We start from the raw sequence: 57671 nt of genomic DNA, 5'->3' as shown, positions 1-57671 counted from the left end.
TTTAGGTGATGAAGTCAATGATCACACAGCGAGTGTGGTTGTGGCTCAGCTTCTATTCTTAGAAGCTGATGATCCTGATAAAGACATTCATCTTTACATCAACAGTCCGGGTGGATCGATTACTGCCGGTATGGCAATCTACGATACCATGCAATATATTAAACCAGATGTATCAACAATTTGTGTTGGTATGGCAGCTAGTATGGGAGCCTTCCTTTTAACTGCAGGTGCTAAAGGTAAGCGTTACTGTTTACCTAACTCAGAGGTGATGATTCATCAACCTTTAGGTGGCACAAGGGGTCAAGCAACAGATATTATGATTCATGCTGAAAGAATTGTTCAGATGAAAGAAAAGTTAAATCGTATAATGGCAGAAAGATCAGGTCAAGAATATGAGAAGGTTTGTCAAGATACGGAAAGAGATAATTTCCTTAGTGCTGAAGAAGCCAAAGAATATGGCTTAATCGATAAGGTGATTACTTCAAGATAAGAGGTGACAATATGTCAAAATATGAAGATAAGAAGCACTTGAGATGCTCGTTTTGTGGTAAGTCTCAAGATCAGGTAAAAAGATTGATCGCTGGTCCAAATGTTTACATTTGTGATGAGTGTATCGAACTTTGCCAGGAAATCATCTCAGAAGAAGTCGAGGAAATGTATGATTTCGATATAGATAACCTACCTAAGCCGGCTGAGATCAACACAACACTTAATGATTATGTTATTGGTCAAGACCGTGCTAAGAAAGCCTTATCTGTAGCGGTTTACAATCATTACAAGAGAATCAATCATAAGATGGATGATGACATTGAACTTCAAAAGTCTAATATTTTATTAATGGGACCAACTGGTTCTGGTAAAACACTTCTAGCACAAACACTTGCTAAGATCTTAAATGTACCATTTGCTATTGCAGATGCTACCTCTTTAACTGAAGCAGGTTATGTTGGTGAAGATGTTGAAAATATTCTTTTGAAGCTTATTCAAGCAGCAGATTATGATGTAGAAGCCGCTCAACGTGGTATTATCTATATTGATGAGATTGATAAGATTACTAGAAAATCAGAAAATCCTTCTATCACACGTGATGTAAGTGGTGAAGGTGTGCAACAGGCGCTTCTTAAGATGATTGAGGGCACTGTAGCAAATGTTCCACCTCAAGGTGGCAGGAAACATCCACATCAAGAATTTATCCAATTGGATACAACCAACATTCTATTTATCTGTGGTGGTGCGTTTGATGGTATTGGAAAAATCATTGAAAAGCGTACTGGTCAGAAAGCTCTAGGTTTTGGTGCTGAAATTAGAAGTAAAAAAGACTTTGAAATTGGTGCATTACTTGAAAAGCTTGAGACACAGGATTTACTGAAGTTTGGTTTGATTCCTGAGTTTGTGGGTCGTTTACCAGTTGTGGTCTCACTTCATGAGTTGACAGAAGAAGTTCTTGTTAGAATTTTAAGTGAGCCTAAAAATGCTTTAGCAAAACAATACCATAAATTATTTGAATTAGATGGAGTTGAGTTAGAGTTTAATGAAGATGCTTTAGCAGCTATTGCCAAACTGGCTATCGAAAGAAAAACTGGTGCGCGTGGTTTAAGAAGTATCATTGAAAAAGTCATGATGGATATCATGTACGATATCCCTTCAAGAAGTGATGTTAAAAAATGTGTAATAACAAAAGAAACGATTGAAAACAATCAGCAACCAACACTTCTATTAGATAACAACAATGAAAATGCATCTTAATTAGAAACGAGTCTTCGGACTCGTTTTTAAGCAAGTAATGAGGAGACAGTTATGGAAAATAATTTAAGAGAAATAGCAGTTATTCCCCTACGTGGATTAACCATCTTTCCATACATGGTAATTCATTTTGATGTTGGTAGAGAAAAATCAATCAAGGCTTTAGAAGAAGCAATGATCCAAAATCAGAAGATTTTCTTAACAACACAAAAGAGTATAGAAACAGATGATCCAACTATTGATGAAATTCATGAAATTGGTACCCTATGTAAGGTTAAGCAAATGCTTAAACTGCCTGGTGATACCATCCGTGTATTGGTAGAGGGAATTTCAAGAGCAAAGATTAAAGACGTCCTTCAAGAAGAACCTTATTTAAAGGTTATGATTGAAGAGTACCCAGATACAGACTTTGAAATTGATAAGGAATGTGAAGCCTTAAAACGTTCAGTTTTACAAACATTTGAGCAGTATGTGGACTTAAATCCAAAGATTACACCAGATGTTTTATTAACAGTAAGAGCCATTGACAATTGTGGTCGTTTGGCGGATGTTATAGCGTCTAATATTTCATTGAAGATGGACCAAAAGCAGGTCCTAATTGAAGCGATTACACCAAAGCTTCGTTTAGAAGTTTTGTATCAATATATCTTAACAGAAATTGATATCATTCAAGTAGAGAAAAAGATCAATGATAAGGTAAAAAGCCAGATCAACAAGATGCAAAAAGAGTACTACTTGAAAGAACAGATCAAGGCCATCCGTGAGGAACTTGGAGAAGATTATTCAAAAGATGAGGAAGTCGAAGAGTTAAAGGCCAAGATCAAAAAACTGAAGGCACCTAAATCAGTAAAAGAGAAGTTAGAAGCTGAAGTGAAAAGACTTCAACTTATGGCACCTAACTCTGCTGAGTCCAATGTCATCAGAACATATGTGAATAACATACTTGATTTACCATGGGGTAAGATGACAAAAGATTCTTTAGATTTATCTAAGTCTAGAAAGATCTTAGATGAAGATCACTATGGTTTAAAAGAGGTAAAAGAAAGAGTACTAGAATATCTTGCAGTGAAGCAATTGACCAAGTCTATGAAGGGACCAATCATTTGTTTAGTAGGCCCTCCAGGGGTTGGTAAGACATCTATTGCTAAGTCTATTGCCAGATCACTTAACCGTAAGTTTATCAGAATGTCATTAGGTGGTGTTCGAGATGAAGCTGAAATTCGTGGTCATAGAAGAACTTACATCGGTGCTATTCCTGGTCGTATTATGAATGCCATCAAGGAAGCGGGTTATAAGAATCCAGTTTTACTATTTGATGAGATTGATAAACTTTCTTCTGACTTTAGGGGTGACCCAGCGTCAGCCTTATTAGAGGTTCTAGATCCAGAACAAAACAAGGAGTTTACAGACCACTACTTAGAAGTTGCTTTTGACTTATCAAAGGTTATGTTTGTAACGACTGCCAACAGCTTATCAACCATTCCAAGACCACTTTTAGACCGTATGGAAGTCATCCAGGTATCGGGTTATACAGAGCGTGAAAAGCTTGAAATTGCCAAGAGATACCTTGTGTCTAAGCAAAGAGATGTTCACGGTTTAGTAGATGAGCAGTTTGATCTACACGATGATGCTATAAGAAAGATCATCACCAACTACACAAGAGAGTCTGGTGTAAGAGAGCTTGAGAGAAAAATTGCCAAGCTGATGAGAAAACTTGCTGTTGAAATCGTTGAAAACAAAACAGAATTTATCGATGTTGTGCCTGAGGAAGTCAAAACTTTCTTAGATGAACCGATTTATCAATACGACGAAATCGAAGACAAGAGTCAAGTGGGCGTGGTTATGGGTCTTGCTTGGACGGCTGTAGGTGGTACAACTTTAAACATTGAAGTGGCTAAGCTTAGCGGTAAAGGCAAACTTGTTTTAACAGGCCAACTTGGTGATGTTATGAAAGAATCTGCTAGAGCAGGTATGTCATACATCCGATCGATTTCAAACAAGTACAATTTAGAATCAGATTTCCATGAAAAAATGGACATTCATATTCATATACCAGAAGGGGCAACACCTAAAGATGGTCCTTCTGCAGGTATTACCATGGCAACAGCAGTCTTATCTGCAATTACAGATATTCCTGTAAGAAATGATGTTGCTATGACTGGTGAAATCACCTTACGTGGTAGAGTTTTACCAATTGGTGGTTTAAAGGAAAAGACATTAGCTGCTGAAAGAGCAGGTATCAAGAAAGTTCTGTTCCCACATGAGAACATCAAGGACTTAAAGGATATCCCTGAATCAGTAAGAGAAAATGTAGAAATGGTTCCAGTTAAAACAATGGATGAAGTTTTAGAACATGCTTTAGTAAAAGAGGCTTAAAATGAAGATTAAAAAGAGTCAATTTGTAACCAGTGCGGTTAAGAGAGAACAATATCCTGAAAGTGACCTACCTGAAATTGCAGTAGTAGGTAGATCAAACGTGGGTAAATCTTCACTGATTAACATGCTTCTTAACAGAAAGAACCTTGCAAGAACGTCTTCAACACCGGGTAAAACTCAGTTGATCAACTTCTTTGACATAGATGGTAAGTTTACACTTGTTGACTTACCAGGCTATGGTTATGCAAGGGTTTCAAAAGAGCAGAAAAAAACTTGGGGTACAATAATTGAGACCTATCTAAAAACAAGAAAGAACCTATTAGAAGTGATCCTTCTAGTAGACTTACGTCATAAGCCGACGGCAGAGGACGTTGAAATGTACAAGTGGATCAAGACTTATGGTTTCAACGGTATTGTAGTTGGTACAAAATATGATAAAATCAAGAAGAGCCAACTTCAGAAGCATGTGAAAATCATCAGAGATACTTTGGAGATGGAGGAACATGCAGTGCTGGCTATGACGTCTACAATGGACCGTTATGGTAAGTATGAAGTATGGGATATATTTAATGAGTTATTTGAAGTGAATGGCTATGATGTTCACTTTGAAAGACAACAGTCTTAAGGAGGCAAAATGAATCCAATAGTTACAGTTACAATGAATACAGGTAAGGTGTTTAAAGCAGAGTTATATCCTGAAATCGCACCAAATACAGTAAATAACTTTATTTCATTAATCAAAAAAGGCTTTTATGATGGCTTAGTTTTCCACAGAGTTATCAGAGGCTTTATGATTCAAGGTGGTTGCCCAGAAGGTTCTGGTATGGGTGGTCCTGGCTATGGTATTAAGGGTGAGTTCTCAATGAACGGCTTTGACAACCAATTAAAGCACACTGCTGGTGTTTTATCAATGGCTAGATCTCAAATGCCTAACTCAGCTGGTTCTCAATTCTTTGTTATGCACAAAGATTCACCTCATTTAGATGGCTCATACGCTGCTTTCGGTAAAGTAATCGAAGGTATGGACGTTGTAAATGAGATTGCAGAAACTCAAACTGCTGCTATGGACAGACCAGTTGTTGAGCAAAAAATTGAATCAGTTACAGTGGACACAGGTGATACTGAGTACCCTGAACCAGAAACAAGATAATCAAGCGCAGGCCTAGCCTGCGCTTTTTTTTTAACATAAAGTGACTTGAAGGATACTATTTTATGGTTGATAATGAATACAATAATAGTATACTTAGGAGGTTTTTATGAATAAAGTGAAATGGTCTACATTTCTTAAAGATGTTTTTATATGTTCTTTAGGTGCCTATGGTGGACCGTCTGCTCATTATGGTGTTTATACAGACCAGCTTGTCATAAAAAAGGCATATCTTTCAGAAGAAGAACTGGTTGAGTTAATAGCCCTGTGTTCGATTTTACCAGGACCAACATCAACTCAGACCATTGTATCTGTAGGTTACAAGATGGGTGGTCCTGTACTGGCCTTTTTAACCATGTTGGTATGGGCTTTGCCGGTACTGAGCATGATGACGATTTTATCTTTTCTATATACCATACTCGCTTCTTATAATATTTCAGATGACAGTCTTAGGTTTATAGGACCTATGGCAGTGGGGTTTATCGTTGTAGCAGCCTACAGGATTGGTAAGAAAGTACTAACCAACAAGATGACTGTCATTTTGATGGTCTTAAGTGGGGGCATCACCTATTTTATCAGGGCACCGTGGATCTTTCCTTTGGTCTTGATTATAGGGGGGCTAGTCAGTATAGTGGTCTCTAAGGAAGACAACTTGTGGCAGCGGGTCAAACTGAATCCGCCATGGATATACTTAATTGTCTTTACCGTGTTTGCCCTATCGGCGGTATTACTCAAGTTGACTTTAAATAATCACCTGGTTAACTTGTTTGAAAGTTTTTACAGGTATGGCTACTTGGTCTTTGGTGGCGGTCAGGTTGTGATACCTGTTATGCATGCAGAATTGGTCGAAATCAATGAATTTATGACCAATCAAGAGTTCCTGACTGGATATGGCCTTGTACAGGGACTACCTGGTCCTATGTTCTCATTTTCTGCCTATGCGGGAGGTATGGCCTCTAGAGGTCTTTCAAGTCTGTATCAGGTGGCTGGTGCCGTTTTAAGTGGGATAGGTATTTTTCTTCCTGGACTGCTTCTTATCTATTTTGTTTATCCAGTCTGGGAAAACTTAAAGAAAATAAAAGGTGTGAAAATATCTCTTATGGGCATCAATGCTGTAGCGGGTGGTTTAATTTCAGTATCAGCTATTATCATGATGCAAAAATCTGGTTTTACGCCAGAAAACATGATGGTGACCCTTGTAACAGTTATCCTACTCTTATCGAAAAAAATACCATCACCTTTAATTGTTCTAGTCAGCATTGGCTTAGGTGTAATTTTGTAAAAAAAAAGCAACAGTTCATTTTGAACTGTCGTTATTTTAATTACTTAGTGTTAGAACCAAATACGTTGATCATCTTGTGAGCAACAACTCTCTTGATCTCATCTCTAGCAGGACCTAAGTATTTTCTTGGGTCGAAGTTTGCAGGATTGTCATTGAAAGCTTTTCTAACTTGACCAGTGAATGCGATTCTTAAGTCAGTATCAACGTTGATCTTACAAACACCTAATCTGTTAGCTTCTCTTAACATCTCATCTGGAACACCGCAAGCGCCTTTTAATTCGCCACCGTTGTCGTTACATAATTGTACAGCTTCAGGATAAACAGAAGAAGCACCATGTAATACTAATGGGAAGTTAGGAAGTAATTCCATGATTTCTTTTAAGATACCAAACTCTAATTTTGGCTCTCCTGAGAATTTGTTAGCACCGTGGCTAGTACCGATAGCGATTGCTAATGAATCAACACCAGTTTTTTCAACGAACTCTTTAGCTTGTTGTGGATCTGTGTAAGAAGAATCTTCAGCAGATACGTTTACTTCGTCTTCAACACCAGCAAGTCTACCTAATTCAGCTTCTACAACAACACCCTTAGAGTGTGCGTACTCAACAACTTCTTTAGTAACAGCGATGTTACCTTCGAAATCGTGGTGAGAACCGTCGATCATAACTGAAGTGAAACCTAAATCTACAGCTGTCTTACAAGCTTCGAAATCTGCACCATGGTCTAAGTGTAAAGCGATATCGATAGTTGAATCTTCTACAGCAGCTTCTACTAACTTCTTTAAGTAAGTAGGTCTAGCGTACTTTAACGCTGAAGATGATACTTGAACGATAACGTTAGAACCTGTTTCTTCAGCAGCATCTACGATACCTTGAAGGATTTCCATGTTATTAATGTTGAAAGCACCGATAGCGTATCCGCCTTCATAAGCTTTTTTGAACATTTCTTTAGTCGTAACTAATGCCATAATTGACCTCCTAAATTATATTTTCTAATGCCTATTGGCATATTCACCTTATTCATACCAAAAAAAGTTTGGATTAAACGATTTTTGTGTATCATTATTTATTGTATAATAGGATAGCAAATCCTTATATATAATACCATATAAATTTTCTAAAGAGAAAAGTTTTCAGGAAAAAACATGAGGAAAACGCTTGCTATTTGCATTTTAGCCTATTAGAGCAGGAGAGTGTATGAAATTACCAGTTAAATTTATAGAGCAAATGAAAGAACAACTAAAAGATGGTTATGAAGATTTTTTAGCCACTTATGATCATAAAACCCATCGTGGGATTCGTGTAAACACCTTAAAGATATCTGTAGAGGACTTTTTAAAGATCACACCATTTGACTTAAAGGCCATACCATGGACGGATGATGGTTTTTACATTGAAGAAGAAAGACCGGCAAAACATCCCCATTATTTTGCAGGCCTCTATTATATACAAGAACCTTCTGCCATGTTGCCGGCTGTTCTTTTAGAGCCTGATGAAAATGATACAGCCCTAGACCTTTGCGCAGCCCCTGGTGGTAAGACCATGCAGATGGCTGCCATGATGAAGGATTCGGGTGTTTTGATTGCCAATGACATCAACAACCACAGACTTAAGGCTTTGATTCGTAATGCAGAACTCATGGGTCTTAGAAACCTGGTGGTTCTCAATGACAAACAAGAAAACATAAGAAGGGTCTTAAATCATAAGGTAGACAAGCTTTTAATAGATGCCCCGTGTTCTGGAGAGGGCATGTTTAAAAAACATGATGATGCCATCAGTGCTTATGAGGATTATGATGTAGAGGCATGTGTTTCTATGCAAAAGTCCATCCTAGATGATGTTTTAGAAGTCCTGAATGGCCAGGGGCAAGTGGTTTATTCAACTTGTACCTTTAATACTTACGAAAATGAAGACATGATCCGTTATGCCATGAATAAAAAATCTCTGTCTTTGGTAGACATGAAAAAAGAACATGGCTTTGAACCTGGCATTGATATGAAAGAAGTTATCAGACTCTATCCTCATTTATTAGATGGAGAAGGTCATTTTGCTGCCAAGCTGACTTATGAAGATGATTATGAAGAAATTAGATTAGATGAATCAGCTAATCAGCCGCCAGAACTGTTACAAGCTTTTATGGACGAAAACCTTACAGAGCCTTTAGAGGGCATGTTTAGAGTCGTGAAGGACAAGGTCTTTTTAATGCCTTCTAAACGACTAGACTTATCGGGTCTAAAGGTTGTCAAAAATGGTTGGTTTTTAGGTGTCTTAAAAAAGAACCGTTTTGAGCCTTCTCACGCTATGGCGCTTTCATTAAAGAAAGATCAGGTTAAAAGAACGATCAACTTCTCAGGTGATGCTATAGAAGTCATCAAGTATTTAAAATGTGAAACCATCTCCTGTGATGGTGAAAAAGGCTATAATCTAGTTTGTGTGGACGGTCATCCTATTGGCTGGGGCAAGTATGCTTCAGGTAAACTGAAAAATCTTTACCCGTCACAGTGGAGGTTATCATGAGACTGGATAAGTTTTTATCAAACATGGGTAAGGGGTCTAGAACAGATGTTAAAAAGATGATCACTAAGGGCCTTGTATCTGTCGATGGTGACATAATTAGAAAAGTCGGTTTCAATGTGGACCCGGACAAAAATGAAATTTGTGTAAATGGTGAATTGATCAGTTTCGAAAAGCATGTTTATCTGATTATGAATAAACCGAAAGATGTTATATCAGCAAGACAAGATAAAGTCCATAAGACTGTGATTGATTTGCTTAATGGGTATGGCAATCGAAAGCTCTTTCCTGTCGGAAGGCTAGATATCGATACAGAAGGCATGCTCTTGATTACAGATGATGGCCAGTGGAACCATGATTTGATGAATCCTAAAAAGCATGTTTCTAAAATCTATTATGCCCACATAGAGGGAAGGGTGGATGAAGAGGATGTGAAAGCTTTTTCAGAAGGCCTAATTTTAAAAGATGATTCTCTTTGTAAACCGGCAGATTTAAAGATACTGTCATCTGGTGAAATCTCAAAGATAGAGTTGACCATATCTGAAGGCAAGTACCATCAAGTCAAGCGTATGTTTGCCTCGAGAGGTAAAAGAGTCCTTTATCTAAAACGGATTCAAATTGGTGGTTTAAGATTAGATGATAGCCTTGAACTAGGAGAATTTAGAGACTTAACAAGTGAAGAAATGAAAAAAATAAAACTTGAAGCTTAGCTTCAAGTTTCTTATTTGTATGAAAACTGGTTTTCATAAGTAACGAAAGGCTTGATGCCTTGAGTTCTTATTGTCCTGCAAGTGCTTTAATAATCTCTTCTACTGTCATGCCTGTATTGAGTTTAAAGGTGCCGGCTCTAAGTTTGTTGCCTAGGTTTAAATCATCTAGTGTTTGTATAAATACATCGACATCATCAATGAGTCCTGCCGATTCTAAGTTAGTTGCAATTTTAAATCCTGGAGAACCTGGAGCAATTTCAAATTCAACTTCCTTGATTTCAACAACAACTGGTGTTTCTTCCACAGGATCAGTTACTGTTTCTTCTGGGAGCGTTTCTTCTTCGACTGGTGTTACTTCAGGTGTTGTTACTACTTCACCATCTAAATCATCCAGTGATGGTTGAGTTGCATCTGTCATATCTACAGCTGTATCACGACCTAAATTTGAAAAGAAATGTACCTGCATTGTATCTGTTAATTTAAACGATACAACAAAAAATATAATAGCAATGATCAAAAGTGAAAAAACAAAATCACTGATGTCATAGAGAAAGTCTTTTACTTTTTCCATAATGTCCTCCTAATCACCTATAAGAATAACACATCCACTTTGAAAATTCACTATTAAATACACATAGTAATATGTTTTTAACATGTTGGTTTGATGCTAAATATAACGTATAATAAGGCTATGGAGGAAAGATGAGTAGTATAGTTAGATTGACTGGTAATGACCATGAAATGGTTTCTAAATATATTTATCATAACTTTTGGGGATGTATTGAAATTGCAAAGGTTTTTGATAAAAATGGATTACGAAATGTCATATCAGATAAGAATGCGGGTACCTTTCTGGGCTTTATGAATGATGAAGGCCTTTTAGAAGGGCTCTTTGTATTTACCAATAATAAAAGATTTTTACTGCATTTTAAAAATGATGATGTTACAAAGAAGGTAGATTTACTGAAAGCAGTCAAACATTTTAAGCCGGATTTTATGTCAGGACCTAAAGGTCAAGTAGAGAAGGTTTGGCAAATGTTTGAAAGGACTGTAAAAAGGTATAAATATAGTAACAGCATGTACATGGTTTTAGACAAACATGATTTAGAAGAAACGCCTTTGGTAAGAGAGGCAAGTCTTATGGATGCTAAGAAGCAGATCAAGTTCCTTTTGGAGATTGAAAAAAGCTTTAAACGCAATCATATGACCATTAACCAAATGCAAAAAAGGATTGAAGAACGTGTCCATACAGGTGAATACCTGGTGGTTGAAGATCAAGAGCGTTTGGTCGCTCAGGGCTTTGTAGAAGACAAAATTCAAGCTTTTTCACAAATTGGCGGTATATATACTTCCAGTGATTATAGGAAAAAAGGTTATGCAAAAATGATTGTTTCTGCCTTATGTGCAGAAATTTTATCTAAGGGCAATATACCTATCTTGGCTGTAATGAGCGACAATGCTTCAGCCATAAGCGTTTATGAGTCCTTGGGCTTTGTAAGAACAATAGATTTTTCTATTATAGAAATAGAATTTTAATGGAGATTAAATGAGAGTAATAAAAGTAACAGAGAACGAAATGGATCAAAGGTTGGATAGGTTTTTAACCAAATACCTAAACAATACAACCAAGACAAATATTTTTAAGTTGATTAGAAAAAAAAGAATCAAGGTCAATGGCAAACGTGCTGAAGAAAAGTATTTTCTTAAGTTAGATGATGAGATACAAATCCATCTTCACGACAATGCCATAGAAGAACTTATGAAACCCTTGGTTCAATACTCGGCTGAGGACGTTGAACTGGATGTGGTCTATGAAGACGATGATATCTTAATTGTCAACAAGCCGGTAGGGCTTTTGACCCACCCGGATTCCAATGAGTATAAGAATACCTTGTCTTCAAAAGTTCAAGTATATTTGAAACACCTATCTACAAGAACTTTTAAACCGGCTTCTATCCAGCGTCTGGACAAAAATACTTCTGGACTTGTGATATTTGGCAAGACTTATTCTGCTTTAAAAGAATACAATGCCTTGATGAGAGATAGAAAAATCGGCAAGTTTTATATGGCGGTTGTCTCAGGAAAGCCGAAGGACCAAGGTCAAGTCAAGGGCTATCTGGTTAAAGACGAAGCAACCAACAAGGTTAAGATTTCTTCTAAGTCCAGTGATGAGAGTAAGTTTGTACACACAAAGTATAAAGTCCTTTCAAGCAATGGGACCTACAGTCTACTAGAAGTTGAGTTATTAACCGGTAGAACACATCAAATTAGAGGGTCTTTAGCCTATGCAGGCTTCCCGATTGTTGGTGATGTTAAATACGGTGGTGAAAAATTAAAGGGTCAAAATCAGTTATTACATGCTTATAAAGTGGTTATTGGTGAAAATGTCTATGAAAAGAGATCGGATGCCATTAATACTTTTGTCAAACAACACAATCTAGATTAAGGAGACCGTTTGAATACATTTAAGACGATAAGACAGTTGATTAATAGATACGATTATGGTGGTGCACTTGATCTTTTGAAGGATAGAGATCTTGAAGAAAGTGATGTGGCTACTTTGGTTAACTCATGCCGTTATGCTGTAAACTTTGACTTTAAGACAGCGCGTTATCTATTGTCCAATTTACCTGATGAAAGAAAAGCTTCTTCAGAAGTTCAGATGATCATAAAAAACTTGGATCAGCTGATTGATGGCAATCCTGATGCTATGTTTTCTGAGCTTATGGAAAACATCAAGTTTCAGATTGTTAACGAGGAGTTTATTGATTTCTTAGGCAGGGTCTATCGTTTTAAAGAAGCTGTATTAAAGTACTTGTTCGTAAAGAACCATATAAACAGGAGTCGTTTTTCTCTATTGACCAGTCATATGGAAAAAAGAGAAATCCTAAAGAAATTAAGAAAAAAATACAGGATTTACAACTCCAATCTCATGTACGGTATAACTACCTATATCCATAGGTATTTAAAGAATGATTACAAGTATACAGAAATTGAAAAAATCCTGAATTCTGACCATATGAAGGCCTTGATAGAACTTAGAAATGATTCCATTGTTGGTCATGGTTTTAAAGGGGTTTCCATTGACGACATTTACAGGTACTACGGCAATCCATACAATGTCTTGGACGATTTTGATAAATGTTTAAAGAAGCTTGACATTAAGCTTTTTAGATACAAGTACAGTGTTATTAACGAGTATATTGAAGTGATGCTAGATGAACTAGAGTAGAGAGGAGCCTATATGTATAAAGTAAAAATTGAAGACAAAATGATTGAACTAGAAGAAGCGACGTCTCTTGAAAAGTTGGCTTGTGATTATCAGACAGGTGACAAGCCTATGATTGTAGCAGCACTTGTGAATAATAAATTAAGAGAGCTCTTTTATGAAGTGGATGAAGATGCTGAAATCACATGGATTGATTTAACTCAATCAGATGGTATTAGAATGTATCAAAGAACCTTGGCTTTTGTTTTTATCAGGGCAGCCATGGAAGTATTTAGAGACATTCATGTTAATGTCAGACATTCACTTTCTAAAGGCCTGTATTGTGACTTTGATTATCATAGAGAGTTGACTGCTGAAGATATTGATAAGATCAAGACACGAATGGACGAAATCATTGAAAAGGGTGAAGTTATCCATAAGGCCAGTGTGAGTCTAGAAGAAGCCAAAACTATTTTTGAAGATCTTGAATTTAGAACAAAAGCCAATCTTCTGAAATATAGAGAATACGACTACATCAATATCTATACTTGTGGTTGGTTGAAGAACTATTTTTATGGTTATATGTTACCAAATGTGTCTTATTTAACAATATATGATATCATAAAGTATGATCAGGGTGTGATTTTAAGACATCCTATCGTATCGACCCCAATGGGCCTTCCTGAGTTTGAAGAACACAAGAAGATCGCCAAGATTTTTAAGGAATCAGAAGCCTGGGGAGATATTGTCAGTGTAGGCAATGTGTTTGAACTGAATGATGAAATTGAAAAGGGCAATTACAAGGAGCTTATGATCTTGGGTGAAGCCCTTCATGAAAAGAAGGTGGCTCAAATCGCCGATCAAATTACCAAGCTGGACAAGAAGGTTATTTTGATTGCAGGCCCGTCATCATCAGGTAAAACGACATTTGCCAATCGTCTAAGAATCCAGTTGATGGTCAACGGTTTTGATCCAATTACTCTATCAACGGATGATTATTTCGTAGACAGAGAATATACACCTCGTGATGAAAATGGTGACTTTGACTTTGAATCTATTGATGCTGTAGACGTTGATCTCTTCAACGACCACTTAGCGGCTTTAGTAGCGGGACAGCGTGTGGAACTGCCGACTTTTAACTTTGTAGAAGGTAAGAAAGAATACAATGGCAAGTATCTTCAGATTCATGAACACCAACCAATTATCATTGAAGGTATCCATGGTTTGAATGAGCGTCTGACATCTCAGATTGCCCATGAACATAAGTTTAAGATTTACATTTCTGCTCTAACCCAGTTAAACATTGATGATCATAATAGAATTCCTACGACGGATTCTAGATTAATCAGAAGAATTGTTAGAGACAGCAAGTATAGAGGACATGATGCAAAACGTACCATCCAATTGTGGGCTTCTGTAAGAAGGGGAGAAGAAAAAAATATATTCCCATTCCAGGAAGAAGCAGATGTTATGTTTAACTCAGCTCTAAGTTTTGAGCTGGCGATACTCAAGAAACATGCAGAGCCATTACTTGAAGGTATAGAGGCTGACTGTGAAGAATATAAAGAAGCAAAAAGACTTTTAAAGTTTTTAAGTTACTTCGAGTCAATAGATGATGATGACTTGGTACCAGTAACTTCAATACTGAAAGAGTTTATCGGGGGCAGTTATTTTACAGAATAGGGTAGGCTATGAGATTTATTAGGAAACTGTATGAGGAAATAGTATATTCAGAGTATGGAGAATTAGTGGTTACGACAATCGTAGTAACCACCTTATTTCTGATTGCCTATATCTTTGAAGTACCTATGTTACTACTATTAGAAAATACAGGTTTGGTCAACTTACCTTTTGTATTTGAATTTGCAACCATTATGGTCATCATACTGATTGTTTCTATTTGCAGCCGGGCTGTAAGGAAGAATTACTCCATACGTATGGTGATTTATGCATTTTTCTTTGCCATAAGTGCGGGCCTTCTATTTGTAGCATTTGCCCAGGTACATTGGTTTACAGGCCATGTCAGTTATGATAGTCTGACCATATTTTCTTCTGTGGGCAAGTTGGTCGCAGCTTTTGGATTGGTTATCGGTTCGAGTTTGCCCCTTGTCAACAAGCTTAGAAACTCCAGAAAGGGTCTTATAAAGATTGTTATACTAACCTTCTGGTTGATGTTTGCCATCATTATATTGACCATCAACAAGAGAGTGCCTTTGTATACACTGCCGCTCTTAGGTGCCAGATGGCAGATTTTATTTGAGTATTTAACTGCAGTCTTATTGATCATTACATTTGCCATTCACTTTAGAAACTACAGTCAAGAAAAGAACAAGTTTATACTTAAGTTTATGAATGGTGTGGCCATACTTATTATCGCTCAGGTAGTTAGGTTGACCTTTATCAGGTATACCTATCTTTACCACTTTATTTACAGCTTTTACATGTTTGTGGGTTACTACTACATTTATATAGCCCTCTTTGGCTATAACATTGAAAGTCCAGTAGAAGAGCTTATTAACGAAGAAAAGCAGATTAAGTTATATGCTGAGAACTTAGAGGTCATTGTTGATAGAAGAACGACTGAAATGAAAAACAACAATATGCGACTCATCCAGGAGATTGAGTATGCTAAGAGTATTCAACAGTCTCTTTTACCACCAAGAAGGCTTAACTTTAACAAGGTTGTCTTCACATCGGAGTATTATCCGTGTGAAAGACTGAGTGGTGACTTCTTTGATATCTACCGTCTAGATGATGACAACATCGGTATGTATGTACTAGACGTATCTGGCCATGGTGTTTCAGCAGCCTTGATGACCATGTTCTGTAACAACTTTATCAAGTCGTCTGAAAAGCTGATCATGAAGTACCGTGGTTTGAAACCACACCGTAATCTAAAACACTTCTATGAAGAGTTTAACAAAATGAACTTCCCAGATGAAATGTACATGGTGATGTTCTTTGCTTCATACAACATTGATACAAAGCTACTGACCTACTCATCAGGCGGCATCAACTGTTATCCGCTTCTTATGAGAAAAGATGGGACTAAGGAATACTTGGACAAGAGTCAAGGCTTTCCAATTTGTAAGATGAGTGACTTTTTTACACCGACTTATACAAGTGAAACGACTTTGCTTGAAAAGGGTGACCGTATCATATTCTATACAGATGGTCTTATAGACAATCTAAAAAATGATACCATCTCTCAGGAAACGCTTGAAGAAGTCATGTACAACTACAGGGACTTAAGTCTGAAGTCTTTAAATAATAAGATCAAGTCTTACCTGTTAACAGAAGATGGACAAAATGAAGATGACATTACATATTTTATAATGGAGATTTAGCTTTATTGTTTCACCCTGTTTAAGAAGATGAGACGATTTGTTAACAAGAATATTAAGTTTCTTATATATTACTTATGATGAAAAGACCTAAATGGGCTAGTTACTAGCTTGTAAGGTTTTTTTTATTTTATTATAACCCTTGATTTGCTTATTTAATCCTCCTATAATCAATAGGAGCATATATATTAAGTAAGGGGAAAAAAATGTTGAAGAAATCGTGGATTCTACGTGTGGTGGTCATCATGCTGTCACTATTATTAGTAGGATGCGGAAATAATAATGAAATAAAAGAAGATACAGCTGATGAGGAAAATATCGTTGAAGTTGTAAAAGAGCCTGTTGAAGTGGAAACGGTAGCTTTAGATGTAGAATCTAATCCAGCCTTAAGAAGAGGCAATGTACTGACTGTCGCCCAATCAGGCTTTGATGGTATATTCAATCCAGTGCTTTACTCAAGTGATCCAGATTCAAAAATCGTGGATTTGGTTTTTAACAGCTTAATCAAGATCAACTCCAACGGAGAGTATGTGGCAGACCTGGCTACTTGGGATGTATCTGATGACAAGCTGACTTATACTTTTTCTATTATACCTGGGATTAAGTTTCATAATGGTCAGGAACTGACTGCAGCGGATGTGGCTTTTACCTATTATGTGATAGCAGACATCGATTATGATGGCCCTAGGGGGTCTTTGGTTCAGGATATCCAAGGTGTTAAGGAATACAGAATCGGAGAAAGTGATTCTATTTCAGGTATAAAAATTGTAGATGACTATACCATCTCATTTACCATAAAGGAGCCCAATGTTAAAAAACTTGCAGACTTCTGTTATGGGATATTAAATGAAGATTATTATAGCTATCAGTCTATAGAAGGTCTGAGAAGTAAGAATGTAGCACCAGTTGGTACAGGTCCCATGAAGTTTGAACTTTATGAACTTGGTCAATATGTAGAACTGTCAACCTTTGATGATTACTTCGAAGGTAGGCCTTATATCGATGGTGTTATCTATAAAGTTATTCCAGATGACTTTGTAGCCGAAGCCATCAATGCCGGCGAAGTGGATGTGGCTAGAGCTTCTGCAAATCTTTACAATTACGATACCATGACTGAAGCGGGCATTGCTGAAGTACAAGAGTACTTGGGCAATTCTTACAGATACATTGGTTTTAACTTAAGACTGGACAAGTTTTCTGACAAGCGCGTCAGACAAGCCCTATGGTATGGCTTAAATGTAAAAGATTATGTGGATGCCCAGTGGCAAGGTTTTGCCGCACCGTGTTTAGGACCTATATCACCGGTATCTTGGGCTTATCCAGATACAGATGATTTAACGGTTTATGATTTCAATCCTTCAAAGGCAAAAGATTTATTGAAAGAGGCGGGATGGACCGATACAGATGGTGACGGCTTTCTTGATAAGGATGGTCAAAAGTTTACCATTGAGTGGACATCATATACAGAGTTTGACTGGCCGATTAACTTGATCAACTTAGCCAAAGAAAATTGGGGTGACCTTGGTATAGAGGTTACTGAAAATATGATGGATTTTCATGCAGTGACTGATACTGTTTATGTCAAACAAGATTTTGAAGTTTACAACATGTCTTGGAATCTATCATTAGATCCAGATCCAACAGATATCTTTGGCGAAGAAGCAGATGTGCCTGGTGGTTATAATGCTGTCGGTTATTACAATGCAAGAGCCAATGAGATATTCAGATTGGGTCGAGGAGAGTACGACCAAGGTGTCAGACAAGCACTTTATAATGAGTGGATGACCATAGCCAATGATGATGTACCTTATATTTTTATTTCTATAGGGACGGTTATCAATGGTGTCAACAACAGGGTACACAATCTTGAGCTGGATACTTATGAAGATGTCAGCAAGCAGATACTGGATATAGAATTAGATTATATTGATTAGAAGTTCGGGGAACCGGACTTTTTTCATGTCTGTAATAAAAGTTGTCTGAATATTTCGGTAATGAGATAGTTTGAAGACGTTAATGTCATAGTTTTCTAAACAATTATTAAATGTAAAATCAATTATTTTAATATTTGTCTGAAAATTCAGTCTTTTCAAAGCCTTGAGGGACTTTGACTGAAATTTCAAGGGTTTGCCAGTCCGTCATCATAGGCATAGAATGAAACTGTATCAAGCATAAGTTTAAAAGGGGATGATTGATTTAATTGAAAAAAAGGTTGAAACTAAATGCTGATTCCATTTTGGGGATTGTGGAGTCAGGTATGAAAAGGAGGACATTTTGAAAAAACTATTAACTATGATGTTTGTTTTAGGGCTGATCTTTTCTCTATTTGTAGCTTGTTCAAGTGACACTGCAAATGTAGAGGAAAATGAAGGTACTGAAACAGTAGAAGAAAACAACACAAGTGAAACACTTGTAGAAGAGGAAGAGGAAGAATCTAATGAGCCAGTCGTTTTAAACTGGAATCTCGGTGCAACCATAGAGACTTTGGATCCTGGTTTAAATGCAGCAACCAATGCTGGACATGTGATCAACAACTCATATGAAGGTTTGATGAGAGAAGTTGATGGTAAACCAGAATACGCTATGGCAGATAGTCATACCGTATCAGAGGATGGCTTGGTATATACCTTCCATATCAGAGAAGGTGTTAAATGGTCAGATGGTAAGCCTGTAACAGCTTATGACTTTGAATATGCTTGGAACAGAAACACAGACCCTGTTACAGCTTCAGACTATGCTTGGATTTTTGGTGAGTTCAACTACGATTCATGTAAGGCGATAGATGAGTCTACCTTTGAGGTGACACTAAAGGCGCCTGCCGACTATTTTATCGGTTTAACAGGTTTTTCAACCTTGATGCCACTGAGACAAGAAGCCGTTGAAGGCAAAGAAGACGGTGCTTGGGCAGCAGATCCAGAACTTGTTATCTGTAATGGTCCATTCATTTTAGTAGAGTATGTACCTGGTGACAGGATTGTCTTAGAGAAAAACCAAATGTACTGGCGTGCAGATGAAGTTAAGATTGATAAAATCGTTGCTAAAATGATCAATGAAGGAACTGCAGCACTTGCAGAATATGAGTCAGGTGGCTTTGATTTTAATACAACCATTCCACCAGCGGAAGTACCTCGATTATTGGTAGAAGACCCAACCTTCAGAATTGAAGCCAGACCGGGTACTTACTACTTTAATGTCAATGCCAATAAGGTAGCTGAATTACAAGATATCAGAGTAAGACAAGCCTTGTCTTTGGTTATTGACAGAATGGCTATTGTAGATATGCTCAACTCTGGTAATATTCCTGCCATTAACTTTATCCCACCTGGCATCAAGGATGCAAATGGTGAGGAGTTTACCGATAAGGCCATGGCCTATGGTGTAGACATTTATGATATGGAGGGCAATATTGCAAAAGCCAAGGAGCTTATGAAGGAAGCTGGTTATCCTAATGGAGAAGGTTTCCCAACACTTGAGTATGTAACCAACTCTACAGAAGGTCATTTACTGGTTGCTCAGCAGATGCAGGATGCATTTAAGATTCATTTAGGCATTAACATGGAAGTCTCTTCAATGGAATTTGGTGTCTTCCAGGAATTAAGAAAATCTCATGAGTTTGAATTGGCTAGAGGTGGATGGATAGGTGACTATGTAGATCCATTAACATTCATCGGTTTATATATATCAGGCAGCCCTTTAAACTCACCTGAATGGTCCAATGAATCATTTGATCAATTGATCACCGAATCGGCATATGCAAGTGGACAAGAACGTTATGACATGCTTGCTGAAGCAGAAAAGATTTTGGTTGAAGATGCATGGTTTATTCCAATCTATAATTATGTTGATCCAATACACCAACAGGATTATTTAAAGGATGTAGAAAGAACTGTTTTAGGTAAATTCTATTTCGGTAGAGCGTATCTTGATAAGTAGAAGTTAGCACCTCATTTTATGGGGTGCTTTTTCATGTAAAATACAGGAAATAGCTCATGTTTGGTCCTTTCACAGTTTGACGAAATAATGTAAAGATTATATAATATCAATTGTTAGTTGTTGCAATTAAATGAAGTCGCTTTGGGTGACTTTGATAATAATCCAAGGGGGATTAATAAATGTTTAAAAAGGTATTGCTACTAATCTTACTTGTTTCCTTAGCTTTGATTGGCTGTAGTGATTCTTCGGATTCTACTGCAAATCCTGTAAATGAAAATGAAACGAGTACAGTTGAAGATACTGGTTCTAACACAACAGAAACTGAGAATACAGTAAAAACAGATGAAGAAATTAGAAAAGAAGAACTTCAAATCATGGCAGAAGAAAACAAAGCCGTAGAAAGAGGCAATGTTTTAACCATGGCTGTTTCTAGCTTTGATGGAGAGTTTAATCCTGTATTATATGATTCGGAATATGACTCGACAGTATGTGACTTGGTTTTTAATGGCCTGATTAAGGTGAATAAGAATGCAGAGTTTGTACCGGATATTGCCACTTGGGAGGTATCTGATGATAGAAGAACATACACTTTTAAAATCACACCAGGTGTTAAGTTCCACAATGGTACAGAGTTAACGGCTAGAGATGTGGCCTTTACTTACTACACCATTGCAGATCCTTCATATGATGGTCCAAGAGGGACAGCGGTATCTGATATTGTAGGTGTTAAGGCTTATAGGGCTGGCGACACTGACAACATCAGAGGGATTAAGATTATAGATGAATACACAATTTCTTTTACAATAGAAGTGCCTAAGGTTAATAAGATCTCAGATTTTGAGTATGGTATCCTGTCAGCAGATTACTATGCCTATGAATCTATTCAAGACTTAAAAGAGTTGAACTTATCGCCTATGGGTACAGGTCCTATGAAGTTTGAGCGTTATGAACCTGGTTATTCAGTGGAATTATCAAGTTATGATGACTACTTTTTAGGTAGGGCAAAAATAGATGGGGTTGTACTGAGAGTTATCTCAGAAGCGACGGTTGCATCTGCTGTTAATGCAGGTGAAGTTGATGTGGCAAGAGTGCCTGCTAATTTAGAAAACTACGATACCATGACTGAATCAGGTATCATCAATGTACAAGAGTACTTGGGTAATTCTTATAGATACATCGGCTTTAACTTAAGACTGGATAAGTTTTCAGATAGACGTGTCAGACAAGCATTGTGGTATGGTCTGAATTTGGAGAAGTTTATTGATGCACAGTGGGAAGGTTTTGCGGCACCTTGTTTAGGTCCGATTTCTCCTGTTTCTTGGGCATATCCAGATGCGTCAGAACTCAATGATTATGCTTACAACCCAGAAAAGGCTTTATCACTTTTAAATGAAGCTGGCTGGTATGACACAGATGGAGACGGTGTCCTTGATAAAGACGGTGAAAAGTTTGTTATTCACTGGACATCTTATGACAATATCAATTGGCCGATTAACTTAATCACTGTGGCTAAGCAGCAATGGGGTGAACTGGGCATTGAAGTTGAAAGTGATTTAATGGAGTTTTCATCAGTCCTTGATTTGGTTTATGAAAAGCAAGACTTTGAAATGTTCAATATGGCCTGGGCTTTAGCCGTCGATCCTGATCCGACTCAAATCTTTGGTGAGGATGCAGATATACTTGGTGGCTACAATGCAATTGGTTTCCACCATGAAAGAGCCAATGAGATCTTTAGACTGGCCAATGAAGAATATGACCAGGCTAAAAGAGCTGCACTTTACCATGAGTGGGCAAAAATAGCCAATGAAGAAGTCCCATATATCTTTATTTCAATTGGAACAGTAATCAATGGTGTTAATCAGAGAGTTCATAATCTAGAACTGGATACCTTTGAAGATATGGCAAATCAGATATTGCAAATAGAACTGGATTACTTAAATTAATGACAAGCTCAGCATATGCTGGGCTTTTTATCTTGTAACAGGTGGTATTTTTTTCTATCTATGATAGACTTAGTTGAGGTGTTTATTTATGAAAGAAGTTAATGAATTAATTGGGTTAAACTTAAAGAAATTGCGTGAAGAAAGAGGTTACTCTATTGGTAAACTCTCAGAAATAGTACAGGTCAGTAAAAGTATGCTGTCTCAGATTGAAAAGGGTGAGACAAATCCCTCTGTAGGTACCATCTGGAAGATCGCCAATGGTTTGAGGGTTTCTTTTACATCACTATTAAATGAAGACATAGAAACCTTTAAAACCATCAAGAAAGAGGATATTCAGATCATCAGACAGGATGATGAAGGTTATGCACTTTATCCCTATTTCCCTTACAATGCTGATAAAAAATTTGAAATGTACTCTGTTGAATTGGAGTCAAGTTCTGAGCATTACTCAGAAGCCCATGTAAAAGGGGTAGAAGAATATTTTCTGGTTACAGAAGGTAAGATTAAGGTAACTATAGGAATGGAGACCATCATTCTAGAAGCTGGAGATGCGGTGAATTTTACAGCTGAAAAGGAACATCGATATGAAAATCTAGGTGATCAAATGGCCAAAGGTGTAATTCTTTTATATTATAACGAATAAATTTGTTCGATATATTGAACAAGTTACCGATTTATAGTACAATGAGTTTGTAATTTTGACTATAATAAAAATGATATAAAGTGAAAGGAGTTCTTTATGAGTAACATTCATGATTTAAAGTATTTACAAGACAATATTCAAGATCTAAAAGACCAAGGCGTTTACAGACAATTACCTGTCTTAGAAGGTGAAAATGGTGCAGAAATCATTTTAAATGGTAAGTCTGTTATCAACCTTTCGTCAAACAACTACTTAGGATTTGCTAATCATCCTAAATTAAAGGAAGCTGCTGTTAAGGCTGTTGAAAAATACGGTGTTGGTGCAGGTGCTGTTAGAACTATTGTTGGTAACATGGACATTCATGAGGAGCTTGAAGTTCTTTTAGCTGAGTTCAAGAGAGAAGAAGCTGCTATGGTATTCCAATCTGGCTTTAACTGTAATGCTGGTGTTATCCAAGCAATTACAGGTAAGGGTGACTTAATCATCTCTGATGAGTTAAACCATGCATCTATTATTGATGGTGTTAAGTTATCAAAAGCTGATAAGGCTATCTTTAAGCACAGCGACATGGCTGACTTAAGAAGAGTATTAGAAGAAAAAAGAAAAGACTACAACAATGTTTTAATCATTACAGATGGTGTATTCTCTATGGACGGTGACTTAGCTAAATTACCAGAAATCGTAGAATTAGCAGAAGAGTTTGAAGCCCTTACATACGTAGATGATGCCCATGGTTCTGGTGTATTAGGTGAGTGTGGTAGAGGTACAGTTGACCACTTCGGTTTACACGGTAGAGTTGACTTCTGTATTGGTACATTATCAAAAGGTATTGGTGTTATTGGTGGTTACTGTGCTGGTAAGCAAGTTATGAAGGAGTGGTTAAGCCATAGAGGTAGACCAATCTTATTCTCTACAGCATTACCTCCAGCAGCTGTTATGCCAATCATGGAAGCATTAAAATTATTAATGTCTACTTCAGAGTATACAGATAGATTATGGTCAAACGCTAAGTTCTTCAAAGAGAAATTAGGCAAGCTTGGTTTCAATACAGGTGAAAGTGAAACACCTATTACGCCGGTAATCATTGGTGACGAAGCTAAGTCTATGGAGTTCTCTAGAAAACTTCTAGAAAACGGTGTTTATGTTTCTGCAATTGTATTCCCAACAGTTCCAAAAGGCACTGGTAGAGTACGTTGTATGGTAACTGCAGGACACAGTGAAGAGCAACTTTCAAAAGCAGTAGATGTCTTTGAAAAAGTTGGTAAAGAAATGGGAATTATCTAAAAGTTGGCTCAGCCAACTTTTTTTTAGTTTAAATTATGTGTATAATTGAAATTAGTTGATAGTAAGAGCAAAGTTCGGGTATATACCAATATAGTAATGATATGAACTGCGTAGGAGGAAATAGTATGGAAACTAATATTTTATTGGAGAGTGGTACAAACGAGGTCGAAATACTTCGATTTAAGGTAGCAGGTGAAACATATGCAATCAATGTTGTAAAAGTAAGTGAGCTTCTACATATTGATAATATTGCAAAAGTACCAAATGCTGATGTTGCAGTTCCTGGTGTGTCATTAATCCGTGGTGAAGTAATAACAGTTATAGATATGTTACAAGTTTTAGAAGGCAGAAAGAACGCAGATATAGCAAAGGCCATGACCTTGGTATGTGAGTTCAATCAGTTAAAAGTAGCATTTGCTATAGAAGAGGTACTGGGTATATCAAGAATTACTTGGGCAGACATTCAAAAGCCTAATGACATTACCAATACATCATTGGTTATTGGTAACATCAACTACAAGGATGAAATTGTTATGCTTTTAGACTTTGAGAAGATTGTTATGGACATCAGTCCTCAATCAGGCATCAACTTAGAACGTGTTGAAAATGTAGCCTTTAAAGACCGTACAAAGTATAAGGTGGTATCTGCAGATGATTCACCTATGATTCGTGATGTCATTCAAAAGACTTTATCAAAAGCTGGTTTTGGTAATATCAGATTCTTTAATGACGGTTTAGAAACATACAATTATATCATGGATCTTTATAATGAATACGGTCCTGATTTTAAAAACCACATTGACTTGTTGATTACAGACATCGAGATGCCACAATTGGATGGTCATACATTGACAAGAAGACTCAAGGAACATTCGGTACTACAAGACTTGCCAGTCGTTATCTTCTCATCACTGATTACAGATGAGTTAAGACATAAAGGAGAGTCTGTTGGAGCGGATGCTCAGATGAGTAAACCACAGATTGATCAGTTGGTAAAAATCGTAGATGAATTGTTAGAAGGATAGGCGTTCAAATTGAACGCCTTTTGGTTTTTTTTGATGGTTTTGGGTACTAGTAGCTTAAGGGAGGCTATTATGAAGGAATTATCTTTAAAAGGCATTGTATTTGCAATGGTCGAAGCAATTGACTTGGTTAACTTTTTACTAAAAAACCACCATAAGAGAGTGGCTATTATTACCAACGCCTTGTGTCAGGAAATGAAGCTAGATGAAGCAACAAGAAGAAGGGCTGTTTTAGCAGCATCTTTACATGATGCAGGTGCGCTATATGTAAAAGAAAGAGATGAACTGGTTCATCTTGATATAGAAAATCCCCATCCTCATGCCATCAGAGGGGCCATGCTCTTATCTGAGTTTGATTTTTTTGAGGAAATATCCAATATTGTCTTACACCATCATAGGTCATGGCATTTTGGTCAAGGAGAGACTTTCTTAGGCAAACCAGTCCCTATAGAATCGTTTGTGATACATCTGGCAGACCGGATAGATATTTTACTGGATCCTGAAGTATCTTACTTTCTACAAAAAGAGAACATCGTTAATGAAATAAACAAGAGGGAAGGCCATGTTTTTGAGTCTGAATGTGTAGATGCCTTTAACAGTCTATCTGAAAAAGAAGTCTTCTGGTTAAAGATTGAAAGCATCAAGTTTGAAGACCTATTGCATGAAGTTTTTGAATCTAAAGAGGATGTCCATGTTGACTACAATACCTTAGAAAGGATTGCAGGTCTCTTTTCAAATATTGTGGATTCAAGGAGTCCTTATACAGCCAGTCATTCTAAGGCGGTAGGTGAGGTTGCCTATGAACTCTGCAAACTCTGTAAGATTGATGAAGCCTCTTGCGAAAAAGTCAGAATAGCAGGTCTTTTACATGATTTAGGCAAGATTGCCATTCCAAATGAAATTGTAGAAAAGGAAACCAAGCTGACTGACAGTGAATATCAGATCATGAAGTCTCATGCCTATTTTACCCACCAGATACTTTCTAACATAAAAGGGTTAGAAGAAATTTGCAACTGGGCGTCCATGCACCATGAAAAGAAAGATGGGTCAGGTTATCCTTTCCACCTAAAGCAGGGGGAGATATCTCTTGAAATGGAAGTATTGAATATAGCCGATGTATTTACGGCCCTAAGTGAAAACAGGCCTTATAGGGAGGGGTTGACCAAAGAGAATATAATGGAGTTTCTAAACAAGGAGCTTTCCCATTTAGATGGATCTTATGTATTACAAGTCCTTAAAGAGAACATGCAGTTTCTTGATGAAAGAAGGTTCGAGGTTCAAAAGGTGACTTATGAAGCTTATAATGACAATATAAAAAAGATCAGCGAATTGACCGATCTTCTTAGAACTAAAACGATGGAGGCGAAACTGCAAAAATAACAATGGCCTCTTGACTATAAGGATTATACCACCTGTGCAGCATGTTGGGTGGTATTTTTACGCTATCACCCTCGTCTAACTCAAGTTCTGTTTCGTTTAAAAACAGATGAACTTTACCCTTAGATACATAGGCAACTTCTTCGCCTGTGTGTTTGAAGTTATCTTTAGAGGTATGACTCTTTGGTGTCAGTGTCATGATGGCCAGTTCGACATCACCTTTTAAATCAGGAGACAACAACTCATAGGTTATCAGTTCCTGACCTTCAGAAGGCAGAATCATCTGTTTTCTGTCTTGTGGTTTAACAACCAGATTGTCTTTTACCTCATCTTCTATAAAAAACGTAAAGAGTTGAATTTCCAGTGCTTGAGCAATGGTCTTCAGGGTGTTGATGGAAGGATTGGCAAGTCCGCGTTCCAATTGACTCAGCATAGAAGCGGTTACATTGGCCCTCTCTGACAACTCTTTGATGGTCATGTTTTTTGATTTTCTAATGTCTGCTATTTTTTTACCTATATTGATATCGTTCATATAAATTCCTTTCGCACTCATTATAGCATAAATTCCAGCGGTATTATAATTTAGGATATCTAAATAATAATTTATTTTTTGTATTTTGTATGGTATGCTGAAATGGAATAAAAAAGGGGGAAACTTAAAATGAGAGAATTTTTTTCAAAGAACCGTGAAAACTTATTAGACAAGATGTCTGTTGGTGATATGGCAGTTTTCTTTGCAGGTACATCACCTCAATCTACAGCAGACAGCCATTACAAATTTAGACCAGACAAGAACTTTTATTATTTAACAGGTACAACAAGAGAGTCGTTTATCTTGGTACTGATGAAGCTTGAAGACAAGACAGAAACAGTTATTTTCGTTGAAAAACCTGATTATGACATCGAGAAGTGGGTTGGACGTAAACTAACTAAAGACCAGGTAACTGAGATTTCAGGTATTGAGAATGTTCAATATTTAAGCGGCTTTGAAAACTGGTTAACTAGAACGATTTATACTAGTAAGTATGACCGTATCTTTTTAGACTTAGCTAGAATGTCATTTAACGGTGAAACAACTGCAGCAATGAAGTTTGCAGAAGACCTTAAAAAGAACTTCCCTGAAATGACTTTAAAGAATGTTCATAAGTTTATGTGTGAACTAAGAATGATAAAATCTGATTTCGAAGTCGAAGAAATCAAGAAGGCTATCAACTTAACTAAAAACGGTTTAGAGCAAGTGATGAAAAACCTTAAGCCGGGTAAGTATGAGTATACAGCTGAAGCAGAATTCCAGTACTCAATCAGAAAAAATGGTGCAGATACAAATGCATTTGATACCATTGCAGCTTCTGGTGGCAATGCAGTCATTCTTCACTATGTTGAGAACAACAACATCATGGAAGAGGATACTTTAATCCTTATGGACTTGGGTGCTCAATACAAGCAATACGCTTCTGACATCACAAGAACATACCCTGTTAATGGTAAGTTTACAGATAGACAAAAAGAGATCTACAACATTGTTTTAAAGGCTAATGAAGAAGTGATTAAGATGATGAAGCCAGGTTTAGCTTTTTCTGAGTTAAACAAGAAGTGTACAGAAGTCTTAACAAAGGGCTTAATGGACATTGGTTTAATCAAAGAAGAAAAAGAGATTTCTAAGTACTACTACCATGGTGTAAGTCACTTTATGGGCTTAGATGTACATGATATTGGTTTTAGAGATGCTGTGATTGCACCGGGCATGATCTTTACTGTAGAACCAGGTTTATACATTGCAGAAGAAAATATCGGTATTAGAATTGAAGATGATATTTTAATTACTGAAACAGGTTACGAAAACCTTTCTAAAGATATCATCAAATCAGTTGAAGATATTGAAAAATTTATGGCATAAAAATAATCGGATAGCATTTGCTATCCGATTTCTTTGATTAAATCTCTAAATTCATCGTAATTGTTTTTAGAAAGTAAAGGCTTTATATCACTGCCTCTTAAAGTCACTTCCAGTGATGTTCTTGAAAAAGGTTGAATAGATTCTACCTTTAAAAGATTAATGGCAAAAGACCTTGCACTCTTGTAGATGTACTTTGAATCAAACAGTTGTACCAGATCATTAAAAGCATGGTCCGCTTCTATGGTTTCCTGGTCGGTATAGATGATTGATTTTCTCTTGAAGGCTTCAATACATAAGATCTCTGATACCCTGATATGACGAATGTTCTTTTGAGCCTTGATTTCATAAACCTCTTCTGAAATGTTCAGTTTCTTGGCAATACGTTCTAGTGTTGTCTTAAGACGACTGATATCATAAGGCTTTTCTAAGAAGTCGCTTGCATAAACCTCAAAAGCTTCACGCATGTACTCACCATGAGATGTTACATAAACAATCTCAAGATAAGGCAGTTTCTGGCGAAGTATTTTCCCCAGTTCAATGCCGTCTAGTCTTGGCATATCAATGTCCATAATAACCAAATCAGGTTTTCTTTCTAATACAACTTCTAAGAAGTCTTCGCTGTCCATCGTTGAATAAAGTAAATCAATGTAGTCGATTTGCTTTAAGTGATTTTCTAGTGAAGTAAGAATTTCTTTGTTATCATCTACTGTAATTGTTTTTATTTTCATCTCAACCTACGCATATGTACTTGAATAAAGAATTAATAATACGGTAATAATCGTTAAAACGATAAAGAACAACAAGAAGGTAGGGAAGTACCTTTTCTTTTTACTTGTTTCACTTAACGTATTATGTAGCCTATCGTTTCTGTCTAGTATTTCTTGAATCGAATCACCTTTTGCCTTATTTTCAAGGACAATCCTATGATGTTTGTTTTCTTTAGAAGCAGGTGCTTCTTGATTAAGTGGTTCTGTAGCGTCAGGCATCATTTTTTCAGTTTGAATGACCTGCTCTTTCTGAAATAGAGGTGTTTTCTCATCTAGAACGTCATCCTTTACTAGACTGTCCGTAACCACTTTCGCTTCATCATCTGACTTATCATGGTTTTCTATAATCTCTGTTTCGATCTCATGATCAGTCTTTGTAAGATCATCTAGGATTTCTTTTGCTTCTACATCTTCAAATGTATTTTGAGACTTGTTTTCGAATACCTTGTCTGCAGTGTCTATAGACTTGTCTTCGGACGTCTCATCTGTGATATCTTCAAAGTTCTTTTCAGAAAGCTCATCTGAAAAAACTTCTTCAACCTCATCTACAAAGTCCTTTTCAACTTCTGTTATAGATTCGGTTACTTCTTCTATGATGTCCTCATCAGTTATCTGAGGTAAAATCTCATCTACTTCTAAAATACTATCATCGACTTCTTGAGTATTTTCAAGGGTGATGGTTTCTATGGTATCTTCTTTAATTATGATTGCCTCAGTATCTTCAACAAGCTTTATATCTTCTTTAGTAAGAGAAACAATCTCCTCAACATTGATTTTTTCTTTAACTTCCTCAACTTCTTCTTGTCCTTTTGAGACTGCATCAAACTTTTGGTAAAGCTGTCTGATGTCATAGTCTAAATCTGTGTTCATCAACTTATAAATCAAGGATTGATAAGGCTTTGTCTGACCTGTAAGGGGTTCCTTATAAAGCTGTAAAATGGTCTCTAATGTTTTGCCCATAGACTTTAAGACGTCACCGTTTGTAACGTGGTTATGGTACTTCTTTAAAAATAGATAGTTAGAAAAATGCAGCTGGTTGTTTCTTACCGTCAACTGGTCTTCGTTGATCAAAATAATCTTAATGGCATTGGTAAACTCTTGATAGTTGACCGCTTGAAGCAAAAAAGATTTAGCCAATAAAACTCTGGATTCAAATGACAAATCTTCTTCATGCAAGTAGTCATTTAGAAGCTGTGATTGCTTGTATTTATTGATGATAACAGTTTCATCTTGACCTCTTTCAAGGGAGATAAGATTGTCGCAAATATCTTGGTATAATCTAAAGAAATCATCGTCAAGGTCTATGCTTGATTTCAACTTGTTGATGATGACAATATCCACCATGGTCAGGGTGTCGATACCCATTAAAACAGTTTGAAATTGGTTGTCATCAAAGGTATCAATGATATCATATTTGTCTAAATTTATGGTCATATTTTCTCCAATTCATATATATAGATTTATTATATCATAAAGTCATAGGGGGATGTTATATCAGAATTTGTAAAAATTATATGAGGTCATAAGCCAGCATTGTCATCATGTCATAGAATCATAGAAAGGCCTTTACAAAGCAAATAAAGTCCTCTATAATGACAGTGTAAATAAATAATATGAACTAGGGGAGCCGTCGGCTGAGAAGGAGAAATCCTGACCCTTATTACCTGATTTAGTTAGTACTAACGTAGGGAAGTTTGATTTGATGTCTGAACTCGCCTATTTTGGTGAGTTTTTTTTATAAAACCATCATTTCAACAGTTGATTTTTTTACCTTGTTCATTCCAAAAGGAGGAATAAATGATAATAAATGGAGTTTATTATGATTATGATTCTATGACTGTATCTGATGTGATTAAGAAACTTCAGATCAATGCAAGTATGTTGGTTGTAGAGGTCAATGAAGTTATTGTACAGCAGAAACTGTATGATGAAATGATGTTAAAAAAAGATGATAAGATTGAAATTGTCTCTTTTGTAGGAGGTGGCTAATGGATAAGTTTAAGATTGGTAATAAGGTTCTTGATTCAAGACTGTTTATTGGAACGGGCAAGTTTCCATGTAAGTCCATGATACCTCAGGTTATAGAATCAGCTGGTACAAAGGTCATTACCATGGCTTTAAGAAGGGTAGACCTAGAATCTAAGGAAGAAAACATTTTAGATTATATACCTAAAGATGCGATTTTACTGCCGAACACATCTGGTGCTAGAAATGCAGAAGAAGCAGTAAGAATAGCAAGACTGGCAAGAGCCATGGGCTGTGGTGACTGGGTGAAAATCGAAGTTATTTCAGATCAGAAATACCTTCTTCCTGATAACTATGAGACTATTAAGGCGACAGAAATACTGGCCAAAGAAGGTTTTCATGTTTTTCCTTATATGAACCCAGACCTTTATGTGGCTAGACAACTTGTGGATGCAGGTGCAGCAGCTGTCATGCCACTAGGTGCCCCGATTGGCACCAATAGAGGGATTCGTACTAAGGAGTTGACTCAAATTCTAATAGATGAGATTTCTATTCCTGTCATAGTAGATGCTGGTATTGGTAAACCGTCTGATGCAAGCCAGGCAATGGAAATGGGGGCTGACGCTGTACTGGTTAATACAGCCATTGCCACTGCAGGTGATCCGGTTGAAATGGCCAAGGCTTTTAATTACGCTGTTCAGGCTGGTCGTATTGCTCATTTATCAAAACTGGGCAGAAAGCAGAAACTGGCGGATGCCTCTTCACCACTAACAGGTTTCTTGAGGTCAAGTCATGTTAGATAAACGTGTGATAGACAAGGAAGACTTAAGGGCTTTGCTTTCACCTGTAGATGACGTTTTCTTAGAGGAGATGGCAGAGAGGGCTTATAGGGAACATATGAAGTTCTTTGGCAAAAGTATCCTACTATACACACCTCTTTATTTAGCCAATTATTGTGTCAATCAGTGTGTCTACTGCGGCTACAATGTTAAAAATGATATAAAAAGACACCAGCTGGGCTTGGATCAAGTTGAAGCAGAGGCCAAGGCCATTTATGAGACAGGTCTTAGACATATACTGATTTTAACTGGAGAGAGTGAAAGGCACACGCCTGTCGACTATATCCTGTCAGCGGTTAAGGTTTTAAAGAAGTTTTTTTCAAGTATTGCCATTGAGATCTATCCTCTAAGTCAAACGGACTATGAAAGGATGATACAAGCTGGCGTGGACTCTTTAACCATATATCAAGAAGTTTATGATCGTAAGCGATACAGTCAGGTGCATCCTTATGGTCCAAAAAGTGATTATGACTTTAGGTTTTTAGCTCCTGAAAGAGCCGCTGAGGCAGGCATGTTTCATATCAATATTGGTGCTTTACTTGGTTTACATGATTTGACTGAAGAGGTTTATCAACTGGCCTGTCATGTAAAGGACTTGCAAGACAGGTATCCTGAAGTAACCTTCAGTGTTTCTGTCCCGAGGATAAGGCCTTTTGAAGGTCAGACTTTTGAATCTGTTGAAGTCTCTGACCGTATGCTGGTACAGATCATACTGGCCTTAAAGATCTATTTGCCGACCATAGGCATAACTCTTTCAACAAGAGAATCAAAGTCTTTTAGAAATCACATGCTGCCATTTGTCAGTAAAATGTCTGCTGGTGTAAAAACGACTGTTGGTGGCCATAGTGATGAGGCTGCCTCTGATGTTCAGTTTGACATAGCAGATGAACGCAGTGTGGATGAAATGATGAAAGATTTAAAAGTATTAGGCTATCAACCAGTCTTAAAAGACTGGCTAAACATAAGTTAGGAGAAAATGATGAACTATACAACACAAATGGATGCCGCTAAAAAAGGCATTGTTACGAAAGAAATGGAAGTTGTTGCAAAAAAAGAACATATATCAATAGAGCTTTTAATGGAGAAAATGGCAAAAGGTCAAATTGTTATTCCAGCCAATAAATTTCATACAAACTTAAATCCAGAGGGTGTAGGTCAAGGTTTAAGAACGAAAATCAATGTAAACTTAGGGATTTCAAAAGATTGTCCAGACATTGAACCTGAAATGGAAAAGGTAAGAATGGCCATTGAAATGAAGGCTGAAGCTATTATGGATTTATCTTCTTTCGGAAAAACAGAAGCCTTTAGACAGTCGCTTGTTAAGACCTCTTCTGCAATGATTGGTACTGTGCCAGTATACGATGCCTTAGGATTTTACAACAAAGAACTCAAGGATATTAAGGCAAAAGAATTTTTAGATGTTGTTGATAAGCATGGCCGCGATGGTGTCGACTTTGTGACCATTCATGCTGGTATGAACCTAGAAGCAGCTAAGGTGTTTGAAAGAAACCCTAGACTGAACCATATCGTATCTAGAGGTGGTTCTCTTATGTATGCTTGGATGAAGCTCAATGACCAAGAAAATCCTTTTTATGAGTATTATGATGAGCTTTTAGATATCTGTCAAAAATATGATATTACCTTATCACTTGGTGATGCCATGAGACCAGGTTCTATCCATGATTCGACAGATGCTTCTCAGATCAAAGAGTTGATGACACTGGGTGAGTTGACTCTAAGAGCCTGGGAAAAGAATGTACAGGTGATTATTGAAGGTCCTGGCCATATGGCTCTTAATGAAATTGCAGCCAATATGCTTTTAGAAAAGAAACTTTGTCATGGGGCACCTTTTTATGTCTTAGGACCAATCGTAACAGATGTAGCCCCTGGTTATGACCATATTACAAGTGCTATCGGCGGTGCCATTGCAGCATCATCTGGTGCGGACTTCTTATGTTATGTAACGCCAGCAGAACACTTAAGATTACCGACTATGGAAGATATGAAAGAAGGTATTGTGGCAACAAGAATTGCTGCCCATGCTGCAGATATTGCCAAAGGTGTTCACGGTGCTAGAGACTGGGACAATAAGATGAGTCAGGCAAGACAAAATCTGGACTGGGAAGGTATGTTTGAACTTGCTATGGATCCTATAAAAGCAAGTAGATACAGACATGAATCAAAGCCTGAACATGATGATACATGTACCATGTGTGGTAAGATGTGTTCTATGAGAAATATGAATCGTGTACTTGCAGGAAAAGATGTCAACATTCTTAGAGACGATGCATGATTTTTCTGTTTACAAATCGACTGGCCTGTGGAGACAATGCATTACTCCTCAAGATAAGAGAAGCTTCACTTGCTGGTGCCGACTACATTCTATTAAGAGAAAATGATCTGTCTGACAAGGCTTATAAAGACTTTGCCTTGTCAGCCCTTCAGATGATGACAGGGACTGAAACAGACTTGGTTATATGCCACAGGGACCATATAGCCGATGAGCTTAAACTAAAAAAGCACAACCGCTTTTATGATTACAAGAATGACTCTTTCACTGTTTCTATACATGGGGAAGAAGAATACAAGAAAATAAATGGTGGACTCTTTTTTTACAGTCCTATATTTCCTTCTAAGTGCAAGCCAGGTGTAAAAGAAAAGGGTCTGTTTTTTAAGAAAGAAGGCATGATTGCCTTAGGTGGCGTTACCCTAGATAAGCTTAAGCTTTTGGATGGTATTGACCATATCGGTGTCATGTCAGAATGGTTAGAAACTGACAATACCTTTGAACTCATTAGAAATTACAAAATAAGTGGGTATTAAAAAAGCTGTTCATTTGAACAGCTTTTCTAGAAATGCTTAACACTCATAATTTCAAGTTTTGTTACACCATTTGGTGTTTGACAATCTACAACATCTCCAGCTCTATGGCCGATTAATGCTTCACCAATTGGTGATTCATTTGAGATTAAATTGTTCATAGGATCAGCATCAACACGTGTTACGACACTTACTTTTTCTACTTCATCGTCGCCATCGAACTTAAACTCAACTTCGCAGTTTAATGAAATGACATCTTCAGCAACAGCATCTGTATCAACTAACTCGTAGTTTTCTAATAATCCTTTTACTTTCAAAATTTCTGTTTCGTTTAGAGATTGTGCTTCTCTAGCAGCATGGTACTCTGCGTTCTCAGATAAATCACCAAAACTTCTCGCTTTTTTGATTTCCTCAGCTATCTCTGAACGTCTTACAATCAGCTCTTCTAACTCATGATTAAGTTTCTCAAGTGCTTCTTGTGTTAATAAGATTTTTTTCATAATCTATCAGCTCCTCTATACAATACCAAAATTTTATCATAACACGTATCAAAGCGCTAGTATTTTTTGACAAAAGATTGCTAAGAAATTATGAAATTCTCAAATATTGAATAAAATTATCGATTTTACTCAGTTTTATTATATAATTGACTTCGAGGGAGTGTCTTATGAGTAAAAATGGATTTTCAAATATTAGAAATATTTTGTTGGTCGGAAGGGATTATGATGCCTTTGACCAGTTGATTCAAGTTGCTGAAGAAAAAAATCTGAACATCACACTAGCGACATCAAAGGACTTGATAAAAAAATCATTAAACACAGACGTTCAGCATTTGATCATATTTGATGCTCTATTAGGTTATGACTTGATTTCTGATATCCTTAAGGATATTCATTATATGGAGATGACCAATTTACCTAAAGTCTTGATGACTCATTCGGAGTCTTTAGACGAGAGGTATGACTACTTTAATCTTGGCATCACCAATTTCTTTGACAATCACGACATGCATTATTTTATGGACCTTCTAAACCGTATGGACAAAGAAGAAACCTATAAGAGAAGTTTTAAAGAGTTGTCCATTGCCATATTAGATGATGATAGGCTTCATTTGAAAATCCTAAAAGATATACTAGATAGAAACGGTGTTTATAATGTAGACACATTCAGTCATCCAAAAGACCTCTTAGATAGCTCAGTAATTTACGATATTTATTTGATTGATTTAATTTTACCTGACATTGATGGTGAAATTGTTATGTATGAAATAAGAAAAAGACATGAACATGCTGTTATTGTAGGGATCTCATCCATAGAAAAACACACAACCATTGCCAAGGTTCTGGCCATAGGGGCCAATGATTATTTAACAAAACCTGTTATTGCGCCTGTTTTTATGGCCAAGCTTTATAATTTTGGTAAGAACCTGATCTTAAAAAGAGAAAATGTGATGAAGACCAAGATCCTGCAAGAGCTAGCCAGCAAAGATGGTCTAACCGGTCTTTATAACCACAGGCATATACAAGAGCTGCTTGGAAAAATGGTCATGCAGGCCAAACGTCATAGTAGGCCTATATCTGTTATTATGTTAGACATTGATGACTTTAAGCTTATTAATGACAAATATGGTCATCAATTTGGTGATGAGGTTCTAAGAAGAGTTTCTGGAGTATTACTAGACTCTGTAAGAGAACATGATTTGGTTGGCCGTTATGGTGGTGAAGAATTCTTGATTATTTTACCTGATACGACTCAAGAAGAGGGTGTCAAAATTGCTGAAAGAATACAAGAAAATGTGATGGAACTAATCTTTGATGACCACGTTAAAACCAGTCTTAGCGGAGGGGTTGCTTCTTTAAAGGATAATGCAAAACAGATGATCTACGATGCCGACTGCTTGCTTTATAAAGCCAAGTATAGTGGCAAAAGAAAAATAGAATATTCACTAGAATCACTGAATACTTATGAAACCTGTTGACAGATGGGTTTCTTTTATTTAAACTGAGGTCGCAAGTATAAAATAGAGGTGACTTAGATGAAAGACATGTTAAAGAAAATTATTGAAGAACACAGACCTCTGACAAACCAGGGGCAAGTAGCAGATTATATACCAGCATTAGGGAATGCCAATCTTAATCACTTAGGTATTGCAGTATATGATTCTGATGGAAAGTATTATGAAGCTGGAGAAAGCCAGATCAAGTTTACCATTCAAAGTGTTTCAAAACCACTTGTTTTACTCTTGGCTTTAATTGACTCCGGTGAAGAAGAAGTCTTTTCAAAAGTGGGTATGGAACCAACAGGTGACCCTTTTAATTCTATTATCCGTTTAGAAACTTTTGACAAGCAAAAGCCTTTGAATCCTTTTATCAATGCAGGTGCTATTTCTATTGTTTCATTAATAAAGGGCAAAGACAATATTGAGAAAATTGAGCGTATCTTGGAGTTTGTTAGAAGACTTGCCGACAATGATAACATCAGCGTTGACAACAGTATCTTTTTATCTGAAAAGGTAACGGGTGATAGAAACCGTTCTATGCTTTATTTCTTAAAATCAATTGGCAACATTGAAGGCAATGTAGAAGATATTCTTGACCTTTACTTTATGCAGTGTGCCATTAAGGCAACAGCTAAGGATTTAGCAAGGATTGGTCTTGTACTGTCTCATGGTGGTTATGATCCTATAAGAGAAGAACAGATTGTACCAAAACGAGAAGCTAAAATCGTTTCCTCAATAATGGCAACTTGTGGTATGTATGATGAATCAGGTGAGTTTGCTGTAAAGGTAGGTATACCAGCCAAAAGTGGTGTTGGCGGAGGTATTATTTGTACTGTTCCAAAAAGATACGGTATAGGTGTATTTGGCCCGTCATTAGATAGAAAAGGTAACTCTATTGGTGGTGTTAAAGTTTTAGAGGATTTATCAAGAGAATTTGATATGAGTATTTATTAAACAACTTCTAGGAGTTGTTTTTTCTTAAATCAGGAATGAAAACTCTGACATAAAGTGGCTGGCTACTTATGAAAACAAGTTTTCATACCAATCAAAAAAACGACACTTAATGGTCGTTTTCAAGCAATGCAAAGATACATCCGTCAGGATCGCTAAAGTAGGCAATTCTTTGACTATCCTTTAGCTGGACTGTCGGTACTGTTAAGTTACCGCCAGAATTAAGAATTTTTTGCTCGTAGTCAATAATGTGCTCAACATCAATTATCCGCACAACATCTTTGGTATCTTCTACAAGCGGGAACTTGAACTCATTACCAAAAATTTTTCTGTAAAACACGATATCTCTCATCATCTCACCATCCTCGGTGAATTTATGCCCGATGTTTGTGGCTTTAAACATCAAGTGGCTTTATTTTATACAATGTTAAGTTTTTCGTTAAAAACCTACAAAATGGAGGTCAAATTGAGAACGTTATATGTAAGTGATTTAGATGGTACACTTTTAGATAAAGATGGCAAGTTATCAGATCAAGACAAGGCAAAGTTAAATGAACTTATAGATTCGGGCACTCATTTTACAGTTGCCTCAGCCAGAAGTGTAGAATCTATTAGAATGATTTTAGATGGCTTAAAGCTTACCTTGCCCATCATATCTTTTAACGGAGCTTTTTTATCAGATTTTGCGTCAGGTAAACACATAAAGATATATCCCATTATGAATGATTCAATATTTGATATTCTAAAAGAGGAGGGCGCTTTGGTATCTCTTCATAAAGAAGGCCAGGCTTATCTTTATCATATGGGTAACTTATCTGAAGGTGCAAAGGTATTTGTAAAAGATAGAGAGAACAGTCATGGGATTGAAATTGATCTTCTTAAGGATTTGCCACTTAATTATGATGTTATGTCTTATACTGTCATAGGTGACAAGACTCATATATTGAATTTAGAAAAGAGACTGAGTGTTTATGACGATATTATTGTCGATGCCTGGGAAGATATGTACTACAAACCTTATTACTGGCTGAGTGTACATTCGAGTGAGGCGACCAAAGCAAGGGGGATTGACCACCTGAGAGACTATGTTCATGTGGACCGAATCGTTGTATTTGGTGATAACACCAATGATATAGAAATGTTTAAGTATGCAGATATAGGTATAGCTGTAGAAAATGCAGTAGATGAACTAAAAGAACTTGCAGACCAGGTCATTGGTAGTCATGACCAGACCAGTGTCATCAATAAGATTATAGAAATGGAAAAAAGCTGATTACTCAGCTTTTTTTATGATTTGGTCTAATTGCTCCAATACATAATCTGTATTAGGGATTGGCGGTAAATGAGGAATACTTTGCTTGTAATTGTCACGAGCCTCTTTTAAGGCATGGAGGTCGTTAGCATTAGCAGCGGTATTGAACTGATTCATATTAGTTTCAAAGTCGTTTATAAAGTTGACATAATTGCTTTTTACATAAGAGAAACTTCCGAAGAAAATCACTAGCATTGCTATAGAAACTGCGAAAAATCGTTTGTTAAACTTTATCTTATGATTTAAGCCCAATGCCAATGTGGCTAAAAAGCCACCAAAGATACCACCGAAGTGGCCGTAGTAGTCGATACCGGATACGGTAAAACCAATTAAGACATTTAGAAGTAAAAGCTTAAAGATTTCATTACCAAACACCTTTAAATAGACTTTCTTGTTGATCATCAGCAAGTAAAAGTGGACGCCAAATAAGCCGAATACACCACCTGAAGCACCAATTGCATAAGCTGGACTAAAGATGAAACTTGCCAGTGAACCGAATAAACCTGATACCAAGAAAATAATCAATAGTTTCCATTTGCCAAATATCTGCTCGATAGGCCTACCAAGGATGATGAGTCCCATACAATTACCCAATATATGCATAAGCTCATTATGGGTAAAGACAGCGGTTAAGAGTCTATAGGATTGACCATTGAGGGCGATATCTGGAGTTGATTTCCAAAGTTGCATCAATAGCCAATTGTCTCCAATAAAAAAATTGGTTAGATGAATCATGATAAAGACAAAGATATTTGCACCTGCAATATAATAGGTCATGGGAATGCTTTTTAATTTATCTATAAGACTGGGTGGTTCTTGGTCTATGATGACATAATCGTTGATGTTTTCTGACATGGTGCCTCCTTTTTTTACTAGTTTAAAAGGTTATTTGGTCTATGTATAGGGCTTTTAGACTTTTTTAAGTCAAAAAAGTTGATTTTGAAAAACTAATATGATATGATGTGATAAATTAAATTGAAGCCAATGATTAGAAAAGTAGCGAATTCTGAGACTATAGAGAGTTTGGGAGGGTGGAAGCCAAACGTTAGAAGAACCGTGAAACGTAACTAGGAGGTTCTGGTTGAAATGAGTAAACCGGATGGTCATCCACCATTATCAGGATTCAAGTGAGTACTTTGTACTAATTAGAGTGGCACCGCGGATTATTTCGTCTCTTATGGATTAAGAGGCGTTTTTTATGTTTTTGGAGGTAAATATGGATTTTAAACAAGAAGTTGTATCTTTGTTATCATCTCAAATTGAAGATTTGACAAGTGAAGAGATACTAGAGGCAATTGAAGTACCGAAAAATGCAAGTATGGGTGATTATGCATTCCCATGTTTTAAACTTGCAAAAGTCTTTAGAAAAGCACCGAATATGATTGCTGCAGAAATTGCAGAAAAACTGGAAAGTGATGCTTTTGAAAAAATTGAGTCAGTAGCAGCTTACATCAACTTTACAATCAACAAGTCGGCTTATGCCAAGCAAGTTGTAGAAAAAGTTATTGTTTTAGGTGATGACTACGGTAAACAAAACTTAGGTGATAATAAGAAGGTGATTGTTGAGTATTCATCTGTTAACATTGCCAAGATCATGCATATCGGTCATATCAGATCAGCAATGATTGGTAACTCGCTTGCGAGAATCTACGATGCACTTAACTACGATGTGGTAAGAATCAACCACTTAGGTGACTATGGTACACAGTTTGGTAAAATGATTGTGGCTTACAAGAAGTGGGGCGATAAGGCGATTGTTGAGAAGAACCCAGTTGATGAGCTTGTAAAGCTATACGTTAAGTTTCATGATGAAGCAGAAAATGATCCTTCATTAGATGATGAAGCACGTGAATGGTTTACAAAACTAGAAAATGGTGACCCAGAAGCGACTGAGTTATGGCAGTGGATGAAAGACTTCTCTATGGTAGAGTTTAACAGAGTATACGATCTACTGGATTGTGAGTTTGATTCATTTGCAGGTGAGTCTTTCTACTCAGACAAGATGCCAGCAATCTTAGAAGAACTTCGTGAGAAGAAGATTGTTAAAAAGGATGATGGCGCTGAGATTGTAGACTTAGAAGAGTATGGTATGCCGCCATCTTTGATTACAAAGAGAGATGGTTCAAGTTTATATGTAACACGTGATATCGCTGCAGCTGTATACCGTAAAAAGACATATGACTTCTATAAGAACATCTATGTTGTTGGTGCGCCTCAGCAGTTACACTTTAAGCAGTGGATGCAAATTGTCAAGCTGATGGGCTATGACTGGGCGGATGATTGTGAACATGTTATGTTTGGTATCGTATCAATGGAAGATGGTAAGATGTCAACGCGTAAAGGCCGTGTTGTTAAGTTAGAAGATGTACTTCTAAAGGCTAAAGACAGTATCTTAGAAGTTATTGAAGAAAAGAATCCTGGCCTTGAGAACAAAGAAGAAGTTGCTAAGCAAGTTGGTATCGGCGCTGTTGTGTTCCAAGAGTTATTCCATAACAGAATCAAAGACTATGTATTCTCATGGGAAAAGATGCTTTCAGCAGAAGGTGAGTCTGGACCATACGTACAGTATGCTCATGCACGTGCTTGTAGCCTACTAAGAAACATTGATGTAACAGATGTTTCTGTAGATTATTCAATCTTAAATGATGATGCTTCTATGGAAGTTATCCGTCACTTATCTAAGTTTGAAGAGATAGTTGTAGATGCTGCTAGAAAATATGAGCCTTCGATTGTAACACGTTACGTAACAAGTCTTGCTCAAGCATTTAATACTTTCTACAATGCTAACAGAATTTCTGATCAGTCAGAAGATGTTCAAGCTGCTAGATTAGCACTTGTAAAAGCTGTAAAGATTACAATCAAGAATGCACTTCACTTGATTACAATCCAAGCACCAGAACAATTATAATAATAGGGCCTGCTCTAAGGAGTGGGCTTTTATTTTGGTGAATAAAAACAAGTTTTTAAAGCAATAAAAAAGGATTTCAATTGAAATCCTTAAAAATCCACTTCTTCATCTAATACTTCTGGATCTTTCTTGAAGTATACACGATCACTGTGTGATTTGATATCTTTAATTGTCGCTAGAATTGTTTTAATCTCATTGTTAAGATTATCAATATCTTCTGCATTGATATTATAATATAAATATAAGTCCTCGAAGATACGAACTAATTTAGAGATGTTATTATCAACATCGATAAATTTAGAGAAGTTGTTTGAATTCATTGCATTCTTAAACTGATCGATATCAATCTTGATGATATCTACAATATCTTCTTCTGTGTTGAAGTCACCGACTACCATTGAATATGGTTTAACACGTTCTAAGAAGTATGTATTGTCAGGGTTTAAGTGATAGATGTACGAAATCTTATAGCCATTAATTTTAAATTTAACATAGAACATAATGCCTTGGATATCAAGTACTCTTGCCCCGAGGCTTCTTAACTCATCCTTACAGATTTCATGACGTATGAGACGTGAAGACATTATTGCCATGGTAACCCTCCTATAGTTTAATAACTTACTGTTTCTAAAAGTATAACATATAATCATTTAAAAAGCATGATAAGTCTCTTAGAAATTATGTTTTTTTGTAGATACAAGATGGGTGTTTTCTTGTCTTTATTCGGAAAAAAAAGTACAATGGTGTAAGAAAGAAGGCATATATGAAAAACTTATTATTAACACTAAACTCCAAGTACTCACATTCTTCCTTGGCCATCAGATATTTAAGCCAATATGTAAGAAGTGAGTCTTATTATCCGACTATAAAGGAATATACAATCAACCAGCATGTAGATGATATAGTAAGGGACATCTTTAAGGAAGACTATGATGTGATCTCTTTTTCATGTTATATCTGGAATTATGAAATGACCTTAAAAATAGCTGAGGACATCAAAACCATCAATCCAGATATAAAGCTTGTTTTTGGTGGACCTGAAGTTTCTTATGAACCAGCTTCCATATTAGAAGCATATGACTTTATAGATTACATCATTTTTGGTGAAGGCGAAAGGTCCTACAAGGCCCTATGTGATTATCTGTTTTTAAACAAGGGAAGCCAATCAGACCTTGAGGGGGTTGCTTACAGAGAAGAGACCATCCAAGTCAATCCAGCTAGACCTTTGATAGAGGATTTAGATGAAGTGCCATTTCCTTATGAAAACCTTGATGGCTTAGACTTTAAAAAGCTTTACTATGAATCGTCAAGGGGTTGTCCATTTAACTGTCAATACTGTTTGTCTTCAACAACGGGTCATGTAAGATATTTTTCTTTAGACCGTGTAAAAGAAGATATGATGTTCTTTATCAATCACAAGGTGGCTCAGGTTAAATTTGTTGACAGAACCTTTAATGCTCATCCTAAAAGAGCCTTGGAGCTTATTAAGTTTTTAGCTGAAAACGACAATGGCATTACCAATTTCCACTTTGAAATAGTGGCAAGTCTACTAGACCAAGAAACCATCGATTATTTAGAAGGCGTGCGAGTAGGTCTCTTCCAATTTGAAATTGGTGTTCAGTCTACCAATGAACCGACCATGATTGCCATAAAAAGAAATGTCAAATTCGACGGCATTAAAAAGACGGTTAAGAGCCTGTCAAAGTTTAAGAACATTCATTTGCACCTAGACTTAATTGCAGGTCTACCTTATGAAGACTATGAGACTTTCTTAAACTCCTTTGAGGATGTTTACGCTCTTAGACCAGAGAAGTTGCAGTTAGGTTTTTTAAAACTTTTAAAGGGGTCAGGTCTTAGAAATGATAGAGAACTTCATGGTTATGTTTACAGCAAACAGGCACCTTATGAAATCTTCTATAATAAATACATCACATATAAGGAAATGATCAGCCTTAAATATGTAGAGGAAATTGTTGAAATCTACTACAATTCTAATCGTTTTATAAATTGTCTTGATATGGTTATAAAAAAATATTATAATAGGGCAGTTGATTTTTATATATCATTCTCAAAGTACTGGTTAGACAACCATCTCTTTGATCAGCCACATAAGCTTCTTAAGCTTTACGAAATCTTATTTGATTTCTGTTTGGCAAATAACTTTGAAGACATGGCTCTTTTAAAAAGTATCATGCAACATGACTACTATCTTTCAAATGACAAGACACCATCTGTTTTCTTTGAAGTCAATAGGGACAAGGATTTCCAAAATGCATGTTATGATTATTTAAAGACCAAAGCCACTAGAGAAAAGTCTGTTAAGCAGTGGCTTAAACATGTGAAGTTTGTAGAATACCCATATGATATAATAAATTATCTTGATAATAGTAAAGAACTAATAAATGAAGAACAAATCATCATGTACGACTACAATGTCGACTATCAAGTATTTTCTAAATCAACATACCAAGATGTAACACACTATATCAATAAGGAGTGATGATATGAGTTTTTTCTCAGATTTAAAAGCCATCAACAAAGTTGTCTTTAAAAAGACTAATGAATCATATAGTAAAAATATTTTCTTGATTCCTATGCTTGGCTTATATATAGTAGCTTATGCAATTTTTTCATACCTGTTGGGTATAACTGTTGGAAGATTAGGTTCTGCAGGTGGTTTCCTAGCGGGAATTATCGGTTGGTTTTTCTCTTGTTATATGATCTCTGATTATTTAACACATTTAGAAAATGCCGTTAACGGCTTTAAGTTTAAGTTCTCAGAAATAGGTAAGAACTATATGAGATACTTTATGCCTGCTTTAACAGCTACTGCCATTCCAAACATCATCGTGTCATTATTTATGGCTTTAACAAGAATACCAGTACCGTCATTTTTAATTCTATTCTTCTATTTGGTCTATGCAACACCAGAGGTTATTTATCAAAAGGACTTAGACAGACTAGAGATCTTTGCTTATGGTCATAACTTTATTAAAGAAAATTGGCAACATTGGTTGTTGATTAACGGTATTCTGGGTATGATTTGTATAGGACTCTATATGTTAATGAGTCGTTTTGTATTGGTACCACTCATGGGTGCGCTAGTAACCATGCCAGAATTGTTGAATGTTATTATTTTTAGTATTGTTCAAGCTGTATTAAGTGGTATTCCACTTTTATATTATTTAATTTATAGAGGCTATATATTTAAGATACTAAGTGTTTCTTCAAGAAGAAAAAGAGAATATATGAGAAATATTTACGGGAAATAGGTGACCTATGAAAAGAGTACTCTTGCACCATAATTTTAAGAAAGAAAGTTTAAGAGTTAAAGGCAAGTTGATCAGAAGACTTGTTGAATCAGGGATCAATGTTGTTGAAGACAATCCAGACCTTGTGGTTGTTATCGGTGGTGACGGAACCATGTTAAGTGCCATTCGTATGATGCGTGGCCTTAAGGTGCCTTTTGTAGGTATCAATACAGGAACCTTGGGTTTTCTGCCGAGTTTTCATATTGATGAAATCGACAGACTCATTGATGTTATCAAAACCAACACTTACAATGTGCAGTCTTATCCTTTGTTAAAGGTAATCTGTAAGACGGTTAACGGTCAGGTGATTGAAAAGTACGCTTTTAATGAAATTTTGATCAAACATCTGGAACCAAGACTTATGGAAGCCATGATTTACATTGATAAAGAAGAGTTTAACTACTTTACTGGTGATGGCTTTATTATTTCTACACCAATTGGTGCAACGGGTTATGCTATTTGGGCTGGAGGGGTTGCTATGCACTCGGAACTTCCAGTTTATCAGCTGACACCTCTTAATCCAAATGACAACAGTGTTAACAGACCACTTATGTCATCTATGGTTCTGCCTATAGAGGCGGCTATAGACATCAACATCATCAAGTCAAACTCACGTGAAGTGATTGTTGCTTGTGATGGCTTGAAGATTTCCAATGATTATATATCTGAAATCCACATTATGGCGTCTCACAAGGCCATAGAGATTTTAAGGGATAAGAGATACAGCTACTACAATCTATATAGAAAGAAGATTATAGATAAGAATATTATAAGAGGATAATATGTTTAATAGATTAGATGAACTTTTTAAAAGTAAACTGGATGAAGTTGTTTTCATTGAGTTAAAGCCAGAGGCAAAAGCAGAAATCAATGGCATGACTTTGGATCCATCAATTCCTATTCCAGTTATGTTTGTTGATGTGATGGACAAGGTAAATGGTGTTTCGGCTGCTGATATTACAGCTGCCAACATGGTGAAGGGCATGGGCTTTGTCTTAGCCGTTGACGAAGATTTTCCTCATAAAGCATACTACCATGACTTACTTTTAGCCATTGATCAAAATGTCGGTTTGTTCTTTTTAAAGCATGGTTTTGATTTGGCCAATAGTCAGGAGAAGGTGAAAGCTCTAATTTACTTCAAGGCAAGCCTTCTATTTGTAGACAGTGAAATTGATGTCCTTGTCAATTACGGTAGATGTTGTGTAGAACTCGCTTATGAAGATGAGAAGACAGATAAGGTATTTTTAGCAGAGGCTAGAGATGTCTTTGAGAATTTGATTAGAAAATACCCAGATGATCCAAATGCCTATTACCACTTGGGCTTTATGTATTCTAATGAAAATGAATACAAGAAAGCTGAAGAAGCATGGGTAACAGCCATTAAAAAAGACATCGATGAAAACTCTAAACATGATATTGTGACTAGACTGACGGATTTAAATGCAAAAATCAAGTTTGAAGAAGGTCACACACTGATCTTAGATGGTCGTGTAGACGAAGGTTTGGAAATTTTATTAGCTCTTGAACCGGAATACCTTGATTGGTGGAACCTTATGTTCTTTATTGGTTTGGGTTACAGGATGAACAATGACTTTGACAATGCCTTAAAGTATTATGCCAAGGTGATGGAGCTTAATACAGGTCATGTTCAAACCTATAATGAAATTGGTTTGTGTTATATGACCATGGGTAGATTTGAAGAGGCCATTAAAGCCTTCAAAGAAGCTTTAAAGATGGACCGTGAGAACTCAGAAATATTGTGTAACTTAGGTATTGTTTATATCCAGTTAAATGAACTAGACGAGGCAGAGTCTTTTCTGATGAGATCTTTTAAAGCTGATCCAGAAGATGAAATTACGTCTGCTTGGATTAAAAGATTAAATGAAATGAGATTATTAAATTAATTCAGAGCTTTCTCTGAATTTTTTTTCGAACAAAATGTCAAGAATATCTGACTGGGATTTCATATACTAAATGTAGGAGGTAGGCATGTATTACAAAACTGCTTTGGAAAAAACACTTGTATTTGTTGAAAACAATTTGATGTCACCTTTTACACTAGAAGACTTGTCTAAGGTGAATGGTTTCAGTCGTTGTCATTTTTCTAAGCTGTTTCATATCTTTACAGGTTACACCATCAGTGGTTATATAAGAAGCAGAAGACTTACTGAAGCTGCTGGGATGCTTTTAGAATCCGACAGGAAAATTGTAGATATTGCACTGGACTTTCAGTTTTCATCACAAGATGCATTTACCAGGTCCTTCACAAAGACCTTCGGCATTTCTCCGGCTAAGTATCGCAAAGATAGGGCTTATATAAAAATGCTTCCTCCTATAGAGGCAGAAAAGATAATATGGACTTATGGAGGTAGAGAAATGAAACCTGAAATTGTAGAGCTTAAGAAGATATTGATCTGTGGCATGGTTTATGATGGCAAGAACTTAAATGGTGAAATTGGAGAACTGTGGTCAGACTTCTTTAAAAGACAAGGAGAAATCAAACATGCTGTAGGCAACATGAAGTCTTACGGTATTTGTGAACCTGTAGAAGAAAATGTAGAAAACCTGAATTTAGACATTCAAAATGACTTTAAGTACCTTGCCGGTATAGAAGTAGACTCTGTAGAGGACCTACCTTCTGGCATGGAAGTGTGGGAAGTAACTCATTCTAAGTATGCTGTTTTTACACACATAGGTTCTGTGGAAGGGCTAGGTGATACCTACAAGGGCATTTATTCTAAGTGGCTGCCTGAAAGTGGTTATGAGGCTGTCTATGAATATGACTTTGAGCTTTACGACAAAGATTTTGATCCTAACAAGGCATCCTCTAAAATGTACATTTATGTGCCTGTTAAATAGAAAATCATAAATAAATATTTGACCATAAAGAAAGTGGGTATGCAAAGGATGCATGGCCACTTTTTTCTTTGGTATGAAAACCTATTTTTACAAGTGACGAAAAGCTCAATACCTTGACTTCTTGTTTAGATAGAATTAAATTTTTTCTCTTTCAAAATTTATTGCAATGCTTACAAAAATATTGTAAGATGAAGGTGGTTATAAAAAAATTTGAATCCTTACATAAAAATTTTAAATGAAAAGGAGAAGATATGATAAAAAACATTAATGAGTTACTGGAAGCAGCTAAAAAGCAAGAGACGATGAAACTTGTTGTAGCTGCTGCACAAGACGAAGATGTCTTACTGGCTGTTGTAAAAGCGGCAGAAGAATCAGTTGTAGAGCCTGTTTTAGTTGGTGATGAAAAATTAATTAAAGAGATTGCTGATAAAAACAAGTTAGACCTATCAGGTTACCAATTGATTCATTTAGAAGACTTAACAGAAGTTGCTAGAAAGTCAGTTGAACTTGTAAAGACTGGTCAGGCAGATTTTGTGATGAAGGGTCTTATTGACACATCTATTTTACTTAAGGCAGTACTGGATAAGGAAGTGGGCTTAAGAACAGACAGTCAACTGTCGCATGTAATGGTTTATGATATTCCTACTTACCATAAGCTTATGTACTTCACTGATGGTGGTATGAACATCACACCAGATTTAGAAGCAAAGACAGCCATTACTAAAAATGCTATTCAAGTAGCGAAAGCTCTTGGTAATGACAATGTTAAGGTAGCATGTTTAGCAGCTAAGGAAAAAGTAAATCCTAAGATGCCTGCTACTGTAGATGCCAAAGCTTTAGAAGAAAAGTGTCAAAATGGTGAATTTGGTGAGGGTGTTATTGTAGAAGGACCTCTTGCATTTGACCTTGTTGTTTCTAAAGAAGCAGCAGAGACAAAAGGCTTTAAGTCACAAATTGCTGGTGACGTAGATGTTGTAGTGGTACCAACCATTGAAGTTGGTAATGGTATAGGTAAATCTTTAACTTACTTATCAAAAGCACGTTCTGCTGGAATCATTATGGGTGCTAAGGCGCCAGTTGTATTGGTCTCAAGAGCAGACAGCTTTGAAGATAAATTAAACTCAATTGCATTAGGTAGCGTTATTGCTGCTTATAAATAAGGATTTTGAAGGAGAGTGTTGAATGAAGAAGTTTATGACAGGTAACGAAGCGGTTGCTCGTGGTGCTTTTGAAGCAGGCGTTACTTATGCTTCAGCTTACCCTGGTACACCAAGTACTGAAATTCTAGAAAATATGATTCAGTATAAAGAAGACTTAACGGCAGAATGGGCACCTAATGAAAAGGTTGCAATGGAAACTGCTATTGGTGCATCTGTTGCAGGTGCTAGAACATTAGCTGCTATGAAGCACGTTGGTGTTAACGTTGCTGCTGACCCATTATTTACTTGGGGTTACACAGGCGTAACTGGTGGATTTATTTTAGTTTCAGCTGACGATCCAGGTTGTCACAGTTCTCAAAATGAGCAAGATAACAGATACTATGCAAAATTCTCTAAGATTGTCTGTATCGAGCCATCTGATTCACAAGAGTGTAAAGACTTTGTGAAGGATGCGTATGAAATCTCAGAAAAATTCGATGTACCAATTCTTTTCAGAATGACAACTAGAACTTGTCACTCAAAAGGTTTGGTTGAGTTAGGTGAAAGAACAGAAGTGGAAATGGTTCCTTATGAGAAGAAGCCACTTAAGTATGTAGCTGCACCGGCAACTGCAAGAATTCTTCACCCAATTGTAGAAGATAAATTAAAGAAATTAGAAGCGTTCTCAAACGAAACTCGTCTTAATAGAATTGAAATGAACGATACAAAGATTGGTATCGTAACTTCTGGTGTTGCTTATGAGTACGCTAAAGAAGTATTTGGTGACACTGCATCTTACTTCAAAGTAGGTATGTCATTCCCAATGCCTATGGCTAAAATTGAAGAATTTGCTTCTAAAGTAGACAAGCTTTATGTTATTGAAGAATTAGAGCCGTTTATGGAAGAGCAAATGAAGGCTGCTGGTATCGAGTGTATTGGTAAAGACTTAATTCCAAACATTGGTGAGTTAAACCCAGATATCGTATCAAAGGCTTTATTAAACGAAGAAAGACCAACAGTTTCTATTGCTGATGACAAGAAAGTAAACAGACCGCCAACATTATGTACAGGTTGTCCACATAGAGGTTTCTTCTATGCACTTTCTAAGAAGAGAAACGTTATGGTAACAGGTGATATTGGTTGTTATACATTAGGTGCATCTGCTCCTCTTAACTCAATTGACTCTGTAATTTGTATGGGTGGTTCTATTTCTATGGCTCATGGTGCTCAACAAGCATTCAAGAGAAATAATGTAGAGCAAAAGGTTGTTTCAGTTATTGGTGACTCAACATTCTTCCATACAGGTGTTAACTCATTAATGACAGTAGCTTACAATAACTCTAATACAGTTCACTGTATCCTTGATAACAGAATTACAGGTATGACGGGTCACCAAGAGAACCCAGGTACTGGTTTTAAATTACAAGGTGAAGAAGCTAAGCAAATTGATATTCCTAAGTTAGTTGAAGCGATTGGTATCGAACACTGTGTAACAGTAGATCCACTTAACTTAAAAGAAGTAGATGATGCTTTAGAAGCTGCATTTGCTTATGATGGTCCTTCAGTAATCATTACAAGATGGCCATGTGCACTTAAGAAGTTCTCTGAGCAAGATATTGCTGAGTTTGATTTATCACCACGTCAATACAAAGTTGATGAAGACAAGTGTAGAGGCTGTAAAGTTTGTATCAAGACAGGTTGTCCATCGTTAAGCTTTAATGGTGAAACTAAGAAGGCGAAGATTGATCCTAATACATGTATTGGTTGTTCAGTATGTGCTCAATCTTGTCCATTCGATGCAATCGGAAAGGTGGTAAAATAATATGTCTGAAGTTAAAAATATTCTACTTGCCGGTGTTGGTGGGCAAGGTATAATCTTAGCAAGTAAAATCCTAGCTGCTGGTTTAATTCAAGCAGGTTATGATGTAAAGATGTCAGAAGTACATGGTATGGCACAAAGAGGTGGTTCAGTTACAACTCAGGTTAGATATGGTGAGAAGGTATATTCCCCAATCATCGGTAAGGGTCAAGCTGACATCCTAGTATCTTTTGAGACGATGGAAACTGGTAAGTGGTTAGAGTACTTAAAGCCAAACGGTAAAGTTGTGGTTAACGACTTCGAAATTCCTTCTGCTCCAATTTTAGCGTGTGATGCTGATTATCCTCAAGGTGTTATCGAAGCCTTAAAAGAAAAAGCTGAAGTAACAACTTTTGAAGCTGGTAAATTAGCTCAAGAAGTAGGTAACTATAGAACAGCAAATGTGATCATAGTAGGCGCTTTAGTTAAAGCTATGGGGCTTATGGACATTGACTGGGAAGAAGTTATTAGACAAACAGTTAAAGAAAAATTTGTTGATATCAACATCAAGGCATTAAAAGTAGGTATGGAACAAGTTTAATTATAAGCATCTCTTCGGAGATGCTTTTCTTATATAAAAATGCATCTAATTGCTAGATGCATTTTTCATGAAGTCGCCAAACTTCTTATCTTCAATAAGGATGTGGTGAATAAGCCACTGTTTGATAAATAAGCTGATCTGTATGAGCATCTTATTTGGAATTGGGTTTTCATCCATGGCATCATAAATTTCAAAAAGGGACTGTTTAAAAGATTCATGAATCTGATAATGTTCCTCTGCATGAGGGTAACCATGTTCCTTGTGTAAAACTTGCTCGTGACTAAAATGTTCCTGTACGTAGGTTTTTAGAAAAGCCAAAAGCTCCTTGTAATAATCGTGCCCTTGTCCTTTTTTCATATGCTGATAAAGCTGGTTGTACTTGTCTATAATCTGGGCATGTTCATTATCTATTTGGTCTATGCCTACTTTAAAGTCCTGATGCCAAATCAGCTTTGCATCTTTGGCTATAGGTTCAATTGTATGATCATAGGATGCTTTTTCAACTTGCTTTGATGACCCCAATACCTTCTTTATCCTAAAGGCCAGCGCATCATTTTTAAAGGGTTTGATTATAAAGTCGTTAGCGCCAGCCTGTACTGAGTCTTTTAAGAGTGTGACATCTGACGACTGACTCAGGGCGATGATAGGGATAGAAGTCTCTTTTCTAATCATCTTAAAAAGGTTTATACAGGTATACTCCTGGTTGTCCAGTTCAAAGATGAATAGACCAATTTCGTCCTTGTATTTGCTGATATATGTTTGACTTATAAACTTGATGTTTAAGAATTCGAAGTTATGTAGATTGTTGCTGGTGAGGATTTTTTCCAAGCGTAGTTTTATGACGTTGCTTTCCTCGATTAGGATTATTTTTTTCATGATGCCTCCTTAATCTATTGTTACCCAGGCGTCGATTAAGATAACTTAATAATTATTATACAATAAGACTTGATAAAAATGAAAAGATAGGTATAATATATATAAATGTGTATTTATTCATGAATTGTCTGAAAACTCTATGAAAAATATAAGTTTCATGCATAAAATGGTATAAATATACAACAACTGAATATTAGACTTTTAGTTGCAATTAATATGTTCAGAGAAACATAATTGAGGAGGTAAATATGAAAGGCTATTTATTGTTGAGTGATGGGACTAAGTTTCCAGGCACTGTTTTTGGTCATACCCAAAACGCAATAGGCGAAATCGTGTTTAATACAGGGATGACTGGATACCAAGAAATTGTGACAGATCCCTCTTATTTTGGCCAAATTGTGGTTTTGACCTACCCATTAATCGGAAATTACGGTATTTCAGACAAGGTAAACCAATCTTTTAAGACCCAGGCAAATGGTGTAGTCGTAAGAGAACTGGCAACACTTCATTCGAATTGGGAATCTCAAGGAGACTTTGATTCTTATTTGAAAAAGCACAATATGGTAGGCATATCAGGTGTAGATACAAGATACCTGACACAGCTAATAAGAGACAATGGTAATATGGTTGGTCAAATTGTTGTAGAGGATAATGAGCAAGTGGATTTTTCTGATTACAATAACCATCAAGCTGCCTTAAAGGTTACGCGTGATGAAATTGTTAAGATGGGTGAAGGCAAGTACCATATCGGTGTTATGGATTTTGGTATTAAAGAAAACATCTTAAACCAGCTCTTGTTAAAGGATTTTAGATTAACAGTTTATCCTGCGACAACATCTGCAGAAAGAGTTTTAAAAGACAATCCTGATGGCATCTTCTTATCAAATGGTCCAGGAGATCCTAGTGAGTTATCTGATATCATCAAAGAGGTTGAGATCCTATCAAAGGCAAAGCCGACATTTGGTATTTGCCTAGGTCATCAGCTTTTAGGCCATGCTTATGGCTGTGAAACTGAAAAGCTGAAGTTTGGTCACAGAGGTCCAAACCATCCAGTTAAGGATATACAATTAAATAGAGTATTCATAACATCACAAAACCATTCTTATATGATTGATAAAACATCTATAGATTCAGATGTCTTTGAGATTACCCATGTCAATGTGAATGATGAAAGTATCGAGGGCTTTAAACATAAGACTTTACCGATATTTAGTGTTCAATATCATCCGGAAGCATCACCGGGTCCAGATGATTCAAACTACTTATTCGATAATTTTGAAATCATGGTAAAGGAGGCATTATGTTAAAGAAGGTTTTGGTTATAGGTTCAGGCCCAATCGTAATAGGTCAAGCTGCAGAGTTTGATTACTCCGGTTCCCAAGCGTGTCGAGTGCTTAGAGAAGAAAACATACAAGTGGTACTGGTAAATAACAATCCAGCAACCATTATGACAGATAAGGCCTTAGCGGATGTTGTATACTCAGAGCCGCTGACAGTAGAATATTTAGAAAAGATCATCGACAAGGAAAAGCCTGATGCCTTACTAGCGGGTATGGGTGGACAAACAGCTTTAAATCTTTCTTTGGAGTTACACGATAAAGGCATACTGGACAAGTATGGGGTTAAGCTTATCGGAACCAATGTTTCTAGTATAGAAACATCAGAAAACAGAGAGATGTTTAAGAATAAGATGCTAGAGATTGGTCAGCCTTGCCTTGAAAGTCAAATAGCTAAGACCATCGATCAAGCCAGAGAAATTGCTGAAACAATTGGTTATCCAATTGTTGTACGTCCAGCCTTTACACTAGGTGGTACAGGTGGTGGTTTCTGTTACAACAATGACGACTTAGAGAAGATTGTTAAAGCAGGTCTTCAAATGAGTATGACGTCAGAGGTATTGATAGAAAAGTCTATCAAGGGATGGAAAGAAGTTGAATATGAAATGATGAGAGACCATGATGGCAATACCATCGTTGTCTGCAACATGGAAAACTTTGACCCTGTTGGTATCCATACGGGAGACAGTATCGTTATCGCACCGTCACAGACACTTTCAGACAAAGAATATCAAATGTTAAGAAGGGCAAGTATTGACATCGTTTCTGCCTTAAATATCGTTGGTGGTTGTAATGTCCAATTGGCTCTTGATCCTAATAGTTCACAGTATTATGTGATAGAAGTAAATCCAAGAGTGTCTAGATCTTCAGCCTTAGCTTCTAAAGCAACGGGCTACCCAATTGCCAAAGTAGCGACTAAAATTGCATTGGGTTACAGCTTAGATCAGATCACGAATGATGTAACAAAGAAGACCAAAGCTTGTTTTGAACCGGTATTAGATTACTGTGTACTTAAGATTCCAAAGTGGCCTTTTAACAAGTTTAAAGACGCTGATAGAAAACTGGGGACTCAAATGATGGCAACTGGTGAAGTCATGGCCATTGGTAATAACTTTGAATCAGCACTTTTAAAGGGGATTAGATCTTTAGAAATTAATCAAGATGGTCTTTACAGAGAATCGATTAGATCGTATTCTTTAAAAGAATTGATGAAACTTGTGGGTGAAGGCACCGATGAGAGAATCTTCTATTTGGCAGAGCTTATCAGAAGACAAGTTTCTATTAAGATGCTTAATAAAGAGACGGCTATTGATATGTTCTTTTTAGAAAAGATGTACAAGCTCATTGAAGCAGAAGAAAGTATTAGAAATAGAAAACTGGATTTTGTGGATGCAGATAAAATAAAGACTCTTAAACGGGTTGGTTTTTCAGATAAACATATTTCTGATTTATTGTTAGATTCAAATCAAAACGATGTTAGGGACAAAAGACTTAATAATAAGATTGTGAATAGCTACAGAATGGTAGATACATGTGCTGGTGAGTTTGAGGCTTATTCGCCATATTACTACTCAACATATGATGCTTATACGGAAGTTAAAGAATCATGCAATAAGAAGGTTATTATTGTTGGTTCAGGACCTATATCTATAGGCCAAGGCGTTGAGTTTGATTACTGTTCAGTACACGGTGTATATGCTGTACAGAGACTAGGCTATGATGCTGTACTCATCAACAACAATCCAGAGACTGTTTCTACAGACTTTGATATAGCAGATAGATTGTACTTTGAACCTATTACATTTGAAGATGTCATGAATGTCATTGATATAGAAAAGCCTGAGGGTGTTATTTTACAATATGGTGGTCAAACATCTATTAAGTTGGCTGAAATGCTGAGTGATCACGGCATTAAAATACTAGGTACAGATTACCATGGCGTCCACCTGGCAGAAGACAGAGAATCTTTTAACAAGTTGATGGCTTCTTTAGACATCGATCAACCTCAAGGTGGTGTTGTCTATGATATGAAAGATTTAGAAGCTATCTTAACGGGCTTATCTTTTCCACTTCTATGCAGACCGTCTTATGTAATAGGTGGTGAAGGCATGAAGATTGTACAGAATAAAAATGAGTTAAAAGCTTATCTGGAAACACTTTGTCTTGAAAAAGGTGTTTTATTAGATGAATACCTAGAAGGCATTGAGTTAGAGGTAGACTGTATAACAGATGGTCAGGATATTTTGATTCCTGGTATCATGGAGCATTTAGAGCTATCAGGTGTCCATTCAGGAGATTCAACGTCTGTTTATCCACCACAGTCATTTTCCGAGGGTGAGTTAGAAGAAATACAGGTATTAACCAAGAAGATATGTCGTGGCTTAAAGGCCGTAGGCATGGTCAATATCCAGTTTATTTATGCTGGGGGTAAGTTCTATATCATAGAGGTTAATCCTAGAGCTTCAAGAACGGTACCTTTCTTAAGTAAAGTAACAGGCATTAATATGATCGATCTTTCAACACGATTGATGTTAGGTGAAAAACTGTCTGATATAGAGGTGACTAAAAAAGACCATGGTCTAGTGGCTTTAAAGATACCTGTCTTCTCTATGGAAAAGATTCAAGGGATTGATACAGTATTAAGTCCTGAGATGAAATCAACAGGTGAAATGATGAGTATTGATCGTTCTTTAAATGGGGCTCTCTATAAATCTCAAAAGGGACTAGGTTATGCAACGGATGTAAAGAATGTATTTATTTCTGTAAGTGATCCATCTAAGGATAAGCTAAAAGATATTGTCACAGTTTTAAACAAGCTTGATGTTAACATCTATGCGACAAAAGGCACTCATGATTTCTTAGAGGATAATCATGTTTCTTCTAATATAGTAGAAAGACTCAATAAGACTGGAGACATATTAGATAAAATACAATCTCATTTCTTTGATATCATCATTAACATACCAAGTAAGGGCTTTGATTCCAAGAGAGATGGTTTTATGATGAGAACTGTAGCCAGTAAAGCACGTGTTCAATGTTTTACTTCTATAGAAGCAGCTCAACATTATATGAATGCTTTAACAAGTGATTATAAAGAGGAAATCTTTGATATATGCGCATTGTAAAATAGGACAGCTTAGGCTGTCCTATTATTTTGGCAAATAAAAATATTGCGACTATTTAAAAGTATGTTGACTTGTCTAATATATGATGATATTATTAGGAAGCTGTTTGAGAAAAACAGTTTAAAAAAATAATTTCTGGGTAGTAAAAAACTTACCGAAATTAATTAAAAAAAAGTTGTTGACAAACGGTTTTAAACTTGATATTATATAAAAGCTGTTACAACACAGCAACTTAAAAATTCATTCGATTTAACGAAATGTGTAAGAAAAAATAATTAAGAAATTTATTAAAAAATAACTTAAAAATTACTTGACATTTTAAAAGAGAAATGATATTATTAAAAAGTCGCTGAGCTAAGTAACTGCAAGCGATGTAGAACATTGAAAACTGAACAGTATGAGCAAAAATACAAGCATACCATTTCGAAAGAAATGGCCCAAAAATTCCGTTTGATTTCGAAAGAAGTTAAACAACTTCAGGAATGAAGTAAAAGATTCAAACCAAGTGGCGTAGCGAAAGCGAAGTCACATAACCAGTTGATAACGAGAGTTATTATCTTAAATTTTATTTAAGAGTTTGATCCTGGCTCAGGATGAACGCTGGCGGCGTGCCTAACACATGCAAGTCGAGCGAGAAGGTTA

General features: G+C 36.5%; 50 protein-coding genes, 1 rRNA gene, 1 riboswitch and 1 other annotated feature (1 of these 53 running past the window's edge). Of the genes, 41 read left to right on the top strand and 10 right to left on the bottom strand.

Annotated features, from left to right (window positions below):
- The 6 genes from clpP to chrA form a co-directional block, all read left to right on the top strand.
- Positions 1-490, top strand: partial view of an ATP-dependent Clp endopeptidase proteolytic subunit ClpP gene (gene clpP, locus EZV73_RS22805; RefSeq protein ID WP_240842760.1) — the 3' portion only. It extends 92 nt beyond the left edge of the window; 490 of the gene's 582 nt are visible here — the last part of the coding sequence; its start codon lies beyond the left edge, outside the window; it ends in the stop codon at positions 488-490.
- Between the two features lie 11 nt (positions 491-501).
- Positions 502-1746 (top strand): ATP-dependent Clp protease ATP-binding subunit ClpX, encoded by a 1245-nt coding sequence (gene clpX / locus EZV73_RS22800; RefSeq protein WP_240842759.1) that lies wholly within the window; start codon positions 502-504, stop codon positions 1744-1746.
- A gap of 51 nt (positions 1747-1797) precedes the next feature.
- The gene (gene lon / locus EZV73_RS22795; RefSeq protein WP_240842758.1) at positions 1798-4119 is read left to right on the top strand and encodes an endopeptidase La; all 2322 of its coding nucleotides are present in this window, start codon (positions 1798-1800) and stop codon (positions 4117-4119) included.
- 1 nt (position 4120) lies between these two features.
- Positions 4121-4744, top strand: a complete 624-nt coding sequence (gene yihA / locus EZV73_RS22790) for a ribosome biogenesis GTP-binding protein YihA/YsxC (RefSeq protein ID WP_240842757.1) — start codon at positions 4121-4123, stop codon at positions 4742-4744.
- Positions 4745-4753: 9 nt separating this feature from the next.
- Complete coding sequence (locus tag EZV73_RS22785; RefSeq protein WP_240842756.1) at positions 4754-5269, top strand: peptidylprolyl isomerase; 516 nt, start codon at positions 4754-4756, stop codon at positions 5267-5269.
- Positions 5270-5375: 106 nt separating this feature from the next.
- On the top strand, positions 5376-6548 hold the full coding sequence (gene chrA, locus EZV73_RS22780; RefSeq protein WP_240842755.1) for a chromate efflux transporter: 1173 nt from the start codon (positions 5376-5378) through the stop codon (positions 6546-6548).
- A gap of 40 nt (positions 6549-6588) precedes the next feature.
- On the opposite strand, the gene fba is transcribed toward chrA, so the two are convergent.
- A complete protein-coding gene (fba, locus tag EZV73_RS22775) occupies positions 6589-7515 on the bottom strand; it encodes a class II fructose-1,6-bisphosphate aldolase (RefSeq protein WP_240842754.1) in 927 nt (308 codons plus the stop codon).
- A gap of 229 nt (positions 7516-7744) precedes the next feature.
- On the opposite strand from fba, the gene EZV73_RS22770 reads away from it, so the two are divergent.
- Positions 7745-9064, top strand: a complete 1320-nt coding sequence (locus EZV73_RS22770) for an RsmF rRNA methyltransferase first C-terminal domain-containing protein (protein ID WP_240842753.1) — start codon at positions 7745-7747, stop codon at positions 9062-9064.
- Entirely contained in the window at positions 9061-9771 is a 711-nt protein-coding gene (locus EZV73_RS22765; protein WP_240842752.1) for a pseudouridine synthase, read from the top strand. Before EZV73_RS22770 ends, EZV73_RS22765 begins: the two co-directional genes overlap by 4 nt.
- 67 nt (positions 9772-9838) lie before the next feature.
- Here the strand turns inward: EZV73_RS22765 and EZV73_RS22760 are convergent, their stop codons facing one another.
- On the bottom strand, positions 9839-10342 hold the full coding sequence (locus EZV73_RS22760) for an endolytic transglycosylase MltG (RefSeq protein WP_240842751.1): 504 nt from the start codon (positions 10340-10342) through the stop codon (positions 9839-9841).
- A gap of 131 nt (positions 10343-10473) precedes the next feature.
- Here EZV73_RS22760 and EZV73_RS22755 point away from each other — a divergent pair, with 131 nt between their 5' ends.
- The 12 genes from EZV73_RS22755 (at position 10474) to EZV73_RS22700 (ending at position 26528) form a co-directional block, all read left to right on the top strand.
- Entirely contained in the window at positions 10474-11307 is an 834-nt protein-coding gene (locus EZV73_RS22755) for a GNAT family N-acetyltransferase (RefSeq protein ID WP_240842750.1), read from the top strand.
- Positions 11308-11317: 10 nt separating this feature from the next.
- Positions 11318-12217 (top strand): RluA family pseudouridine synthase, encoded by a 900-nt coding sequence (locus tag EZV73_RS22750; protein ID WP_240842749.1) that lies wholly within the window; start codon positions 11318-11320, stop codon positions 12215-12217.
- A gap of 9 nt (positions 12218-12226) precedes the next feature.
- Positions 12227-13003 (top strand): hypothetical protein, encoded by a 777-nt coding sequence (locus EZV73_RS22745; RefSeq protein ID WP_240842748.1) that lies wholly within the window; start codon positions 12227-12229, stop codon positions 13001-13003.
- 12 nt (positions 13004-13015) lie between these two features.
- On the top strand, positions 13016-14662 hold the full coding sequence (locus tag EZV73_RS22740) for a nucleoside kinase (protein ID WP_240842747.1): 1647 nt from the start codon (positions 13016-13018) through the stop codon (positions 14660-14662).
- A gap of 8 nt (positions 14663-14670) precedes the next feature.
- Entirely contained in the window at positions 14671-16326 is a 1656-nt protein-coding gene (locus tag EZV73_RS22735) for a PP2C family protein-serine/threonine phosphatase (RefSeq protein WP_240842746.1), read from the top strand.
- A gap of 203 nt (positions 16327-16529) precedes the next feature.
- The gene (locus tag EZV73_RS22730; RefSeq protein ID WP_240842745.1) at positions 16530-18257 is read left to right on the top strand and encodes an ABC transporter substrate-binding protein; all 1728 of its coding nucleotides are present in this window, start codon (positions 16530-16532) and stop codon (positions 18255-18257) included.
- Between the two features lie 340 nt (positions 18258-18597).
- A complete protein-coding gene (locus EZV73_RS22725; RefSeq protein WP_240842744.1) occupies positions 18598-20256 on the top strand; it encodes a peptide ABC transporter substrate-binding protein in 1659 nt (552 codons plus the stop codon).
- A gap of 179 nt (positions 20257-20435) precedes the next feature.
- Positions 20436-22199, top strand: coding sequence for an ABC transporter substrate-binding protein (locus tag EZV73_RS22720; protein WP_240842743.1), 1764 nt, complete (start codon positions 20436-20438; stop codon positions 22197-22199).
- Positions 22200-22287: 88 nt separating this feature from the next.
- A complete protein-coding gene (locus EZV73_RS22715; RefSeq protein WP_240842742.1) occupies positions 22288-22842 on the top strand; it encodes a helix-turn-helix domain-containing protein in 555 nt (184 codons plus the stop codon).
- Between the two features lie 96 nt (positions 22843-22938).
- A complete protein-coding gene (locus EZV73_RS22710; RefSeq protein ID WP_240842741.1) occupies positions 22939-24126 on the top strand; it encodes a glycine C-acetyltransferase in 1188 nt (395 codons plus the stop codon).
- A 125-nt stretch (positions 24127-24251) separates the two neighbouring features.
- Complete coding sequence (locus tag EZV73_RS22705) at positions 24252-25151, top strand: chemotaxis protein (protein ID WP_240842740.1); 900 nt, start codon at positions 24252-24254, stop codon at positions 25149-25151.
- 69 nt (positions 25152-25220) lie between these two features.
- Positions 25221-26528 carry an HD-GYP domain-containing protein gene (locus EZV73_RS22700; protein WP_240842739.1) on the top strand — a complete coding sequence of 436 codons (1308 nt, stop codon included), beginning with the start codon at positions 25221-25223 and terminating at the stop codon, positions 26526-26528.
- On the opposite strand, the gene EZV73_RS22695 is transcribed toward EZV73_RS22700, so the two are convergent.
- Complete coding sequence (locus EZV73_RS22695; RefSeq protein ID WP_240842738.1) at positions 26497-27057, bottom strand: helix-turn-helix domain-containing protein; 561 nt, start codon at positions 27055-27057, stop codon at positions 26497-26499. The two genes, EZV73_RS22700 and EZV73_RS22695, sit on opposite strands and share 32 nt — an antisense overlap.
- Before the next feature lie 129 nt (positions 27058-27186).
- Here EZV73_RS22695 and EZV73_RS22690 point away from each other — a divergent pair, with 129 nt between their 5' ends.
- Entirely contained in the window at positions 27187-28422 is a 1236-nt protein-coding gene (locus tag EZV73_RS22690; protein WP_240842737.1) for an aminopeptidase P N-terminal domain-containing protein, read from the top strand.
- Between the two features lie 20 nt (positions 28423-28442).
- On the opposite strand, the gene EZV73_RS22685 is transcribed toward EZV73_RS22690, so the two are convergent.
- Both EZV73_RS22685 and EZV73_RS22680 read right to left on the bottom strand, forming a co-directional pair.
- Positions 28443-29150 carry a LytTR family DNA-binding domain-containing protein gene (locus EZV73_RS22685; protein ID WP_240842736.1) on the bottom strand — a complete coding sequence of 236 codons (708 nt, stop codon included), beginning with the start codon at positions 29148-29150 and terminating at the stop codon, positions 28443-28445.
- 6 nt (positions 29151-29156) lie between these two features.
- On the bottom strand, positions 29157-30623 hold the full coding sequence (locus tag EZV73_RS22680) for a hypothetical protein (RefSeq protein ID WP_240842735.1): 1467 nt from the start codon (positions 30621-30623) through the stop codon (positions 29157-29159).
- 176 nt (positions 30624-30799) lie between these two features.
- Positions 30800-30897: riboswitch (TPP riboswitch) on the top strand.
- A gap of 89 nt (positions 30898-30986) precedes the next feature.
- Between EZV73_RS22680 and thiS the strand changes: the two genes are divergently transcribed.
- Genes thiS through EZV73_RS22655 form a run of 5 tightly spaced genes read left to right on the top strand, consistent with a single transcriptional unit; the run spans position 30987 to position 34816 of the window.
- Positions 30987-31178, top strand: a complete 192-nt coding sequence (gene thiS, locus EZV73_RS22675; protein ID WP_240842734.1) for a sulfur carrier protein ThiS — start codon at positions 30987-30989, stop codon at positions 31176-31178.
- Positions 31178-31957 carry a thiazole synthase gene (locus tag EZV73_RS22670; RefSeq protein ID WP_240842733.1) on the top strand — a complete coding sequence of 260 codons (780 nt, stop codon included), beginning with the start codon at positions 31178-31180 and terminating at the stop codon, positions 31955-31957. The genes thiS and EZV73_RS22670 overlap by 1 nt, the downstream gene beginning before the upstream one ends.
- Positions 31947-32963 (top strand): 2-iminoacetate synthase ThiH, encoded by a 1017-nt coding sequence (gene thiH / locus EZV73_RS22665; RefSeq protein ID WP_240842732.1) that lies wholly within the window; start codon positions 31947-31949, stop codon positions 32961-32963. The genes EZV73_RS22670 and thiH overlap by 11 nt, the downstream gene beginning before the upstream one ends.
- Positions 32964-32972: 9 nt before the next feature.
- The gene (thiC, locus tag EZV73_RS22660; protein WP_240842731.1) at positions 32973-34286 is read left to right on the top strand and encodes a phosphomethylpyrimidine synthase ThiC; all 1314 of its coding nucleotides are present in this window, start codon (positions 32973-32975) and stop codon (positions 34284-34286) included.
- Positions 34283-34816, top strand: coding sequence for a thiamine phosphate synthase (locus EZV73_RS22655; protein ID WP_240842730.1), 534 nt, complete (start codon positions 34283-34285; stop codon positions 34814-34816). The genes thiC and EZV73_RS22655 overlap by 4 nt, the downstream gene beginning before the upstream one ends.
- A 26-nt stretch (positions 34817-34842) precedes the next feature.
- Here EZV73_RS22655 and greA read toward each other — a convergent pair whose 3' ends face one another.
- A complete protein-coding gene (gene greA, locus EZV73_RS22650; protein WP_240842729.1) occupies positions 34843-35313 on the bottom strand; it encodes a transcription elongation factor GreA in 471 nt (156 codons plus the stop codon).
- A 167-nt stretch (positions 35314-35480) separates the two neighbouring features.
- On the opposite strand from greA, the gene EZV73_RS22645 reads away from it, so the two are divergent.
- Both EZV73_RS22645 and glsA read left to right on the top strand, forming a co-directional pair.
- The gene (locus EZV73_RS22645; RefSeq protein WP_240842728.1) at positions 35481-36791 is read left to right on the top strand and encodes a diguanylate cyclase; all 1311 of its coding nucleotides are present in this window, start codon (positions 35481-35483) and stop codon (positions 36789-36791) included.
- Between the two features lie 57 nt (positions 36792-36848).
- A complete protein-coding gene (glsA, locus tag EZV73_RS22640; protein WP_240842727.1) occupies positions 36849-37766 on the top strand; it encodes a glutaminase A in 918 nt (305 codons plus the stop codon).
- A gap of 106 nt (positions 37767-37872) precedes the next feature.
- Here glsA and EZV73_RS22635 read toward each other — a convergent pair whose 3' ends face one another.
- Positions 37873-38118, bottom strand: coding sequence for a VOC family protein (locus tag EZV73_RS22635; protein ID WP_240842726.1), 246 nt, complete (start codon positions 38116-38118; stop codon positions 37873-37875).
- Positions 38119-38229: 111 nt separating this feature from the next.
- On the opposite strand from EZV73_RS22635, the gene EZV73_RS22630 reads away from it, so the two are divergent.
- Complete coding sequence (locus EZV73_RS22630; protein ID WP_240842725.1) at positions 38230-39036, top strand: HAD-IIB family hydrolase; 807 nt, start codon at positions 38230-38232, stop codon at positions 39034-39036.
- On the opposite strand, the gene EZV73_RS22625 is transcribed toward EZV73_RS22630, so the two are convergent.
- Positions 39037-39930: a rhomboid family intramembrane serine protease gene (locus EZV73_RS22625; RefSeq protein WP_240842724.1), complete on the bottom strand. Its 894-nt coding sequence runs from the start codon at positions 39928-39930 to the stop codon at positions 39037-39039.
- A 120-nt stretch (positions 39931-40050) separates the two neighbouring features.
- Positions 40051-40254, top strand: a binding site (T-box leader).
- Between the two features lie 37 nt (positions 40255-40291).
- Here EZV73_RS22625 and argS point away from each other — a divergent pair.
- A complete protein-coding gene (gene argS / locus EZV73_RS22620) occupies positions 40292-41983 on the top strand; it encodes an arginine--tRNA ligase (RefSeq protein ID WP_240842723.1) in 1692 nt (563 codons plus the stop codon).
- An 89-nt stretch (positions 41984-42072) separates the two neighbouring features.
- Here argS and EZV73_RS22615 read toward each other — a convergent pair whose 3' ends face one another.
- Positions 42073-42576: a hypothetical protein gene (locus EZV73_RS22615; protein WP_240842722.1), complete on the bottom strand. Its 504-nt coding sequence runs from the start codon at positions 42574-42576 to the stop codon at positions 42073-42075.
- A 170-nt stretch (positions 42577-42746) separates the two neighbouring features.
- Here EZV73_RS22615 and EZV73_RS22610 point away from each other — a divergent pair, with 170 nt between their 5' ends.
- The 8 genes from EZV73_RS22610 to EZV73_RS22575 all read left to right on the top strand — a co-directional run bounded on the left by EZV73_RS22610 (position 42747) and on the right by EZV73_RS22575 (position 51691).
- Complete coding sequence (locus tag EZV73_RS22610) at positions 42747-44483, top strand: B12-binding domain-containing radical SAM protein (protein WP_240842721.1); 1737 nt, start codon at positions 42747-42749, stop codon at positions 44481-44483.
- 4 nt (positions 44484-44487) lie between these two features.
- Positions 44488-45255: a hypothetical protein gene (locus tag EZV73_RS22605; RefSeq protein WP_240842720.1), complete on the top strand. Its 768-nt coding sequence runs from the start codon at positions 44488-44490 to the stop codon at positions 45253-45255.
- Between the two features lie 7 nt (positions 45256-45262).
- Positions 45263-46075 carry an NAD(+)/NADH kinase gene (locus EZV73_RS22600; protein ID WP_240842719.1) on the top strand — a complete coding sequence of 271 codons (813 nt, stop codon included), beginning with the start codon at positions 45263-45265 and terminating at the stop codon, positions 46073-46075.
- A 1-nt stretch (position 46076) separates the two neighbouring features.
- Entirely contained in the window at positions 46077-47198 is a 1122-nt protein-coding gene (locus EZV73_RS22595) for a lipopolysaccharide assembly protein LapB (protein WP_240842718.1), read from the top strand.
- Positions 47199-47283: 85 nt separating this feature from the next.
- Entirely contained in the window at positions 47284-48153 is an 870-nt protein-coding gene (locus EZV73_RS22590) for an AraC family transcriptional regulator (protein WP_240842717.1), read from the top strand.
- Positions 48154-48404: 251 nt separating this feature from the next.
- On the top strand, positions 48405-49313 hold the full coding sequence (locus tag EZV73_RS22585) for a bifunctional enoyl-CoA hydratase/phosphate acetyltransferase (protein ID WP_240842716.1): 909 nt from the start codon (positions 48405-48407) through the stop codon (positions 49311-49313).
- A 22-nt stretch (positions 49314-49335) separates the two neighbouring features.
- Positions 49336-51114, top strand: coding sequence for an indolepyruvate ferredoxin oxidoreductase subunit alpha (iorA, locus tag EZV73_RS22580; RefSeq protein WP_240842715.1), 1779 nt, complete (start codon positions 49336-49338; stop codon positions 51112-51114).
- 1 nt (position 51115) lies between these two features.
- Positions 51116-51691, top strand: coding sequence for an indolepyruvate oxidoreductase subunit beta (locus tag EZV73_RS22575; RefSeq protein ID WP_240842714.1), 576 nt, complete (start codon positions 51116-51118; stop codon positions 51689-51691).
- Between the two features lie 45 nt (positions 51692-51736).
- Here EZV73_RS22575 and EZV73_RS22570 read toward each other — a convergent pair whose 3' ends face one another.
- Positions 51737-52567 carry a bacteriohemerythrin gene (locus EZV73_RS22570; RefSeq protein ID WP_240842713.1) on the bottom strand — a complete coding sequence of 277 codons (831 nt, stop codon included), beginning with the start codon at positions 52565-52567 and terminating at the stop codon, positions 51737-51739.
- 248 nt (positions 52568-52815) lie between these two features.
- Here EZV73_RS22570 and EZV73_RS22565 point away from each other — a divergent pair, with 248 nt between their 5' ends.
- The 3 genes from EZV73_RS22565 to EZV73_RS22555 all read left to right on the top strand — a co-directional run.
- Positions 52816-53874, top strand: a complete 1059-nt coding sequence (locus tag EZV73_RS22565) for a carbamoyl phosphate synthase small subunit (RefSeq protein WP_240842712.1) — start codon at positions 52816-52818, stop codon at positions 53872-53874.
- Positions 53868-57029 carry a carbamoyl-phosphate synthase (glutamine-hydrolyzing) large subunit gene (gene carB, locus EZV73_RS22560; protein WP_240842711.1) on the top strand — a complete coding sequence of 1054 codons (3162 nt, stop codon included), beginning with the start codon at positions 53868-53870 and terminating at the stop codon, positions 57027-57029. The genes EZV73_RS22565 and carB overlap by 7 nt, the downstream gene beginning before the upstream one ends.
- Before the next feature lie 565 nt (positions 57030-57594).
- Positions 57595-57671 (top strand): 16S ribosomal RNA (locus EZV73_RS22555); the annotation flags it as partial.

This window comes from Acidaminobacter sp. JC074 (genome assembly GCF_022496765.1).
GTDB lineage: Bacteria > Bacillota > Clostridia > Peptostreptococcales > Acidaminobacteraceae > JABXKX01.
This window is presented reverse-complemented; position numbering and strand designations above follow the sequence as displayed.

What these genes read in the sequence shown, in the direction of transcription:
- EZV73_RS22735 (WP_240842746.1), top strand. Translation starts at nt 14,671, where the DNA reads ATGAGATTTATTAGGAAACTGTATGAGGAAATAGTATATTCAGAGTAT.
- fba (WP_240842754.1), bottom strand. Translation starts at nt 7,515, where the DNA reads ATGGCATTAGTTACGACTAAAGAAATGTTCAAAAAAGCTTATGAAGGC.
- EZV73_RS22765 (WP_240842752.1), top strand. Translation starts at nt 9,061, where the DNA reads ATGAGACTGGATAAGTTTTTATCAAACATGGGTAAGGGGTCTAGAACA.
- EZV73_RS22705 (WP_240842740.1), top strand. Translation starts at nt 24,252, where the DNA reads ATGGAAACTAATATTTTATTGGAGAGTGGTACAAACGAGGTCGAAATA.
- EZV73_RS22655 (WP_240842730.1), top strand. Translation starts at nt 34,283, where the DNA reads ATGATTTTTCTGTTTACAAATCGACTGGCCTGTGGAGACAATGCATTA.
- glsA (WP_240842727.1), top strand. Translation starts at nt 36,849, where the DNA reads ATGAAAGACATGTTAAAGAAAATTATTGAAGAACACAGACCTCTGACA.
- EZV73_RS22625 (WP_240842724.1), bottom strand. Translation starts at nt 39,930, where the DNA reads ATGTCAGAAAACATCAACGATTATGTCATCATAGACCAAGAACCACCC.
- clpX (WP_240842759.1), top strand. Translation starts at nt 502, where the DNA reads ATGTCAAAATATGAAGATAAGAAGCACTTGAGATGCTCGTTTTGTGGT.
- thiH (WP_240842732.1), top strand. Translation starts at nt 31,947, where the DNA reads ATGTTAGATAAACGTGTGATAGACAAGGAAGACTTAAGGGCTTTGCTT.
- EZV73_RS22615 (WP_240842722.1), bottom strand. Translation starts at nt 42,576, where the DNA reads ATGGCAATAATGTCTTCACGTCTCATACGTCATGAAATCTGTAAGGAT.
- EZV73_RS22755 (WP_240842750.1), top strand. Translation starts at nt 10,474, where the DNA reads ATGAGTAGTATAGTTAGATTGACTGGTAATGACCATGAAATGGTTTCT.
- argS (WP_240842723.1), top strand. Translation starts at nt 40,292, where the DNA reads ATGGATTTTAAACAAGAAGTTGTATCTTTGTTATCATCTCAAATTGAA.
- EZV73_RS22695 (WP_240842738.1), bottom strand. Translation starts at nt 27,057, where the DNA reads ATGAACGATATCAATATAGGTAAAAAAATAGCAGACATTAGAAAATCA.
- thiS (WP_240842734.1), top strand. Translation starts at nt 30,987, where the DNA reads ATGATAATAAATGGAGTTTATTATGATTATGATTCTATGACTGTATCT.
- greA (WP_240842729.1), bottom strand. Translation starts at nt 35,313, where the DNA reads ATGAAAAAAATCTTATTAACACAAGAAGCACTTGAGAAACTTAATCAT.
- EZV73_RS22690 (WP_240842737.1), top strand. Translation starts at nt 27,187, where the DNA reads ATGAGAGAATTTTTTTCAAAGAACCGTGAAAACTTATTAGACAAGATG.
- EZV73_RS22610 (WP_240842721.1), top strand. Translation starts at nt 42,747, where the DNA reads ATGAAAAACTTATTATTAACACTAAACTCCAAGTACTCACATTCTTCC.
- EZV73_RS22685 (WP_240842736.1), bottom strand. Translation starts at nt 29,150, where the DNA reads ATGAAAATAAAAACAATTACAGTAGATGATAACAAAGAAATTCTTACT.
- thiC (WP_240842731.1), top strand. Translation starts at nt 32,973, where the DNA reads ATGAACTATACAACACAAATGGATGCCGCTAAAAAAGGCATTGTTACG.
- EZV73_RS22570 (WP_240842713.1), bottom strand. Translation starts at nt 52,567, where the DNA reads ATGAAAAAAATAATCCTAATCGAGGAAAGCAACGTCATAAAACTACGC.
- EZV73_RS22645 (WP_240842728.1), top strand. Translation starts at nt 35,481, where the DNA reads ATGAGTAAAAATGGATTTTCAAATATTAGAAATATTTTGTTGGTCGGA.
- EZV73_RS22585 (WP_240842716.1), top strand. Translation starts at nt 48,405, where the DNA reads ATGATAAAAAACATTAATGAGTTACTGGAAGCAGCTAAAAAGCAAGAG.
- lon (WP_240842758.1), top strand. Translation starts at nt 1,798, where the DNA reads ATGGAAAATAATTTAAGAGAAATAGCAGTTATTCCCCTACGTGGATTA.
- EZV73_RS22605 (WP_240842720.1), top strand. Translation starts at nt 44,488, where the DNA reads ATGAGTTTTTTCTCAGATTTAAAAGCCATCAACAAAGTTGTCTTTAAA.
- EZV73_RS22730 (WP_240842745.1), top strand. Translation starts at nt 16,530, where the DNA reads ATGTTGAAGAAATCGTGGATTCTACGTGTGGTGGTCATCATGCTGTCA.
- EZV73_RS22595 (WP_240842718.1), top strand. Translation starts at nt 46,077, where the DNA reads ATGTTTAATAGATTAGATGAACTTTTTAAAAGTAAACTGGATGAAGTT.
- EZV73_RS22750 (WP_240842749.1), top strand. Translation starts at nt 11,318, where the DNA reads ATGAGAGTAATAAAAGTAACAGAGAACGAAATGGATCAAAGGTTGGAT.
- EZV73_RS22670 (WP_240842733.1), top strand. Translation starts at nt 31,178, where the DNA reads ATGGATAAGTTTAAGATTGGTAATAAGGTTCTTGATTCAAGACTGTTT.
- yihA (WP_240842757.1), top strand. Translation starts at nt 4,121, where the DNA reads ATGAAGATTAAAAAGAGTCAATTTGTAACCAGTGCGGTTAAGAGAGAA.
- EZV73_RS22740 (WP_240842747.1), top strand. Translation starts at nt 13,016, where the DNA reads ATGTATAAAGTAAAAATTGAAGACAAAATGATTGAACTAGAAGAAGCG.
- EZV73_RS22720 (WP_240842743.1), top strand. Translation starts at nt 20,436, where the DNA reads ATGTTTAAAAAGGTATTGCTACTAATCTTACTTGTTTCCTTAGCTTTG.
- EZV73_RS22760 (WP_240842751.1), bottom strand. Translation starts at nt 10,342, where the DNA reads ATGGAAAAAGTAAAAGACTTTCTCTATGACATCAGTGATTTTGTTTTT.
- EZV73_RS22635 (WP_240842726.1), bottom strand. Translation starts at nt 38,118, where the DNA reads ATGATGAGAGATATCGTGTTTTACAGAAAAATTTTTGGTAATGAGTTC.
- EZV73_RS22710 (WP_240842741.1), top strand. Translation starts at nt 22,939, where the DNA reads ATGAGTAACATTCATGATTTAAAGTATTTACAAGACAATATTCAAGAT.
- EZV73_RS22680 (WP_240842735.1), bottom strand. Translation starts at nt 30,623, where the DNA reads ATGACCATAAATTTAGACAAATATGATATCATTGATACCTTTGATGAC.
- EZV73_RS22785 (WP_240842756.1), top strand. Translation starts at nt 4,754, where the DNA reads ATGAATCCAATAGTTACAGTTACAATGAATACAGGTAAGGTGTTTAAA.
- chrA (WP_240842755.1), top strand. Translation starts at nt 5,376, where the DNA reads ATGAATAAAGTGAAATGGTCTACATTTCTTAAAGATGTTTTTATATGT.
- EZV73_RS22565 (WP_240842712.1), top strand. Translation starts at nt 52,816, where the DNA reads ATGAAAGGCTATTTATTGTTGAGTGATGGGACTAAGTTTCCAGGCACT.
- EZV73_RS22770 (WP_240842753.1), top strand. Translation starts at nt 7,745, where the DNA reads ATGAAATTACCAGTTAAATTTATAGAGCAAATGAAAGAACAACTAAAA.
- EZV73_RS22590 (WP_240842717.1), top strand. Translation starts at nt 47,284, where the DNA reads ATGTATTACAAAACTGCTTTGGAAAAAACACTTGTATTTGTTGAAAAC.
- EZV73_RS22575 (WP_240842714.1), top strand. Translation starts at nt 51,116, where the DNA reads ATGTCTGAAGTTAAAAATATTCTACTTGCCGGTGTTGGTGGGCAAGGT.
- EZV73_RS22600 (WP_240842719.1), top strand. Translation starts at nt 45,263, where the DNA reads ATGAAAAGAGTACTCTTGCACCATAATTTTAAGAAAGAAAGTTTAAGA.
- EZV73_RS22715 (WP_240842742.1), top strand. Translation starts at nt 22,288, where the DNA reads ATGAAAGAAGTTAATGAATTAATTGGGTTAAACTTAAAGAAATTGCGT.
- EZV73_RS22700 (WP_240842739.1), top strand. Translation starts at nt 25,221, where the DNA reads ATGAAGGAATTATCTTTAAAAGGCATTGTATTTGCAATGGTCGAAGCA.
- iorA (WP_240842715.1), top strand. Translation starts at nt 49,336, where the DNA reads ATGAAGAAGTTTATGACAGGTAACGAAGCGGTTGCTCGTGGTGCTTTT.
- carB (WP_240842711.1), top strand. Translation starts at nt 53,868, where the DNA reads ATGTTAAAGAAGGTTTTGGTTATAGGTTCAGGCCCAATCGTAATAGGT.